At 66.3% G+C, this 54876-nt stretch carries 58 protein-coding genes and 1 pseudogene (2 of these 59 cut by a window edge); 41 read left to right on the top strand and 18 right to left on the bottom strand.

Annotation, left to right across the window (positions count from 1 at the left end; translation table 11 throughout):
* Positions 1-792: the 5' portion of an exodeoxyribonuclease VII large subunit gene (gene xseA, locus KHN96_RS13385; protein ID WP_062737896.1), read on the bottom strand. It extends 609 nt beyond the left edge of the window; the window shows 792 of its 1401 coding nt (coding positions 1-792); its start codon is at positions 790-792; the stop codon falls past the left edge of the window.
* 915 nt (positions 793-1707) lie between these two features.
* On the opposite strand from xseA, the gene KHN96_RS13380 reads away from it, so the two are divergent.
* The 7 genes from KHN96_RS13380 (at position 1708) to KHN96_RS13350 (ending at position 6855) form a co-directional block, all read left to right on the top strand.
* Entirely contained in the window at positions 1708-2328 is a 621-nt protein-coding gene (locus tag KHN96_RS13380; RefSeq protein ID WP_045787567.1) for a MotA/TolQ/ExbB proton channel family protein, read from the top strand.
* 28 nt (positions 2329-2356) lie between these two features.
* Entirely contained in the window at positions 2357-2788 is a 432-nt protein-coding gene (locus KHN96_RS13375) for an ExbD/TolR family protein (protein ID WP_045787568.1), read from the top strand.
* 22 nt (positions 2789-2810) lie between these two features.
* A complete protein-coding gene (gene lpxK, locus KHN96_RS13370) occupies positions 2811-3860 on the top strand; it encodes a tetraacyldisaccharide 4'-kinase (protein ID WP_062737897.1) in 1050 nt (349 codons plus the stop codon).
* 69 nt (positions 3861-3929) lie between these two features.
* The gene (locus KHN96_RS13365) at positions 3930-4118 is read left to right on the top strand and encodes a Trm112 family protein (protein WP_004631803.1); all 189 of its coding nucleotides are present in this window, start codon (positions 3930-3932) and stop codon (positions 4116-4118) included.
* A gap of 16 nt (positions 4119-4134) precedes the next feature.
* On the top strand, positions 4135-4941 hold the full coding sequence (gene kdsB / locus KHN96_RS13360; protein ID WP_062737898.1) for a 3-deoxy-manno-octulosonate cytidylyltransferase: 807 nt from the start codon (positions 4135-4137) through the stop codon (positions 4939-4941).
* 325 nt (positions 4942-5266) lie between these two features.
* The gene (adk, locus tag KHN96_RS13355; RefSeq protein WP_045787571.1) at positions 5267-5935 is read left to right on the top strand and encodes an adenylate kinase; all 669 of its coding nucleotides are present in this window, start codon (positions 5267-5269) and stop codon (positions 5933-5935) included.
* A gap of 161 nt (positions 5936-6096) precedes the next feature.
* Complete coding sequence (locus KHN96_RS13350) at positions 6097-6855, top strand: 3-hydroxyacyl-CoA dehydrogenase (protein ID WP_062737899.1); 759 nt, start codon at positions 6097-6099, stop codon at positions 6853-6855.
* A gap of 14 nt (positions 6856-6869) precedes the next feature.
* Here KHN96_RS13350 and KHN96_RS13345 read toward each other — a convergent pair whose 3' ends face one another.
* Positions 6870-7763 carry a LysR family transcriptional regulator gene (locus tag KHN96_RS13345; RefSeq protein WP_045787573.1) on the bottom strand — a complete coding sequence of 298 codons (894 nt, stop codon included), beginning with the start codon at positions 7761-7763 and terminating at the stop codon, positions 6870-6872.
* Between the two features lie 120 nt (positions 7764-7883).
* On the opposite strand from KHN96_RS13345, the gene KHN96_RS13340 reads away from it, so the two are divergent.
* Positions 7884-8903 (top strand): bile acid:sodium symporter family protein, encoded by a 1020-nt coding sequence (locus tag KHN96_RS13340; protein WP_045787574.1) that lies wholly within the window; start codon positions 7884-7886, stop codon positions 8901-8903.
* 13 nt (positions 8904-8916) lie between these two features.
* Here the strand turns inward: KHN96_RS13340 and KHN96_RS13335 are convergent, their stop codons facing one another.
* Genes KHN96_RS13335 through tsaE form a run of 3 tightly spaced genes read right to left on the bottom strand, consistent with a single transcriptional unit; the run spans position 8917 to position 11558 of the window.
* Positions 8917-9462, bottom strand: a complete 546-nt coding sequence (locus tag KHN96_RS13335) for a GNAT family N-acetyltransferase (RefSeq protein ID WP_062737900.1) — start codon at positions 9460-9462, stop codon at positions 8917-8919.
* Positions 9463-9465: 3 nt separating this feature from the next.
* Positions 9466-10986 (bottom strand): N-acetylmuramoyl-L-alanine amidase, encoded by a 1521-nt coding sequence (locus tag KHN96_RS13330; RefSeq protein WP_062737901.1) that lies wholly within the window; start codon positions 10984-10986, stop codon positions 9466-9468.
* Positions 10980-11558: a tRNA (adenosine(37)-N6)-threonylcarbamoyltransferase complex ATPase subunit type 1 TsaE gene (gene tsaE, locus KHN96_RS13325; protein WP_045787577.1), complete on the bottom strand. Its 579-nt coding sequence runs from the start codon at positions 11556-11558 to the stop codon at positions 10980-10982. Before tsaE ends, KHN96_RS13330 begins: the two co-directional genes overlap by 7 nt.
* A 16-nt stretch (positions 11559-11574) precedes the next feature.
* Here tsaE and queG point away from each other — a divergent pair, with 16 nt between their 5' ends.
* The 7 genes from queG to plsY all read left to right on the top strand — a co-directional run bounded on the left by queG (position 11575) and on the right by plsY (position 17403).
* Positions 11575-12732 (top strand): tRNA epoxyqueuosine(34) reductase QueG, encoded by a 1158-nt coding sequence (gene queG / locus KHN96_RS13320; RefSeq protein ID WP_062737902.1) that lies wholly within the window; start codon positions 11575-11577, stop codon positions 12730-12732.
* Positions 12733-12984: 252 nt separating this feature from the next.
* The gene (locus KHN96_RS13315) at positions 12985-13647 is read left to right on the top strand and encodes a chalcone isomerase family protein (protein ID WP_062737903.1); all 663 of its coding nucleotides are present in this window, start codon (positions 12985-12987) and stop codon (positions 13645-13647) included.
* 105 nt (positions 13648-13752) lie between these two features.
* Positions 13753-14730 (top strand): tripartite tricarboxylate transporter substrate binding protein BugE, encoded by a 978-nt coding sequence (locus KHN96_RS13310; protein WP_045787580.1) that lies wholly within the window; start codon positions 13753-13755, stop codon positions 14728-14730.
* 58 nt (positions 14731-14788) lie between these two features.
* On the top strand, positions 14789-15265 hold the full coding sequence (locus KHN96_RS13305; protein ID WP_045787581.1) for a methylated-DNA--[protein]-cysteine S-methyltransferase: 477 nt from the start codon (positions 14789-14791) through the stop codon (positions 15263-15265).
* A complete protein-coding gene (gene xerD / locus KHN96_RS13300; RefSeq protein WP_045787582.1) occupies positions 15262-16197 on the top strand; it encodes a site-specific tyrosine recombinase XerD in 936 nt (311 codons plus the stop codon). Before KHN96_RS13305 ends, xerD begins: the two co-directional genes overlap by 4 nt.
* A gap of 20 nt (positions 16198-16217) precedes the next feature.
* The gene (ybaK, locus tag KHN96_RS13295) at positions 16218-16709 is read left to right on the top strand and encodes a Cys-tRNA(Pro) deacylase (RefSeq protein ID WP_062737904.1); all 492 of its coding nucleotides are present in this window, start codon (positions 16218-16220) and stop codon (positions 16707-16709) included.
* Between the two features lie 70 nt (positions 16710-16779).
* Positions 16780-17403 (top strand): glycerol-3-phosphate 1-O-acyltransferase PlsY, encoded by a 624-nt coding sequence (gene plsY / locus KHN96_RS13290; RefSeq protein WP_045787584.1) that lies wholly within the window; start codon positions 16780-16782, stop codon positions 17401-17403.
* Positions 17404-17473: 70 nt separating this feature from the next.
* Here plsY and KHN96_RS22810 read toward each other — a convergent pair whose 3' ends face one another.
* On the bottom strand, positions 17474-17728 hold the full coding sequence (locus tag KHN96_RS22810; RefSeq protein ID WP_238587549.1) for a helix-turn-helix domain-containing protein: 255 nt from the start codon (positions 17726-17728) through the stop codon (positions 17474-17476).
* A 337-nt stretch (positions 17729-18065) separates the two neighbouring features.
* On the opposite strand from KHN96_RS22810, the pseudogene KHN96_RS22960 reads away from it, so the two are divergent.
* The 3 genes and pseudogenes from KHN96_RS22960 to KHN96_RS13275 form a co-directional block, all read left to right on the top strand.
* Positions 18066-18290, top strand: a pseudogene (locus KHN96_RS22960) (penicillin acylase family protein); the annotation flags it as partial.
* Between the two features lie 202 nt (positions 18291-18492).
* Complete coding sequence (locus KHN96_RS13280; RefSeq protein WP_062737905.1) at positions 18493-18702, top strand: hypothetical protein; 210 nt, start codon at positions 18493-18495, stop codon at positions 18700-18702.
* Between the two features lie 97 nt (positions 18703-18799).
* A complete protein-coding gene (locus KHN96_RS13275) occupies positions 18800-21643 on the top strand; it encodes a YadA-like family protein (protein ID WP_147282535.1) in 2844 nt (947 codons plus the stop codon).
* A 93-nt stretch (positions 21644-21736) separates the two neighbouring features.
* Here the strand turns inward: KHN96_RS13275 and KHN96_RS13270 are convergent, their stop codons facing one another.
* Positions 21737-22222 carry a YajQ family cyclic di-GMP-binding protein gene (locus KHN96_RS13270; protein ID WP_045202696.1) on the bottom strand — a complete coding sequence of 162 codons (486 nt, stop codon included), beginning with the start codon at positions 22220-22222 and terminating at the stop codon, positions 21737-21739.
* 105 nt (positions 22223-22327) lie between these two features.
* On the opposite strand from KHN96_RS13270, the gene murB reads away from it, so the two are divergent.
* From murB to argG, 3 genes are all read left to right on the top strand, one after another.
* Positions 22328-23356, top strand: coding sequence for a UDP-N-acetylmuramate dehydrogenase (gene murB / locus KHN96_RS13265; RefSeq protein ID WP_062737906.1), 1029 nt, complete (start codon positions 22328-22330; stop codon positions 23354-23356).
* A gap of 148 nt (positions 23357-23504) precedes the next feature.
* Positions 23505-23822: a pyrimidine/purine nucleoside phosphorylase gene (gene ppnP, locus KHN96_RS13260; protein WP_045787587.1), complete on the top strand. Its 318-nt coding sequence runs from the start codon at positions 23505-23507 to the stop codon at positions 23820-23822.
* A gap of 152 nt (positions 23823-23974) precedes the next feature.
* Positions 23975-25312 (top strand): argininosuccinate synthase, encoded by a 1338-nt coding sequence (gene argG, locus KHN96_RS13255; protein ID WP_045787588.1) that lies wholly within the window; start codon positions 23975-23977, stop codon positions 25310-25312.
* An 81-nt stretch (positions 25313-25393) separates the two neighbouring features.
* On the opposite strand, the gene argF is transcribed toward argG, so the two are convergent.
* Positions 25394-26320, bottom strand: coding sequence for an ornithine carbamoyltransferase (gene argF, locus KHN96_RS13250; RefSeq protein ID WP_045787589.1), 927 nt, complete (start codon positions 26318-26320; stop codon positions 25394-25396).
* A gap of 368 nt (positions 26321-26688) precedes the next feature.
* On the opposite strand from argF, the gene KHN96_RS13245 reads away from it, so the two are divergent.
* Positions 26689-27015, top strand: coding sequence for a DUF3579 domain-containing protein (locus KHN96_RS13245; RefSeq protein ID WP_062737907.1), 327 nt, complete (start codon positions 26689-26691; stop codon positions 27013-27015).
* Positions 27016-27158: 143 nt separating this feature from the next.
* Here KHN96_RS13245 and rpsT read toward each other — a convergent pair whose 3' ends face one another.
* The gene (gene rpsT, locus KHN96_RS13240) at positions 27159-27425 is read right to left on the bottom strand and encodes a 30S ribosomal protein S20 (protein ID WP_045787591.1); all 267 of its coding nucleotides are present in this window, start codon (positions 27423-27425) and stop codon (positions 27159-27161) included.
* 288 nt (positions 27426-27713) lie between these two features.
* Between rpsT and murJ the strand changes: the two genes are divergently transcribed.
* Together murJ and KHN96_RS13230 are read left to right on the top strand one after the other, a co-directional pair.
* Positions 27714-29267: a murein biosynthesis integral membrane protein MurJ gene (gene murJ / locus KHN96_RS13235; RefSeq protein ID WP_062737982.1), complete on the top strand. Its 1554-nt coding sequence runs from the start codon at positions 27714-27716 to the stop codon at positions 29265-29267.
* Positions 29267-30112, top strand: coding sequence for a SirB1 family protein (locus KHN96_RS13230; RefSeq protein WP_062737908.1), 846 nt, complete (start codon positions 29267-29269; stop codon positions 30110-30112). The genes murJ and KHN96_RS13230 overlap by 1 nt, the downstream gene beginning before the upstream one ends.
* Positions 30113-30115: 3 nt before the next feature.
* Here KHN96_RS13230 and KHN96_RS13225 read toward each other — a convergent pair whose 3' ends face one another.
* Positions 30116-30760, bottom strand: coding sequence for a VTT domain-containing protein (locus KHN96_RS13225; RefSeq protein ID WP_045787593.1), 645 nt, complete (start codon positions 30758-30760; stop codon positions 30116-30118).
* A 125-nt stretch (positions 30761-30885) separates the two neighbouring features.
* Here KHN96_RS13225 and mutL point away from each other — a divergent pair, with 125 nt between their 5' ends.
* The 7 genes from mutL to ada all read left to right on the top strand — a co-directional run bounded on the left by mutL (position 30886) and on the right by ada (position 37601).
* Positions 30886-32784 carry a DNA mismatch repair endonuclease MutL gene (gene mutL, locus KHN96_RS13220; protein WP_045787594.1) on the top strand — a complete coding sequence of 633 codons (1899 nt, stop codon included), beginning with the start codon at positions 30886-30888 and terminating at the stop codon, positions 32782-32784.
* A 7-nt stretch (positions 32785-32791) separates the two neighbouring features.
* Complete coding sequence (gene miaA / locus KHN96_RS13215; RefSeq protein WP_062737909.1) at positions 32792-33763, top strand: tRNA (adenosine(37)-N6)-dimethylallyltransferase MiaA; 972 nt, start codon at positions 32792-32794, stop codon at positions 33761-33763.
* Positions 33760-34290: a GNAT family N-acetyltransferase gene (locus KHN96_RS13210; RefSeq protein WP_045787596.1), complete on the top strand. Its 531-nt coding sequence runs from the start codon at positions 33760-33762 to the stop codon at positions 34288-34290. Before miaA ends, KHN96_RS13210 begins: the two co-directional genes overlap by 4 nt.
* 78 nt (positions 34291-34368) lie before the next feature.
* Positions 34369-35109: a 2OG-Fe(II) oxygenase gene (locus KHN96_RS13205; RefSeq protein ID WP_062737910.1), complete on the top strand. Its 741-nt coding sequence runs from the start codon at positions 34369-34371 to the stop codon at positions 35107-35109.
* An 11-nt stretch (positions 35110-35120) separates the two neighbouring features.
* Positions 35121-35777 carry a DNA oxidative demethylase AlkB gene (gene alkB / locus KHN96_RS13200; RefSeq protein ID WP_045787934.1) on the top strand — a complete coding sequence of 219 codons (657 nt, stop codon included), beginning with the start codon at positions 35121-35123 and terminating at the stop codon, positions 35775-35777.
* A gap of 1 nt (position 35778) precedes the next feature.
* Positions 35779-36423: a DNA-3-methyladenine glycosylase family protein gene (locus KHN96_RS13195; RefSeq protein ID WP_045787598.1), complete on the top strand. Its 645-nt coding sequence runs from the start codon at positions 35779-35781 to the stop codon at positions 36421-36423.
* A gap of 101 nt (positions 36424-36524) precedes the next feature.
* On the top strand, positions 36525-37601 hold the full coding sequence (gene ada, locus KHN96_RS13190; RefSeq protein ID WP_045787599.1) for a bifunctional DNA-binding transcriptional regulator/O6-methylguanine-DNA methyltransferase Ada: 1077 nt from the start codon (positions 36525-36527) through the stop codon (positions 37599-37601).
* Between the two features lie 82 nt (positions 37602-37683).
* Here the strand turns inward: ada and purM are convergent, their stop codons facing one another.
* Entirely contained in the window at positions 37684-38739 is a 1056-nt protein-coding gene (gene purM, locus KHN96_RS13185) for a phosphoribosylformylglycinamidine cyclo-ligase (protein ID WP_045787600.1), read from the bottom strand.
* A 164-nt stretch (positions 38740-38903) separates the two neighbouring features.
* Here purM and KHN96_RS13180 point away from each other — a divergent pair, with 164 nt between their 5' ends.
* From KHN96_RS13180 to KHN96_RS13140, 9 genes are all read left to right on the top strand, one after another.
* Complete coding sequence (locus KHN96_RS13180) at positions 38904-39974, top strand: AI-2E family transporter (RefSeq protein WP_045787601.1); 1071 nt, start codon at positions 38904-38906, stop codon at positions 39972-39974.
* Positions 39975-40017: 43 nt separating this feature from the next.
* Positions 40018-40719 carry a DnaA regulatory inactivator Hda gene (hda, locus tag KHN96_RS13175; protein ID WP_045787602.1) on the top strand — a complete coding sequence of 234 codons (702 nt, stop codon included), beginning with the start codon at positions 40018-40020 and terminating at the stop codon, positions 40717-40719.
* 71 nt (positions 40720-40790) lie between these two features.
* Positions 40791-41465, top strand: coding sequence for a histidinol-phosphatase (locus tag KHN96_RS13170; protein WP_045787603.1), 675 nt, complete (start codon positions 40791-40793; stop codon positions 41463-41465).
* Between the two features lie 11 nt (positions 41466-41476).
* The gene (gene pcnB / locus KHN96_RS13165) at positions 41477-43030 is read left to right on the top strand and encodes a polynucleotide adenylyltransferase PcnB (RefSeq protein WP_045787604.1); all 1554 of its coding nucleotides are present in this window, start codon (positions 41477-41479) and stop codon (positions 43028-43030) included.
* Positions 43027-43542 (top strand): 2-amino-4-hydroxy-6-hydroxymethyldihydropteridine diphosphokinase, encoded by a 516-nt coding sequence (gene folK / locus KHN96_RS13160; RefSeq protein ID WP_045787605.1) that lies wholly within the window; start codon positions 43027-43029, stop codon positions 43540-43542. Before pcnB ends, folK begins: the two co-directional genes overlap by 4 nt.
* 30 nt (positions 43543-43572) lie before the next feature.
* Complete coding sequence (locus KHN96_RS13155; RefSeq protein WP_045787606.1) at positions 43573-44217, top strand: deoxynucleoside kinase; 645 nt, start codon at positions 43573-43575, stop codon at positions 44215-44217.
* Positions 44218-44277: 60 nt separating this feature from the next.
* Positions 44278-45096, top strand: coding sequence for a 3-methyl-2-oxobutanoate hydroxymethyltransferase (gene panB / locus KHN96_RS13150; RefSeq protein ID WP_062737911.1), 819 nt, complete (start codon positions 44278-44280; stop codon positions 45094-45096).
* Positions 45097-45108: 12 nt separating this feature from the next.
* Entirely contained in the window at positions 45109-45816 is a 708-nt protein-coding gene (locus KHN96_RS13145; protein ID WP_045787608.1) for an ABC transporter permease, read from the top strand.
* Positions 45813-46499, top strand: a complete 687-nt coding sequence (locus KHN96_RS13140; RefSeq protein ID WP_062737912.1) for an ABC transporter ATP-binding protein — start codon at positions 45813-45815, stop codon at positions 46497-46499. Before KHN96_RS13145 ends, KHN96_RS13140 begins: the two co-directional genes overlap by 4 nt.
* Here the strand turns inward: KHN96_RS13140 and KHN96_RS13135 are convergent.
* The 3 genes from KHN96_RS13135 to dnaK form a co-directional block, all read right to left on the bottom strand.
* Entirely contained in the window at positions 46443-48332 is a 1890-nt protein-coding gene (locus KHN96_RS13135; RefSeq protein WP_062737983.1) for a bifunctional chorismate-binding protein/class IV aminotransferase, read from the bottom strand. The two genes, KHN96_RS13140 and KHN96_RS13135, sit on opposite strands and share 57 nt — an antisense overlap.
* A gap of 151 nt (positions 48333-48483) precedes the next feature.
* The gene (gene dnaJ / locus KHN96_RS13130) at positions 48484-49623 is read right to left on the bottom strand and encodes a molecular chaperone DnaJ (protein WP_045787611.1); all 1140 of its coding nucleotides are present in this window, start codon (positions 49621-49623) and stop codon (positions 48484-48486) included.
* A gap of 140 nt (positions 49624-49763) precedes the next feature.
* The gene (dnaK, locus tag KHN96_RS13125; RefSeq protein WP_045787612.1) at positions 49764-51704 is read right to left on the bottom strand and encodes a molecular chaperone DnaK; all 1941 of its coding nucleotides are present in this window, start codon (positions 51702-51704) and stop codon (positions 49764-49766) included.
* Between the two features lie 268 nt (positions 51705-51972).
* On the opposite strand from dnaK, the gene KHN96_RS13120 reads away from it, so the two are divergent.
* On the top strand, positions 51973-53268 hold the full coding sequence (locus KHN96_RS13120; protein ID WP_062737913.1) for a phospholipase A: 1296 nt from the start codon (positions 51973-51975) through the stop codon (positions 53266-53268).
* Positions 53269-53284: 16 nt separating this feature from the next.
* On the opposite strand, the gene rnk is transcribed toward KHN96_RS13120, so the two are convergent.
* From rnk to grpE, 4 genes are all read right to left on the bottom strand, one after another.
* A complete protein-coding gene (gene rnk, locus KHN96_RS13115; RefSeq protein WP_045787614.1) occupies positions 53285-53692 on the bottom strand; it encodes a nucleoside diphosphate kinase regulator in 408 nt (135 codons plus the stop codon).
* A 163-nt stretch (positions 53693-53855) separates the two neighbouring features.
* Entirely contained in the window at positions 53856-54014 is a 159-nt protein-coding gene (locus tag KHN96_RS13110; RefSeq protein ID WP_181817411.1) for a hypothetical protein, read from the bottom strand.
* A 6-nt stretch (positions 54015-54020) separates the two neighbouring features.
* Positions 54021-54446: a thioredoxin family protein gene (locus KHN96_RS13105; RefSeq protein ID WP_062737914.1), complete on the bottom strand. Its 426-nt coding sequence runs from the start codon at positions 54444-54446 to the stop codon at positions 54021-54023.
* Positions 54447-54459: 13 nt separating this feature from the next.
* Positions 54460-54876, bottom strand: the 3' portion of a protein-coding gene (gene grpE / locus KHN96_RS13100; protein WP_062737915.1) for a nucleotide exchange factor GrpE. The gene runs 213 nt beyond the window's last position; 417 of the gene's 630 nt are visible here — the last part of the coding sequence; its start codon lies beyond the right edge, outside the window; the stop codon is at positions 54460-54462.

The following is a 54876-nucleotide window of genomic DNA, read 5'->3' as shown; positions in this document are numbered from 1 at the left end:
CACGATGGTCACGTCGGTCTCGTGCCCGACGCCTGCCACGATCGGGATGGCCGACGCAGCGACGGCGCGCGCGACCGGCTCTTCGTTGAAGGCCCACAGGTCTTCAATGCTGCCGCCGCCCCGGCACAGGATGACGACATCGACCTCCGCCCGGCCATTGACCCGCTCGAGCATCGCGGCGATCCGCTCGGACGCCCCGGCGCCCTGCACCGGCACCGGATACACCACCACCGGCACATGCGGCGCACGTCGGCGCAGCGTGGTCAGCACGTCGCGCAGGGCCGCCGCCTGCAACGACGTCACCACGCCGATCGCCCGCGGATGCCGGGGCAGCGGCCGCTTGCGGCCCGCATCGAACAAGCCTTGCGCCTCCAGCGCGGCCTTCAGCCGCAGAAACGCTTCATAGAGGTTGCCCAGGCCTGCCCGCCGGATGGCCTCGACGCTCAGTTGCAGCTCGCCGCGCGCCTCGTACAGCGTCACCAGCGCCCGCACTTCGACGGCTTCGCCTTCGCGCGGCGTGAAATCGGCGTACTGGTTGCGCCCCTTGAACATCACGCAGCGAATCTGCGCGCCGGCGTCCTTCAGCGAGAAATACCAGTGCCCGCTCGCCGCGCGCGTGAAGTTCGAGATTTCGCCCCGCACCCAGCCCAGCGGGAAATTGCGTTCGAGCAGTCCGGCAATCCGTCGGTTGACGTCGCTGACGGACAGTACCTCCTGGGCACCCCGATTTGGTGCGACCGGTACGGGCGCGGGCGGCGCGGGCGAGGCAGCCGCAGCGGCAGGTGTGTCCATCCAGAACGGTCGGCGTGAAGACGGCGGCGAGGTCATGAGTGGTGGGAACGGCGCAAAACGATGAGGCTTCGGGGCAACTTCTACCTTGAATAGGGGAGACGAGCGGGGCGAAACGGCAGACCTGTCCACAGCATAGCGCCCTTGTCAAGCTTGACAGAGCCCAGGTGACGCCCTCTATGCATTTTTTCGCAAGCCATTGATTCTTATGGAAAAACGGCCTATGTCAAAATTTCAGCAACGCAAGTAATTTCGTTCTGCGTCAAGCATTTAGCGCAGGCGCCCCAAGGATGTTCACAAAGTTATCCACAGCCGCGCTGGAAAACCGTGGTGACGTGCCCGGGCAGTGGATAAATCGGCCTGGGAAATGCGCCCGACACCCTCGCTCCACCCTGCGACACGTCGGCAACACGCCGCTGCCCAAACTTTAAGCAACGCAAAGAACATCCTTTTGAATCAGTTACTTAAGAATCTTGTCCGGGCAATGTCCACAACCGCTCCACAAGACTGTCCCGGTCCGGTGTGGATTATCCCCCCGCGCCCCCTGCTCCGGCCCGCTTTTTTGCTCGAATCCCGGCCGCAAGCCCCTCTGCCCGTTTTTTAAGCAACCAAGAGAACGCCTTTTCCGATCAAGCACTTAGCTTGCTTGTCCGGGCAATGTCCACAAGCCGTCCACAAGACTGTCCCGTCGCGTTGTGGATTGTGCGCACCGCTTTCGCGTGACGGCCGCCTGAACGCGAGGCGCGCGTGTCGCAACGCCGCGCCATCGTGTTGCCGAGGCAGTTGCGACGCGCTAGAGTGCTGCCTGTTTTTGCCGCAACGGGCCGCGTTCGGGGACGCGGACGGCAAGAGCTGCAACCGGGCACATCTCCATCGCCCGGATCCCACTCCTTCCACAACGACAAAACGGGTTGTCCAGTGTTTTCCATCATCCAAGCCGCCGGTTGGCCGATCTGGCCGCTGTTGATCGCCTCGGTGCTCGCGCTCGCGCTCATCATCGAACGGTTCATCGCCCTGCAGCGCAAGAAGATCATTCCGCCCAAGGTGTATGACGAGGCGCTGAGCATCGCGCACCAGCGCAAGGCCACGCCGGAAGTGGTGAACACGCTGGAACAGGGCTCCCCGCTGGGCCGCGTGCTGGCCACCGCGCTGCGCCACGTGGTGCTGCATCCGAACACCACCCGCGACGCCGCCAAGGAAGTGGTGGAAGAAGCCGGCCAGAACGTTGCCCACCGCCTGGAGCGCTATCTGAATGCGCTCGGCACGATCGCGTCGGTGGCGCCGCTGATGGGCCTGTTCGGCACCGTGGTCGGCATGATCGAGATCTTCGGCAGCCAGACCGCCGCCGGCACCAACCCGCAGACGCTCGCGCACGGTATCTCCGTCGCGCTGTACAACACGGCGCTGGGCCTGGTCGTGGCCATCCCGACACTGATCTTCTGGCGCTACTTCCGTGGCGTGGTCGACAACTACGTGGTGGAGCTGGAGCATCTGTCCACCACCTACCTCGACGCGATCCTTCCGCCGCGGCGCGGCTGATCCGGGCAACGCCACACTGGAAACAGCCATGCGCTTCCGCCCGCGCCGCGCCCGCGAAGAGCCGGAGATCAACCTGATCCCGCTGATCGACGTGCTGCTCGTGATCCTCATCTTCCTGATGATCACGACCACGTATTCCCGCTACACCGAACTGAAGGTCAACCTGCCGACCGCCGAGGCCGAGAAGGCCACCGAGCGCCCCGGCCAGATCGTCGTGTCCGTCACCGCGAACGGCATCTACTCCGTCGACAAGCAGGTGCTCGACACGCGCGACGTCACCAGCCTGGCCGATGCGCTGCGCAGCGCCGCGGGCAGCGCCGGCGGCCGCGAGCCCATCGTCATCGTCAACGCCGATGCGCAGGCCGCGCACCAGGCGGTCGTCAATGTCATGGAAGCCGCGCGCGTGGCGGGCCTCTCGCACCTGACGTTTGCCACCCAGACCGGCAAGCCAGGCCGTTAAACAACCTCCCTTCCCGCACTGCATGCCCGTCGCCCAGCACCGCCTCGCCAGCTTCGTCACCCGCCAATGGCAGCAGCGCGGCTGGTTTGCGTGGACGATGTGGCCGCTGTCGTGGCTGTTTGGCGGCGTGAGCGCACTGCGCCGGCTGCTGTATCGCATGGGCTGGCTGCGTTCGGTGCGGCTGCCGATGCCGGTGGTCGTCATCGGCAACGTCACCGTGGGCGGCGCGGGCAAGACGCCCGCCGTGATTGCGCTGGCCTCCGCGCTGGCCGAAGCGGGCCTGCGCCCGGGCATCGTCTCGCGCGGCTACGGCGCGCAGCTCAAGCACCCGCGCCCGGTGCGCGAGCATTCGCGCGCGGAAGACGTGGGCGATGAACCGCTGCTGATCGCGCGCGCCACCGACTTGCCCGTGTGGGTCTTCCCCGACCGCGTGCTGTGCGCGCAGACGCTGCTGGCCTCGCACCCGGGCTGCAACGTGATCGTCTGCGACGACGGCCTGCAGCACTACCGCCTGCGCCGCGACATCGAGATCATCGTGTTCGACTCCCGCATGGGCGGCAACGGCTTCCTGCTGCCGGCCGGCCCGCTGCGCGAACCGATGAGCCGACGCCGCGACGCGACGCTCATCAACGACCCGAACTACCGCACCACACCCGACCGGCCCGGCATCTTCGGCATGCGGCTGGAGCTGCAGGACGCCTACAACCTCGTCGACGCGGCACTGCGCCGCCCGCTCGGTGAGTTTGCCCGCTTCGAAGGAGGGCAGCTGCTGGCCGCCGCCGGCATCGGCAACCCCGAGCGCTTCTTCGCCTCGCTGCGCGCCGCCGGCCTCAAGCCGAGCACCCTGCCGCTGCCCGACCACTACGATTTCGCCGACAACCCGTTCGCCGGCAGCCATGCCGAGGTGATCCTGATCACCGAAAAGGATGCCGTAAAATGCGGCCATCTCGACGACCCGCGCATCTGGGTGGTGCCGACCACGCCGGTGGTCGACCCGGCACTGGTCGAACAGGTCTGCCAGCGCGTACGCGCCCTGGCCGATCGCGCCACCGCCAAAGCCGGCGCACAATAACGCCACCCCATCCGCTGTACCGGCGCGCTCCCCCACCCTGGGGGCAGCCGCCACGGAGCCTCTACCGCCATGGACAATCGCCTGCTGGAAATCCTCGTCTGCCCGTTGTGCAAGGGCACGCTGCAACACGACCGCGCCAACAACGAACTGATCTGCCACGTCGACAAGCTCGCGTATCCGATCCGCGATGGCATCCCGGTCATGCTGGCCGACGAGGCGCGCCAGACCGTCGAAGGCACGCCGGTCGACCCGGCCTGATACGAAGGTTCCGCCCATGTCGCACGCGCCGTTCATCGCTGTCATTCCCGCGCGGCTGGCGTCCACGCGGCTGCCCAACAAACCGCTGGCCGACATCGACGGCAAACCGATGGTCGTGCGCGTGGCCGAACGTGCGCACCAGTCGTCCGCCGCACGCGTGGTGGTAGCGACCGACGCCGTCTCGGTGGCCGACGCCTGCATGCAGCACCACGTCGAAGCGGTGCTCACCCGTGCCGACCACGCCTCGGGCACCGACCGCCTCGCTGAAGTCGCCACCGTGCTCGCGCTGCCCGACGACGCCATCGTCGTCAACGTGCAAGGCGACGAACCGCTGATCGCCCCGACGCTGATCGACAACGTGGCCGCCCACCTGCGCGACCACCCGGACTGCGCCATCGCGACCGCCGCGCACCCGATCCACGACTCCGCCGACGTGTTCAACCCCAACGTCGTCAAGGTCGTGCTTGACGCGGCGGACCGCGCATTGCTGTTCTCGCGTGCGCCGCTGCCCTGGGCGCGCGACACTTGGACGCCCGCCGTGATGGCGCGTTCGGTGGCGGAGCGCCCGCTGCCGTCGATGCCCGTGCTGCGCCACATCGGCATCTACGCGTATCGTGCCGGCTTCCTGCGGCGCTTTCCGCAATTGGCCGCCGCGCCCATCGAGCAGACGGAGCAGCTCGAGCAATTGCGCGCGATGTGGCACGGCGAGCGCATCGCCGTGCTCACCACCGACGACGCTCCGGCGGCCGGCGTCGACACGCCCGACGATCTCGCGCGCGTGCGTGCAGCGTGGAGCGCCCTGTTGTCGCAGGACGGCCCCTGAGCACGCGTCTTGTCGCAAGTTTGCGGCCCCGGGCGCCAAAACCCCGGCGCCGCCATGGCATAATCGCGAGGACGACAAGCCGCATGCGCAGGCCCACGCAAGGCCGCGCGGCGGCAACAGGGAGACAAGTCGAGTCATCGGTGCCGCCGTCCGGCGGATGCCACTACCCCCGTGTCCCGGTAAGGCTGGCGTCAACTTCGCCCGCTAGGCTGCCTGTTTGCGTCGCCAAGGCGTTTTGGGAATCGGCCCGCCGGACCGATCCCCAACGCGCTTCACCGCTGCTCGATAGCGCGACAAGATTCGAAAACTTGAGGAACTCGTCACCATGCGGTTGATTCTGTTGGGCGCGCCCGGCGCCGGCAAAGGTACGCAAGCCAAATTCATCTGCGAGAAATTCGGCATTCCGCAGATCTCCACCGGCGACATGCTGCGCGCCGCCGTCAAGGCCGGCACCCCGCTGGGTATCGAGGCCAAGAAGGTGATGGATGCGGGCGGCCTGGTGTCGGACGACATCATCATCGGCCTGGTGAAAGACCGCCTGCAGCAGCCCGACTGCAAGAACGGCTACCTGTTCGACGGCTTCCCGCGCACCATCCCGCAGGCCGAAGCCATGAAGGAAGCCGGTGTGCCGATCGACTACGTGCTGGAAATCGACGTGCCGTTCGCAGACATCATCGAGCGCATGAGCGGCCGCCGCGTGCACGTGGCCTCGGGCCGCACGTACCACGTCAAGTACAACCCGCCCAAGACCGAAGGGGTGGACGACGAAACCGGCGAGCCGCTGATCCAGCGCGACGACGACAAGGAAGAGACGGTGCGCAAGCGCCTGGACGTGTATGAAAACCAGACGCGTCCGCTGGTGGATTACTACTCGCAGTGGGCTGCAAACGGCAACGGCGCCGCCAAGGTCGCACCGCCGAAGTACCGCAAGATCAGCGGCGTGGGCAGTGTCGACGAGATCACGGCCCGCGTGTTCGGTGCCCTGCGGGACTGAGCAGCACCGGCCATCCGCCAAAAGAGAAAGCAGAAAGCGCCTCGACTATGAGGCGCTTTTTTTTGCCCGATCGCAGGCCGCTTCGCGCTACCATATGGCGCTGTGATTTACGTGAACGTAAACGTCAAGTAACTCACCGACCACAATCAAGGAGACACGACATGGAGATTCGCGACCAGGTATTCATCGTCACCGGGGGCGCGTCGGGGCTGGGTGCCGGCACGGCGCGCGCGCTGGCCGAGTCTGGCGGCAAGGTGGTGATTGCCGACCTGAACGAGGCCGCCGGCAACACCCTGGCGCAGGAAATCGGCGGGCGCTTCGTGCGCTGCGATGTCGCGTCGGAAGCGGATGGCCAGGCCGTGGTGGAGGCCGCCACGTCGCTGGGCACGCTGCGCGGCCTGGTGAACTGCGCGGGCATCGCCACGGCCTCGCGCACAGTGGGCAAGACGGGGCCGCATCCTCTGGACCAGTTCACACGCGTCATCAACATCAACCTGATCGGCACGTTCAACATGATCCGGCTCGCTGCGACGGCCATGGCGGGCAATGCGCCCAACGCCGGCGGCGAGCGCGGCGTGATCATCAACACGGCCTCGGTGGCGGCGTTCGATGGACAGATCGGGCAGGCGGCCTATGCGGCGTCCAAGGGCGGCGTGGTGGCGATGACGCTCGCGATTGCGCGCGACCTGTCGCGTGACGGCATCCGCGTGATGACGATTGCGCCGGGCATCTTCGAGACGCCGATGCTGCTGGGCATGCCGCAGGACGTGCAGGACGCGCTGGGCAAGATGGTGCCGTTCCCGCCGCGCCTGGGCAAACCCGCCGAATATGCGCAGCTTGCCCGCGCGATCATCGAGAACCCGATGCTCAACGGCGAGACCATCCGCCTGGATGGCGCCATCCGCATGCAGCCGAAGTAAGCGCCGCGCGGCGATCAGGCGGTCGGCAGCGCCATGCGGCGGATCATCTGCCACGCTGCCTCGGCCGCCGGCGAGAGCGACCGGTCCTGCCGCCGCGCCAGCACAATGGCGCGCGTTTCCTTGGGCGTGAGCGGCACCGCCACCAGCGCCGACGACGACGGCAGCGGCAACGACAGTGACGGCACCACGCCCGCGCCGATGCCCGCTTCCACCATGCCGAACACCGCACTGCTGTGGCCCATCTCCTGCGCCACGTCAGGCTGCACGCCGTGGCGCAGGAAGATGCGATCGATCAGCGGGCGGCTGCCCGACGCGTGGTCGAGCAGCACGACGGCGGTGCGGTGCAGGTCCTTCCAGCGCACGCTGCTGCGCTCGGCAAACGGGTGATCCTTGCGGCAGACGAGGCAGAACGGGTCGGTGAGCAGCGGCTCGGTCCACAGGCCCTCGGTATCGAGCGGCTCCACCACCACGCCAAAGTCCGCGCCGCCGGTGCGGATCAACTGCAACGTGTCGACCTGCACGGAGTCCCGCACGATCATGCGGATGTCGGGGTAGCGGGCCGCGCACTCGGCCACGTACACGGGCATCAGCCGCGTCGACACCGTCGGGCTCGATGCCACGACCACGCGACCACGCCGTTGCTCACTGACCTGGCGCGCCTGATGCAGCGTGTCGTCCAGATCGGCGATGAGGCGGTCAAGCGCCGTCGCCAGCGAACGCCCGACCTCGGTCAGCACCACTTCACGCGTGGTGCGGTCGAGCAGCTTCAGGCCCAACTCCCCTTCCAGCTCCGAGATCGACCGGCTCACCGCGGGCTGCGTCAGGCCGATCGTGTCGCCCGCGCGACTGAAGCTGTGCGCACGCGCCACGGCCAGGAACACGCGCAACTGGCGCAGGGTCACATTCATGCTGGCCCCGTATGAATTGATTCGATCAATGCATTTGTATTCTAGATAGGCCTGTAGTGCAATAACGGTTTCCCTGCAACTTCCCCGGGGCGCCATCACGTCATGGTATGGCGCACGCACATGAAGATTCCGCTGTTATCTCGCATCGACGGGTTCATCCAGGCCATGCTCGTCATGGTGCTGCTGGCGCTGTTCTTCCCCGCGTTGGGCGCCAGCGATGGCCCGCTGCACCTCGACGTCGTCACCATCGTCGGCGTGTCGCTGGTGTTCTTTCTGCACGGCGCGGCGCTCTCGCGCGAGAAGATCATCGAAGGCGCGCGCAACTGGCGCCTGCATCTGTTCGTGCAGACCTGCACGTTCATCCTGTTCCCGCTGATCGGCGCGGTCATCCTGTTCGCGTGCAAGCCGTTCATTCCGGCCGAGCTGCTGCTGGGTGTGTTCTACCTGTGCGCGCTGCCGTCCACGGTGTCGTCGTCCGTGGCGATGACGGCGATGGCCAAGGGGAACGTGCCAGCCGCGATCTTCAACGCGACCATCTCGGGCCTGATCGGCATGATCGCCACGCCGCTGCTGATGAGCTTCGTCATCCACGCGTCGGGCGCCGAACTGTCGGTGGGCAAGGCGCTGCTGGGCGTGGCCGAGCAACTGCTGCTGCCATTCGTGCTCGGACAGCTGCTGCGCCCCGTGATCGGCGGGCTGATCACGAAGTACAAGGCGATCATCAACAAGGTCGACCGCGTGGTGATCCTGCTGATCGTGTTCAACTCGTTTGCCGATTCGACGCACGCGGGCGTGTGGTCGAAGTACCCGTGGGAGACCATCGTGGCCGTGGCCATCATGAGTGGCGCACTGCTGTTCGTGGTGCTGGCGGCGACGACATGGCTGTCGCGGCGTGCCGGTTTCGGGCTCGCTGACGAGATCACCGCCGTGTTCTGCGGCTCCAAGAAAAGCCTGGCCAACGGCATCCCGATGGCGAAAATCCTGTTTGCGGGCAATGCCGCGCTCGGGCTCATCGTGTTGCCGACCATGATCTACCACCAGTTGCAGCTGATCGTGTGCTCCGCGCTGGCGCGCAGGTATGCCGACCGCGTCGCGCACGCCGAAGCCCAGGCGAGCGCCCCGGCCAGCCGGCCGGCCTGACGATCCTTTCCGCTCAGGCCAACGCCGTCAGACCGGCGAGCTGCGATTCCGGCCAGTGGTAGGTGCGCACCCAGGCGTGGCCGCCGTCAGCGGTCTCCAGCCGATCGCGGCTGACCGGCACACCACCCAGGGTTTCGTAGAAGCCGATGGCCGCGGTGTTGGCCTCGTACACCAGCAGATGAAGTTGGCTCACGCACTGGGCCATCGCCCAACGCGCCGCCTCGCCCATCAGGCGCTTGCCGACGCCGTGGCCGCGTGAGGCCGGCAGCAGGTGCAGGTTGTCGACAAGCACACCCCACGGCGTGCCGTCTTCGCGCAGTGCGCACAGAAAGCCGATGACCTGGCCGTCCAGCTCGGCGCACCACACGCGCTGTCCGGCCGTGGGTGCGGCCATGCGCTCGCGCCATTTCGCCTGTATGTCGGTCGCTGCGCGGCCATCGAGATACGCGTCGGACAGAATGCCCAGACCGCGATACGCGCTTTGCCAGCTGCGTGTATGGATGTCGGCGATGATGTCGGCGTCAGCCATAACACCCTCGCGCAGCACGACCGTCGTCATGCGTCAGACACCGGGGTTGCGCGACAGCGGCGGGTTCTTCGCAAAGTACGAGCGAATGCCGCGCAGGATCGCTTCGGCCAGCTGGTTCTGGTGGTTCGGATCGTTGAGCTTGGCCTCTTCCTCGGGGTTCGAGATGAAGGCCGTCTCCACCAGGATCGACGGAATGTCGGGCGCCTTGAGCACCGCAAACCCGGCCTGCTCGACCTGCCCCTTGTGCAGCCGGTTGATACCGCCGATCTGCTGCAGCACCGCGCGGCCGACCTTCATGCTGTCGGCGATCTGCGCGGTGGTCGACAGGTCCAGCAGCACGCGCGTGACTTGCGCGTCTTTCGAGCCGAGGTTGGCACCGCCGATCATGTCGGCCGCGTTCTCCTTGTTGGCGAGCCACTTTGCCTGCGCGCTCGACGCCCCGCGATCGGACAGCACGAACACCGACGCCCCACGCGCTTCCGGTGACAGGAACGCGTCGGCGTGAATCGAGACGAACAGGTCGGCCTGCACGCGGCGGGCCTTCTGCACGCGCACGCCCAGCGGCACGAAATAGTCGGAATCGCGCGTCATCATGGCGCGCATGTTGGGCTGCGCGTCGATCTTGGCCTTGAGCAGCCGGGCTATCGACAGCACCACGTCTTTCTCGTGCGTGCCGGCGCCGCCGGTGGCGCCGGGGTCTTCACCGCCGTGGCCGGGGTCGATGGCCACGGTCAGCAGCCGGCGCATGCGCGGCCCGTTCGATGGGCTGTGCGATACCGGCGGCTCGGGCACGACGTCCAGCGGCGGCGTATTCGGCGCATTGGCAAGCGTCGATGGCGGATTCGCCGACGCGGCAGGCGGCGTCTTGCGCGGCGGCGTGCGGTTGGCCAGCGCCGGGCGGGAGTCTTCGAGCGGCGGCTTGGTCGGGCCACTGCTGCTGTCGCGGCGAGCCAGCGCGGCGATCGGATCGTCGTCGTCCGACGGTTCGGGCATTGGGCTGCCGCCCGATGCGGCAAAGCGCTCCTGCTTGGCTTCGGTGGCCTGCACCAGCTGCATCAGCGGGTCGGGCGGATTGGTCGGATACAGATCGAAGACGAGCCGGTTGCGGTATCCGGCAATCGGCAGCAGCGTGAAGACCTGCGGGTTGACGCTTTCCTTCAGGTCAAACACGAGGCGCACTACGCTCGGGCGGTTCTGGCCCACCCGCACCTGGCGGATATATGGATCGTTCGGCGTGATCTTCGCCACCAGTTCTCGCAGCGTCGGGCTCAGATCGAGCCCGTCGATGTCCACCATCAGCCGGTCCGGATCCTTGATGAGCTGGTGCGTGGCCTTGAGCGCGACGTCAGACTCGATGGTCACGCGCGTGTAGTCTTCGGCCGGCCACACGCGCACTGCGACGATGTTCGCGCCGCGCGCGATCTGCGTGCCGGCCAGGCTCAGGATGATGGTGCCGGCGCCGGCCTTGGCCATGCGCGCGAGCCATTGGCGGCGGGCCTGGCTGGGCAGGTGGGGATCATCCGGTTGATCGGTCGGCAGATGCTTGATCAGCATGGAAGCAACATGGAAAGCGACTGGAGGAGTTGAAGACCGGTCTGCGTGCGCGCGGTGAGGCGCGCCAGACGCGGTGCATGCTCAACGCCGTCGTCATAGGTTTCGTGCACAACATCGACCGACAACATGACATGCAGGTCCGGTGTGCCGAGCAGCGCCTGCGCCTTCTCCGGCCACTCGACCAGGCACAGCGCGGGTTCGGCAAAGCAATCGCGAAAGCCTGCGTCGGTCCATTCTTCCGGATCGGCAAAGCGGTACAGGTCGAAGTGATAGACCTTCTGCGTGCCGGAGGTTCCGGCCACCTCGTACGGCTCGACCAGCGTATAGGTGGGGCTGCGCACGCGCCCGGTATGCCCGAGGCCGCGCAGGATGGCGCGCGACAGCGTGGTCTTGCCCGCTCCCAGATCGCCCGAGAGCTGCACCTGCACGGGCCGGGGGCCCAGCGCCAGCACGGCCTGCGCGAGCGCCGCGCCAAACGCCGAGGTGGCCGCCTCGTCAGCGAGCGAAAGCGCCCGCTCGGCAGGCAGGGCGGTCGATCCGGAGGGCGAGTCGGCGGGAAGCTCGGTGGGCATTGCGTACAATTTAGGCATGTCCGCCACCCCCACGTCTTCACTCCAAACCAACCTGGATGCGCGCCTGCCGGCCAACGAAGCCGACATGCACGCGCTGGTGGCGCAGATCCGTTCCTGGGGCGCCGAACTCGGTTTCGATGCGATCCGCATTGCGAGCATCGACCTGTCGCACGCTGAAGAAGGGCTCCAGACGTGGCTTGCGCAGGGGTTTCACGGTGACATGGATTATATGGCGAACCATGGCATGCTCCGCGCACGCCCCGCCGAACTTGTTGCCGGAACGGTACGTGCCATCGTCGCGCGGATGCCGTATCTGCCACATCCGACGCGCGAGCGCACGCCGGCCGAGGACTGGCGCACCATCGAATGGGACCGCCTGCGCCGCCCGCAGGACGCCACCATTTCGCTGTACGCACGCGGCCGCGACTATCACAAGGTCTTGCGCCAGCGTCTGCAAAGGCTTGCGGAAAAGATCGCCGCCGCCGTCGGGCCGTACGGCTTTCGCGTGTTCACCGATTCGGCACCGGTGCTGGAGGTGGCGCTTGCCAGCAACGGCGGCCTGGGCTGGCGCGGCAAACATACGCTGCTGCTCGACCGCGATGCGGGCTCGATGTTCTTCCTCGGCGAGATCCTGATCGACCTGCCGCTGCCCGAAGACCCGCCCGTGGAGCCGCACTGCGGCAACTGCACGCGCTGCATCGACGTGTGTCCCACGCAGGCAATTGTCGCGCCGTACGTGGTGGACGCGCGCCGCTGCATCTCGTACCTGACGATCGAGCACAAGGGCAGCATTCCCGTCGAGCTGCGTGCGGCGATGGGCAACCACGTCTATGGCTGCGACGACTGCCAGCTCATCTGCCCATGGAACAAGTTTGCCGTGCCGGCCAATGTGCCCGATTTTGACGTGCGCAACGGCCTGGACGCCGCCACGCTGGCCGGGCTGTTCGCCTGGACGGAAGCGGAGTTCAACCAGCGGCTGGAAGGCAGTCCGATCCGCCGCATCGGGCACGAGCGCTGGCTGCGCAATATCGCCGTGGCGATCGGCAATGCGTTGCGCGAGCGGCTGTCCGACGACACGCGCGCGCAGCTCTCCGCTGCCCTGCATGCACGCGCCGACGACCCATCGGCACTGGTGCGCGAACACGTCGCCTGGGCGCTCGCGCAGACGACGTGAGCCCTCGCTCGGCTGGCAAGATCGGCCACTTCAGGCCCGCATGTCCTTAATCGATTTGCAAATGGCGCGTTTTAAAAACGTCAGAAACACGCTGCGCCGTGCATATACCAGGCAAGGAATGTCGCCATAACACGGCAGCCAGCCGGGCCTTATACCGCCTCGCAGCAAACGCTTGCGCATCAGGGCAGATACCGATTGTTTGGAAATAAAACGTCGGGAAAATGACGGCTCAATCCCAGGCCGCCCATTCCGATGTTCTCCGCTCCTGTCGACCTCCGTCGCGCACTGCGCATGACCGTGCGTGTCCGCTCGTCCGTCCGCCTGCATGTCGTGCGACGTGCGTGGCGCAACGGCGTGTCGGCGGTCGTGCTCTGCGTCGCGGGTGCCGTGCCGGCATGGGCTACCGTGAACGTGGAAGGCGTGCCGTTCGACGAGGCCGCGCGCGTGGCGGGGCGCGAACTGCTGCTCAACGGCACGGGCCTGCGCTCGGTGTTCGTGATCAAGGGCTACGTGGCCGGGCTGTACCTGCCCGAGCGCGCGAAGAACGCCGCGGTGATCCTCGGCATGAAAGGGCCGAAGCGGCTGCAGATTCACCCGCTGCGCGATGTGGGCGCCGAGACGTTCATCCGCGCGCTGAACGACGGCATCCACCGCAACCAGACCGAGATCCAGATGCAGCGGCTGGCCGATCGCCTGACCCAGCTCGAAGACACCATGCGCCAGATCGGCGCCACCAAGCGCGGCGACACCATCAACTTTGACTACATGCCCGACGCCGGCACCACCATCACGGTCAACGGCGTGGCCCGCAGCAGGCCGATCCCGGGCGAAGACCTGTACCAGGCCGTGCTGCGCATCTTCATCGGCGACAACCCCGTCGACCGCGACCTGAAAAACGGGCTGCTCGGCAGCTGACGATCGGCTTTCCGGGCGCCCCGCACTGTCACCCGATTCTTGGTTGCCGTTGTGTTATTCAGCAGTTTCCAAAGAACAGCACAGAAAACCACAAGGAGGATGACGATGATGAAGGGACGCCTGACTGCCGGTCTGATCGCCGCCGTTGGAACGCTGCTGTGCGGTCCGACGATGGCCGACAACTATCCGGCCAAGCCGCTGAAGCTGATCATTCCGTTCCCGCCCGGCGGCACGACCGACATCGTGGGGCGCGGCGTAGCCGACCAGCTCGCCAAGGTGCTCGGCCAGCCGGTGGTGGTCGAGAACAAGGGCGGCGGCGGCGGTTCGATCGGCGCCGACGCCATTGCCAAATCGGCGCCCGACGGCTACACCATCGGCATCGCCACCGTCTCGACGCATGCCGTGAACCCGGCATGCAACCCGAAGCTCTCGTACGACCCGCTCAAGGATTTCAAGCCGATCACGAACCTGGCGACCGTCGCCAACGTGATTGCCGTCAACCCGACGTTTCCGGCCAAGAACTACAAGGAGTTCGTGGCCGTGCTCACCGCCAACCCGGGCAAGTATTCGTTCGCGACATCGGGCACCTGCGGCATCGGCCACATGCTCGGTGAAGAATTCAAGGTGCTGACCAAGACACAGATGGTGCACGTGCCGTATCGCGGCGCCGGTCCGGCACTGAACGATGTGCTGGCCAACCAGGTGCCGATCATGGTCGACAACCTGCCCTCGTCGATGCAGTTCATCAAGGGCGGCAAGCTGCGCCCGATCGTGGTGGCGTGGAACAAGCGCATCGAGAGCCTGCCCGATGTGCCCACCTTTGCCGAAGTCGGCCTGAAGGATGCGAACGACCCGGCGTGGTACGGCCTCGTCGCGCCGGCCGGCACGCCGGACGACATCATCCGCAAGCTCAACGAGGCATCGGTCAAGGCGCTGAAGGATCCGGGCCTGGTCGACCGCTTCCGCGGCGCCGGGGCGGAGCCCGTCGGCAACAGCCCGCAGCAATATTCGGCCGAGATCAAGCGCGAGTTCGACAAGATGCGTGCGCTGGTCAAGCAGCAGAACATCAAGCTGGACCAGTAATCCGGCCGCGGGGCCTGTGCTAGATTCGCAGGATCGTTGTCTTGCACCGGCCCCCGTCATGCCCTCCCCCTTCGATGCCGTTCTCGCCGCGCCCTTCGGCAAGCTGGGCGTGCGCGTGGCCGGCGGCGCGTTGCGTGAACTCGTCTACCTGCCGGAGCGCACGCCGACCCTCGATTCCGGCGACGCGCTGATCCGCAAGCTGGCGCGCCAGCTCGACGCGTATTACGGCGACCCCGGCGCCACGTTCGACATCCCGCTTGTGCCCGCCGGCACCGGCTTCCAGCACCGCGTCTGGAACGCCATCCGCGCCATCCCGTGCGGCAGCGTCATCACCTACGGGACCATCGCCCGGCAGATCGGCAGCGTGCCGCGTGCAGTGGGCCAGGCGTGCGGCGACAACGGGTTCCCGATCGTCATCCCGTGCCACCGCGTGGTCAGCGCGTCGGGCATCGGCGGCTTCTCGCACCACACGGATGGCTACCTGCTCGACATCAAGCACTGGCTGCTGCGCCACGAAGGCGTGATGCTGATATGAGAAACGCTGCATTGAAGGACGCCGGCGCCCCGGCGTTACCCCCGCAAAGCGCCGATGCCATCCAGCGTTTCTGCGATGCGCTCTGGCTCGAAGACGGCCTCGCCCGCAACACGCTCGATGCATACCGGCGCGACCTGACGCTGTACGCGCAGTGGCTCGCCGAGCGCAGCAAATCCATCGCCGAGACCGAAGACGGTGACCTGGCCGACTACTTTGCCGCACGCCATGCCGAGAGCCGCGCATCGTCCGCCAACCGGCGCCGCACGGTGTTCAAGCGTTTCTTTCAATGGGCGTTGCGCGAGCATGTGGTGAGCACCGATCCGTCGCGCTTGCTGCCCACCGCCAAGCAGCCGCCGCGCTTCCCGAAGACGCTGTCCGAAGCTCAGGTCGAGGCCCTCATCAACGCGCCGGATGTCGATACGCCGCTCGGCCTGCGCGACCGCGCGATGATCGAACTGATGTATGCCAGCGGGCTGCGCGTGTCGGAAATCGTCGCGCTGAAAACGGTGGAAGTCGGCCTGAATGAAGGCGTGGTGCGCGTGGTTGGCGGCAAGGGGGGCAAGGACCGCCTCGTACCGTTCGGCGCGGAAGCGGGCGACTGGCTGCGGCGTTATCTGCGCGATGGCCGCACGGCGCTGCTCGGCGAGCGCACCGCTGACGCGCTGTTCGTCACCGCGCGCGGCGAAGGCATGACGCGCCAGGCGTTCTGGTATCTCATCAAGCGCTATGCGCTGCTGGCCGACATTCACGCGCCGCTGTCGCCGCACACATTGCGGCACGCGTTTGCCACGCACCTGCTCAATCACGGCGCAGACTTGCGCGTGGTGCAGATGCTGCTAGGCCACGCAGACATTTCCACCACGCAGATCTACACCCACGTCGCGCGGGAGCGTCTGCGCACACTGCATGCGCAGCACCATCCGCGCGGATAGCGATCGTTCCCCTGCCCCGTATGAGCAAGTCCAAGCACGTCTCCGAGACCCCGGCCACCCAGTTCCTCAAGGCACATGGCGTCGTTTTCACCGAACACACCTACGACTATGTCGACAAGGGCGGCACGACCGAGTCTTCGCGCCAGCTTGGCGTCGATGAACATCACGTCGTCAAGACGCTGGTGATGGAAGACGAGCACGCCAAGCCGCTGATCGTGCTGATGCACGGGGATTGCTCGGTCTCCACCAAGAACCTCGCGCGCCAGACCGGGCGCAAGAACGTACAGCCCTGCAAGCCCGAGGTGGCACAGCGGCACAGCGGTTACCTGGTGGGCGGCACGTCGCCGTTTGGCGTGCGCAAGGCGATGCCGGTGTATGTGGAGGCGAGCGTGCTGGAGCTGGAGCGCATCTACATCAACGGCGGCAGGCGCGGCTTTCTTGTCAGCATCGCGCCCAGCGTGCTGACCACCGTGCTGAATGCGCAGCCCGTCAACTGTGCAAACCCCGATTGAAACGAACGCGGCGGCTGGGGCACCCTACGCGGCGCGCTACAATCCCGCAGCCTGATTTCACCGATTTCCTATGTCCCCAGTCGTCGCAACCGTCATTTTTGCCGTGGCCGCCTACCTGATCGGCTCGATCTCGTTTGCCGTGGTGGTGAGCCGCGCGATGGGTCTGGCAGACCCGCGCACCTACGGCTCGGGCAACCCCGGCGCCACCAACGTGCTGCGCTCGGGCAACAAGAAGGCGGCCATCCTCACGCTGCTCGGCGATGCGGCCAAGGGCTGGCTGGCGGTGTGGCTGGCGCAATGGCTGGCCGCGCGCTTTGGCGTGGACGAAACCGGCATCGCCCTGGTGGTGATCGCCGTGTTCCTGGGTCACCTGTTTCCGGTGTTCCACCGCTTTGAGGGCGGCAAGGGCGTGGCTACGGCGGCAGGCATTCTGCTCGCGCTGAACGTGTGGCTCGGGCTGGCCACACTGGCCACGTGGCTCATCATCGCCGTGTTCTTCCGTTATTCATCGTTGGCGGCGCTGGTGTCAGCGGTGTTCGCGCCGTTCTTCTACGTGCTGATGAACGGCTTCGACTGGATTGCCGGGGCGGTCGCGTTGATGGCGGTACTGCTCATCGCGCGCCACCGCGCCAATATCGCCAAGCTGCTCGCCGGCAAGGAAAGCCGCATCGGCGAGAAGAAAAAAGCGGCCTAATTCCGCAGCTCGGCGCGCACCGAATGCGCGCGCCGATGTTCTCCGGGCGGCCGCCCCGTGTGCCGCCGGATCAATCGCCGAAAGGCAGACATGTCCTGATAGCCGCACTGCTGGCAATCGCCGTCAGGCTCAGCGTGCTGACTTCGAGCAGGTGACACGCGCGCGCCACGCGCAACCGGTGCAGCAATTGCAGCGGCGACGTCCCCACTGTTTTCGCGAAATGCCGCAGCAGCGTCCGCTCGCTGGTTGAGGCCGCGGCCGCAAATTTTTCCAGATCAAACGGTTCGCGCAGATGCTGCTGCAGGTATCGCCGCGCCCGCAGCACGACGCTGTCGCGGATGGCCGGTTTGCTGCGCAGCCAGATGCCGATGGCCTCGCCGCACGAGGGTGATCGAGTACCGCATTGCCCACGGTGCGGGCAAGCCGCGCATCCGCCAATCGCGCGACCAACCGGTGCGCGAGCGCCACGCCATGCTCCATCGCCCGTGCGGTGATGACGTTGCCACTGGTGACAATCGCCTGTGCGGGCACCACCTTCAGGCTGGGGACATTGCCCTGCACCCACCCGGCAATCAGCCACATGACGGTCAGGCGCTGGCCGGGCGGCAGCACGTCGGCCAACATCGCCACCCCCGTGAAGGGCGATGCCACGCGGCGGCCTGCCGAAGGGCTTGCAGGTGTATTTCGGCACGAGCTACATCCAGCCGGTTACGTTCGACGATCAGGGCCGGTGGCGGATGCGCTTCTTACCTACGGTGAATCGACCGCCCCGCCTCGCCGCATGCGTTCGACCCGATGCGCGGCTTTCGGCCAAGCGCTGAGACCGGCTGCCGTTCTCGGAAGCCGCCATCGCCGCCGATCCGGCACTGAAGGTGACCAAGCTCGCAGTAGTGCAGCGCCTGCGTCGCGGCCGTGCGATGCAGCGGCGCGTCCCTTTGCCGCGCATCCGGACGATTCCGCCTGCTTAAGCCACTCTTGCCAGAAGGGACCGTGCATTTCCCGTATCACCCGAGCTGGCCCGCGTTCGTCGCGGGCCGTTTCTTTTGGTGCATTCGGCGCACAACAACCTATCGAGACAGACACCCAGCCATGGCCACTCGCATTGTCATGCCAGGCAAGGTCAACCCGATGATCCCGGAAGTGGTCAACGAGATCGCCTATAAGGTGATCAGCAACGACGTCACCATCACCTTTGCCGCGAGGCCGGGCAGCGCCAGCTCAGTGCGGTCACACCTTCGCGCCCAACTGGCGGCCTTCGACACCCCACGAACCGCCTGCCCCGGGTCGAACGCCTGTTGAAAAGATGCGCAGCTTGCAGCTTGCGCTGGGCAGCGATCTGATGCCCGCATCGCTGGAGGGCTATGCCTTGCTCTAGGTCTCGGGCCAGGGTGAAGCGTTGGATTCGGCACGCAAAGCGTTGTCGGCACGCCTTACCGGCCGCGCGGCCAAGAAGCGGAATAACGCTGTACGGCGCTTGCAAGACCCCCGCCCGGTGCGGGGGTTTAGTGTTTTTGACGCCGCGCAATTGGCGCTACGGTGCGGTTTTCGGGTTTGTGGACGCATTTCCTTTAAGACTTTTCTTATTCAGGAAACACCCCTCCATCCTTATGCTGAATCCGTCACCAATGATCAATTCACGGGAAGGACGAGGATCATGAACAAGACCTATCGCACTGTTTTCAACACCGCCACCGGAACGTATGTCGCCGCTTCGGAACTGGCCCGTGGCCGCAAGAAGGGCGAGACCGCCCTGGCGCTGGTGGCTGCCGCCATGCTGTCGATCTCGGGCACTGCGTTAGCGGCTGACGCCGATGACGAAGACGAGACCGACGAGGACAAGCCGGTGGTGAGCACCTTAGCGCCGCGTTCGATTGGTACGAACAGCATGATTGGAATCAGGGTCGCAAACGAATGGGGGGCCGCAGCAGGAACCTCGGATGTCGCTATTGGCGAAGCATCGAAGACGACGGATTATTCGGCCGGGCAGGTTGCAGGTGCCATCGCTATTGGACGCGACACCAGTGCCACGGATCGTCCTACGGGAACTACGAGCGGATTGGTAGGAATTCCGGGCCTGGCCAACACCTCGATCGCTATGGGGCGAAGGTCTGCGGCCGACTATGGAAGCGTGGCGCTGGGGCCCGATGCTCAAGCAAACAACGCGGCTTCCGTTGCCCTGGGCAACGGCTCCGTTACGGATCGCGACCTGTCGGTCTCTGTTGGTAATGCCGGCCTCGGCATGACGCGCCAGATCACCAATGTGGCCGCCGGCACGAAAGACAATGACGCCGTCAACTTCGGCCAAATGAATGCGGCGCTGGCAACCAAGGTAGACAACACGCTCGTCAAGATCGGCGGTGCCGCCGCGGCAACGGTCAGCGGCCGCTCAACGAACATTGCCATTGGCGCCGGTTCTGAATCGACGGGCGCCGCGGGCAACAGCGGCACAGTCGCCATTGGCGAATTGGCCAAAGCCAACGGCGATGCAAGCTCCATTGCCATCGGCGCAGCCACCGTAGCGTCCGGGCAGAGCGCCGTTGCCATGGGACTTCGTTCCGAGGCGACCAACTCAAACTCGCTGGCGCTCGGGTACCAGGCATCGGCTACGGCCAATAGCGCCGTCGCCCTGGGTGCAGATTCGGTGGCGGATGTGGCCAACACCGTGTCGGTGGGTAACGCCACCACCAAGCGCAAGATCGTCAACATGGCTGCCGGCACGGTCTCGTCCACCAGCAAGGATGCCATCAACGGCGGCCAGCTGTATGGCGTGGCCGACAGCGTGGCTTCGGCCATGGGCGGCGGTGCGAGCGTCAATGCGGACGGTTCGATCGAGGCTCCGAGCTTCACCGTGGGTGATGGCAAGGGCGGCACGACCACGGTCAACAACGTAGGCGCTGTGGTGACGAACCTGAATGGCCGTGTGACGAGCAATGAAACCAGCATCACCGATCTGCAGAAGGCCGTGGGCTCGGGCACGGTGGGCCTGGTGCAGCAAGCCGCTGGGGGCGGCAAGCTGACGGTCGGTAAGGACGCCGATGGCACGGAGGTGGATTTCACCGGCAAGGGCGGCGCCGGCCGCAAGCTCACGGGCCTGGCCAACGGCACCGTGGCGCCGGGCAGCAAGGACGCAGTGACGGGCGATCAGCTGAACACAACCAACAGCAACGTGAGTGCCCTGAGCACGCGCGTGACGGCCAGCGAGACGAACATCACCGATCTGCAAACGAAGATCGGCTCGGGCTCGATCGGCCTGGTGCAGCAGGATGCGACCACCCACGCCATCAACGTGGCGGCTGCCGCGGGTGGTACGTCGGTGAACTTTGCCGGCACGGATGGCGTGCGCGTGCTCAGCGGCGTGGGCGCTGGCGTGGCCAACACCGATGCGGTGAGCGTCGGACAGTTGAAGTCAGTGATCGGCTACAACATGGTTGACCCGCTCGACCCGCTGATGGCGACGCGCTATGACAGCGCGGACATGAAGTCCGTTACGTTTGGCGGCGACCCGCTGTTCGGTACGGTGCTGCACAACGTGGGCATGGGCGCCATTACGCCAGACAGCAAGGACGCCGTGAACGGCAGCCAGTTGTTCGCCACCAACGAGAAGATCGCTGCGTTGGATGGCCGCGTGTCGGGTCTGGAGTCCGTCGTGGGTTCGGGCAGCGGCACGGGTGGTGGCTCGGATGCGCAGGGCACGGGCGGCCCCGGTTCGACCGTCGTTGGTGCGGGCTCCGTGGCCTCGGGCGACAACAGCACGGCTGTCGGCGCGGGTGCCATCGCAACGGGTAAGAACAGCACGGCAATGGGTCAGGGGTCCACGGCAACGGGCAACAACTCGGTGGCCATCGGTGCCGGTTCGATGGCCACGCGTGACAACGAGGTGTCGTTCGGCTCGGCAGGCAATGAGCGCGTTCTCGGCAACGTAGCCGAAGGCGTGCGCGATACCGATGCCGTGAACAAGGGTCAGATGGATCGTGCGATTGGCGGCGTGCAAAACCAGATTGCCGACGTGTCGCGCACGGCCTACGCCGGTATCGCTGCTGCCACCGCGCTGTCGATGATTCCAGGCGTGGACCCGGGCAAGACCCTGTCGCTGGGCATCGGCACGGCCAACTACCAAGGCTACCAGGCCGTGGCGCTGGGCGGCGAGGCGCGCATCAACGCCAACATCAAGGTGAAGGCTGGCGTGGGCATGTCCAGCGCCGCCACTACCGTGGGCGCGGGTGCGTCGTACCAGTGGTAAGCCGCCCCTAGCCTCCACGCAGTCCAAAGCAAAACGCCCCGTATGGCATGTGCGGGGCGTTTTTGCTTGGTTTGGTTGAAGTCGGCGAGCCGGTCAGTCGCGGAAGTTGTTGAAATCCAGCGGGGTGTCGCTCACTTCCTTGCGCAGCATGGCGATCACGCTTTGCAGGTCGTCTCGCTTGGCGCCGGTCACGCGCACCGCGTCGCCCTGGATGCTCGCCTGCACCTTGATCTTGCTGTCCTTGATCGTCTTGACGATCTTCTTGGCCAAGTCGCCCGAGACGCCCTTCTTGATCTTGACGACCTGCTTCATCTTGTCGCCGCCGATCTTTTGCTTGTCCTGGTAGTCCAGGAAGCGCACGTCGACGTTGCGCTTGGCAAGCTTGTTCATCAGCACGTCGTTGACCTGACCGATCTTGAAATCGTCGTCGGCAAACAGCGTGAGTTCCTGCTCCTTGTGCTCGACGCGGGAGTCGGAGCCCTTGAAGTCGAATCGCGTCGAAATTTCTTTGTTGGCCTGTTCCACGGCGTTCTTCACTTCCACCATGTTGGCTTCGCATACCACGTCAAACGACGGCATCGTGTTCTCCTTGCAGACTTGAATCGGGTTGCTGCGGCGCCTGTGTGCGGGGGCCGCGTGCGCCATGGCTTCTATAATCTCGGCTTTCCCAGCAGATTTGGCGCCATGGCGTTGCTCGACACGCATTATCCCCTAGGCCAGCACAACACGTTCCGTTTCGAGGCCACTGCGCGCTATGCCGCCCACGTTCGCACGCCGGACGACATTCCCGCCGCGCTGGCCGACCCGCGCGTGCAGGGCTTGCCGGTGCTGGTGCTGGGCGGTGGCAGCAATGTCGTGCTCACACGCGATTTCGAAGGCCTGGTGCTGCTGATGGAGATTCCGGGCATCGCGACCGGCCGAAGCATGGTCGATGGCCGCGCAGTCCACACCGTCACCGCAGGCGCCGGCGAATCGTGGCATGGCCTGGTCGCCCACACGGTGGCGCATGGCTTGCCTGGGCTGGAAAACCTCGCGCTGATTCCCGGCACGGTGGGCGCCGCGCCCATCCAGAACATTGGCGCATACGGTGTCGAGATCAAGGACCGGTTCCATTCCCTGCGCGCCTACGACCGCCACGCCGGCGAATTCGTCACCCTCACCGCCACCGATTGCGCCTTCGGCTATCGCGACAGTCTGTTCAAGCGTGCCGGCGCCGATCGCTACGTCATCACCGAGGTCACCTTCGCCCTGCCGGTCGATTGGCAGCCCGACACGCATTACGCCGAACTCGCGCGCGAGCTGTCCGCGCAAAACATCGCCAGCCCCACGGCGCAGGACATCTTCGATGCGGTGGTCGCCATCCGCCGCCGGAAGCTGCCCGACCCGGCCGAGATCGGCAACGCCGGCAGCTTCTTCAAGAACCCCATCGTCGATGCCGCCACGCGCGATGCCCTCGCCGAGCGTTTCCCGAATCTGGTCGGATATGTGCAGCCCGACGGCACGTACAAGCTCGCCGCCGGCTGGTTGATCGATCAGTGCGGCTTCAAGGGCCGGCAGAGCGGCGCGGTGGGTGTATACGAAAAACAGGCGCTGGTGCTGGTGCACCGAGGCGGCGGCAGCGCGGTCCAGCTGATGACGCTGGCGCGCGAGATCCAGGACGCGGTTCATGCGCGCTTTGGCGTGCGCATCGAACCTGAACCCGTCGTGGTGTAAACAGGCGACCGGATGGACGCGCTGGGCATCTTGCGCCACATGCCCCGTGCCTGGATTCGGGCAGCCTCCGCCTGACGTACCCGCGGTCGATCCAATGGCCTAAAATGGCTGGTTTGACCCCACGACCTCCCTTTTCGCGTTCCATTTCATGACCACCGAAACCTTTGACGGCGTCCGCCTGACCACCAAGGCCAATGTGTACTTTGACGGAAAGTGCGTCAGCCACAGCTTTACCCTGCCCGACGGCACCAGGAAGTCCGTGGGCGTGGTGCTGCCGGCCACGCTGACCTTCAGCACGGCCGCCGCCGAGATCATGGAATGCGTGGGCGGTTCGTGCGAATACAAGCTCGACGGCACCGATGAATGGAAGACGTCCGGCGCAGGCGAAAGCTTCCAGGTTCCGGCCAACTCGAAGTTCGACATTCGAGTGACCGAGGCCTACCACTACATCTGCCACTACGCCTGAAACCGGCTCGCGATCCTACTGCGCACTCCGATCTTGGCCCTGCGATGCTCGCTGTACCCGTGTACGGCTGCGCTTCTCGAACCAACCTCGAAGCGCTCGCTACGGATCGTGAGCCGGTTTGAATCCTGAACGGCTATTTGAAGAGAAAGATTATGGAAACCATCCTGCAACACGTTCCCGTCGGCCAGAAGGTCGGCATTGCCTTCTCGGGCGGTCTCGATACCAGCGCAGCGCTGCGCTGGATGAAGAACAAGGGCGCGCTGCCCTATGCCTACACCGCCAATCTCGGCCAGCCCGACGAGGAAGACTACGATGCCATCCCGCGCAAGGCGATGGAGTACGGTGCAGAGAAGGCCCGCCTGATCGACTGCCGCCCGCAACTGGCCAATGAAGGGATTGCCGCTATCCAGTCCGGCGCGTTCCACATCAGCACTGGCGGCATCACGTACTTCAACACCACGCCGCTGGGCCGCGCCGTGACCGGCACCATGCTCGTCGCGGCCATGAAGGAAGACGACGTCAACATCTGGGGCGACGGCTCGACCTTCAAGGGCAACGACATCGAGCGCTTCTACCGCTACGGCCTGCTGACGAACCCGGCGCTGAAGATCTACAAGCCGTGGCTAGACCAGGCCTTCATCGACGAGTTGGGCGGCCGCGCCGAAATGTCGGCCTTCATGACGAAGGAAGGTTTCGGCTACAAGATGAGCGCCGAAAAGGCCTACTCGACGGACAGCAACATGCTGGGCGCCACGCACGAGGCCAAGGATCTGGAGCACCTGAACAGCGGCATCCGCATCGTCAACCCGATCATGGGCGTGGCGTTCTGGAAGCCGGAAGTCGAGGTCAAGGCCGAAGAAGTGTCGGTCACGTTCGACGAAGGCCGTCCGGTCGCCGTCAACGGCCGCGAGATTGCCGACCCGGTGGAGATGTTCCTCGAGCTGAACCGCATCGGCGGCCGTCACGGCCTGGGCATGAGCGACCAGATCGAGAACCGCATCATCGAAGCCAAGAGCCGCGGCATCTACGAAGCCCCGGGCATGGCGCTGCTGCACATCGCCTACGAGCGCCTGGTGACCGGCATCCACAACGAAGACACCATCGAGCAGTACCGCATCAACGGCCTGCGCCTGGGCCGTCTGCTGTACCAGGGCCGCTGGTTCGACCCGCAAGCGATCATGCTGCGCGAAACCGCCCAGCGCTGGGTGGCCCGCGCCGTGACCGGCACCGTCACGCTGGAACTGCGTCGCGGCAACGACTACTCGATCCTGAACACCGAGTCGCCCAACCTGACCTACGCGCCGGAGCGTCTGTCGATGGAGAAGGTGGAAGACGCGCCGTTCAGCCCGGCTGACCGTATCGGCCAGCTGACCATGCGCAACCTCGACCTGATGGACACGCGCGACAAGCTGGCCATCTACGCGAAGGCCGGCCTGCTGTCGCTCGGCACCAGCAACGCACTGCCGCAGCTTGGCGGCGACAAGAAGTAACCGACCGTCGCCTCAAAGCAAAAGGCCGCTCCGAAGTGCATCGGAGCGGCCTTTTTTCATGGCCTCGGCTGCAGGCAGCTTTCAGTACCGGCCGCAGAGCAGGTATTCCATCAGCGCCTTCTGCACGTGCAGACGGTTTTCCGCCTCGTCCCACACGACGCTCTGCTTGCCGTCGATGACCGCCGCTTCGACTTCCTCGCCGCGGTGCGCAGGCAGGCAGTGCATGAACAGCGCATCCGGCTGCGCACGCTGCATCATCGCCTCGGTCACCATCCAGTCGCCAAAGGCCTTCTTGCGCGCTTCGTTCTCGGCTTCGTAGCCCATGCTGGTCCACACGTCGGTGGTCACGAGATGGGCGCCCTCGCAGGCCTCGAGCGGGTTTTCGAACACATGCACGAACGGCAGGCTGGAATCCGCCACCATGGCCGGGTCAAGCTGATAGCCCTTCGGCGCGGAAAAGTGGAACCGGAAGCCGAGGATCTCAGCCGCCTGGATCCACGTGTACGCCATGTTGTTGGCATCACCCACCCAGGTGACCGTCTTGCCCTTGATGGGGCCGCGGTGCTCGATGAAGGTGAAGATGTCGGCCAGCACCTGGCACGGGTGGTATTCGTTGGTCAGCCCGTTGATGACCGGCACGCGCGAATGCGCGGCAAAGCGTTCGATGATCTCCTGCCCGAAGGTGCGGATCATGATGATGTCGGTCATGCGCGAGATGACCTGCGCCGCGTCTTCGATCGGCTCGCCGCGCCCCAGTTGAGAGTCGCGCGTGTTGAGGAAGACCGCGTGGCCGCCGAGCTGGTGAATGCCCGCTTCGAACGACAGGCGCGTACGCGTGGAATTCTTCTCGAAGATCATGGCCAGCGTGCGGTCGTGCAGCGGGTGCCACGTCTCGTAGTTCTTGAACTTGGCCTTGAGGATCGCGGAACGGTCCAGCAGGTACTCGTACTCTTCCAGCGAAAAGTCCTTGAACTGCAGGTAGTGCTTGATCGAGCTTGGTGGGTTCATAAAACAACGAAGGCGGCCCGCAGATGGCGCACCGGAAACCTTCCTGGCACACCGCCCTAGCCGCCTTGTCTTGGTGAAGATTCGGTCCATCATACGGGATCACTGCCCGTTTGGCGAGCTTCATGCCGGACAGCCGCGCGCCTCGCGCGTGCGCCGGTGAAAGGCCGATGAAAGTCTTATATAAGATATAATACTGGCTACCCCGGAAGTCCTGCTCCGCTGCAATCCCGCGCAATAGAACGGGCCTGCATGTTCATCAAGCGGCAACCGGGCAAGCGCATCATCCGCACCACAAGTGCACCCGTTCGAACGTTGCGGCACACGCGCGGTCGAAGTCGTTTGCAAATCTCCACAGCCCCACGCAGTCCATGGCAGCCAACCCCCGCCAATTCTTCATCCAGGGCGTCACCCGTGACGGAAAGACCTTCCGCCCGAGCGACTGGGCCGACCGGCTGTGCGGTGTGATGGCGCAGTTTCGCCCCCCCGGCGATACCGGAGACCCACGCTTTACCTATTCCCCTTACGTGCGCCCCGTCATGTCCGGAGGCGTCAAGAGCGTCTTCGTCGACGAGCGGCTGCGCGAGATTGAACCCAAAGCGCTGGATTTCGTGCTGAACTTCGCGCACGACAACAATCTCCAGCTCGTGGAAGCCTGCATCCTGCCCGACGCAGGGGCCCCTGCCCCGAAAGGCTAGCGCGCAGGGCCTGGGGCCCGCGCTTCCAGCGCCGAAGAACACCGGCGCACAAAAGCAAAAAGCCTGTCCTCGGACAGGCTTTTTTATCGTCGGTGCGTGACGTCGACCGCCACGCCGTGCCGGCAGAGCCGGCACCACCGAAATCAGGCAGCCATTGCCTTGATGGCAGCGGACAGACGCGACTTCGCGCGTGCAGCCTTGTTCTTGTGGACGATCTTCTTGTCGGCGATGCTGTCGATGGTGCTTTGCGCCGTCTTGAATGCAGCGGCTGCCGCAGCCTTATCGCCACCGGCGATGGCCTTGCGAACGCCCTTGATCGCGGTGCGCAGACGCGAACGCAGAGCCGAGTTGTGGGCGTTCAGAACGACGGCCTGGCGTGCGCGCTTGCGTGCTTGTGCGGTGTTTGCCATGGAAAATTTCCTGAAGAAAACTGTTGCAAGCGCCCCGGGAGACACGGAAGGCCGAAGCGCGCGAATGCGTGAGAAACGGCAATTATACGCAGATTCCTCAGGCGGATGCAAACCGTGTTGCGAAATCGCCCCGACACGACTGCTCCGCGACGCTTGCTTCACTTTTAGGCATGTGGCGGGGCCATCCCTATAATACGGCCGCAATGCGCAGCGCCCGCCGCGAACCGTGGCACCCGCATGCAGTCAGACCGCCATCGTGATCGCCCTGCGCCCAACCACGCATTCATCTTGAATCTGCTCAAAACCCTCGCCACGATCAGCGGCCTGACGATGCTCTCGCGCATCACGGGGCTCATCCGCGAAACGCTGATCGCCCGCGCCTTCGGCGCCTCGGTCTACACCGACGCTTTCAACGTGGCCTTCCGCATCCCGAACCTGCTGCGCCGGCTCTCGGCCGAGGGGGCGTTCTCGCAGGCGTTCGTGCCGATCCTGGGCGAGTTCAAGAACCGCCAGGGCGAAGCCGAGACCCGCGCACTGGTCGATTCCGTCGCTACGGTGATGACGTGGTTCCTGGTGATCGTCTCGGCGCTGGGTGTGATCGGCGCGCCCTTGATCGTCACGGCCGTGGCGACCGGCTTCAAGGAGCACGAGAGCCAGGCGTACATCTCCGCCGTCTTCATGACGCGGGTGATGTTCCCGTACATTGGGCTGGTGTCGCTGGTGGCCCTGGCCTCAGGCATCCTGAATACGTGGCGGCAGTTTGCGGTGCCTGCGTTCACGCCGGTGCTGCTCAATCTATCGTTCATCGTGGCGGCGGTGTTCGTCGCGCCGCATCTCGAGACGCCCATCTACGCGCAGGCCTACGCGGTGATGGTGGGCGGCATCCTGCAACTGGCCATCCAGGTTCCGTCGCTGCGCAAGGTCGGGATGCTGCCGCGCGTGTCGTTCAACGTGCGTGCGGCGTGGCACCACCCGGGCGTGCGGCGCGTGCTCAAGCAGATGCTGCCGGCCACGCTGTCGGTATCGGTGGCACAGATCAGCCTGATCATCAATACGAACATTGCGTCGCGCCTGCCGACCGGCAGCGTGTCGTGGCTGAATTATGCGGACCGCTTGATGGAATTCCCGACCGCGCTGCTGGGCGTGGCGCTCGGGACGATCCTGCTGCCGAGCCTCTCGAAGGCCAGCGCGGACGACAACCGTGAGGAATACTCGTCGCTGCTCGACTGGGGCCTGCGCCTGACGGTGCTGCTGGCGGTGCCGTCGGCCGTAGGGCTGTTCGTTTTCGGTGCGCCGCTCACGGCCACGCTGTTCCACTACGGCAAGTTCACGGGCATCGACGTCGAGATGACACGCCAGGCGCTGGTGTCGTACGGCGTGGGGCTGATCGGGCTGATCGTCATCAAGATCCTGGCGCCGGGCTTTTATGCGCGGCAGGACATCCGCACGCCGGTGAAGATCGCGCTGGTGGTGCTGGCAGCCACGCAGCTCTCCAACTACTTCTTCGTGCCGGTGTTCGGGCACGCGGGACTGGCGCTGTCGATCAGCTTTGGCGCGACCATCAATGCGGCGCTGCTGTTCTTCGGATTGCGCCGCCGCGGCTATTACCACCCGCTGCCGGGCTGGAGGCTGTTTCTCGCACAGGTGACGTCGGCCGTGCTGCTGCTCTGGGCGCTGCTGCTGTGGCTCGCGCACAATTTCGACTGGGTGGCGCTCGGTGCCAAGCCCCTGGTGCGCATTGCGCTGTTGAGCGCTTGCCTGGTCCTGTGCGCGGCGGTGTATTTCGGTACACTGTGGCTGACCGGGTTGAAGTTCTCCACGTTCCGCAAAAAGGCCATCTGATGACCACGAAAGTCCTCGATTATTTTTCGGCCCTGGTCGCGGACGACGACAGCATCCCCCTCACCGAAACGGCGCTGTCCATCGCACAGGACGCGTATCCCGACCTGGACCTGCAGGCCGAGCTCGCCGCCATCGACGTGCTCGTCGCGCGCATCAAGAACCGCATCGCCGACGGCACGCCGGCCATCCAGCGCCTGCGCCTGCTCAATCAGTTCTTCTATCGCGAGCTGGGCTTCGGGCCCAATGCAAACGATTACTACGACCCCGAGAACTCGTATCTGAACGCGGTGCTGCAAACCCGGCGCGGCATTCCGATCTCGCTGGCGGTGCTGCTGATGGAGATCGGCCAGCAGATCGGGCTGCCGCTCAAGGGGGTGTCGTTCCCGAACCACTTCCTGGTGCGCATGAGCATTCCGGCCGGTGAAGTCGTGATCGATCCGCTCACTGGGCAGACGCTGTCGAAGGAAGAGCTGCAGGACATGCTCGACCCGTACCTGGAAAAGGAAGGCATCGAAGACCCGAACACGGTGCCGCTCGGGGTATTCCTGCAGGTGGCGACGCACCGCGAGATCATCGCGCGCATGCTGCGCAACCTGAAGGCGATCTACCTGCAGGAGTCGCGCTGGCAGCGACTGCTGGCGGTGCAGCAACGGCTGGTGATCCTGCTGCCGGATTCCATTGAGGAAGTGCGTGACCGGGGGCTCGCCTACGCCAACTTGGAATGCTTCCGGCCGGCCTTGGCCGACCTGGAAGCCTATGTCGATGCGCGGCCCGATGCGGCCGACGCCGCCAAGCTCCAGGAGCGCATGCCGACGCTGCGCGCCATGAGCAAGAACCTGAACTGACGCTCACTTCGGCGCCGCGGCACGGCGGCGCTTGAGGAGCTTCCACACCCCGCCCAGCGCCAGCGGCACGATCGCCGCGCCCAGGCCGATCAGCACGATCGTGTTCAGGTGATCGCGGATCACCGGAACGTTGCCGAACGCTTCGCCCGACAGCACCAGGATCGCCACCCACAGCACGGCGCCGATCATGTTGAAGAGCTGGAACTTCGCAAACGTCATCTTCGACACGCCGGCGACGAACGGAGCAAACGTCCGCACCACCGGGATGAAGCGCGCCATCACGAGCGTCTTGCCGCCGTGGCGCTCGTAGAAACCGTGCGTCTTCATCAGCGCCTGGTGATCGAGAAAGCGGATGTGACCGTCGAACACCTTGGGGCCGATCCAGGAGCCGATGAAATAGTTGACGGTATTGCCTGTCGTGGCGGCAATCACGAGGAGCACGATGAGCAGCCACGCGTCCATCTGGCCGGTCGCGCACATGGCGCCGGCAATGAAGAGCAGCGTGTCGCCTGGCAGGAAGGGCAACACCACCAGGCCGGTTTCGGCAAACACAATGGCGAACAGCAGCACGTAGACCCACGCGCCATATTGCTGAATCAGCAGGCCCAGCGATTTGTCGACATGCAGCACGATGTCGACCAGTTGCATCACGATATCCAAACCATCCCCCTAAGCGAGCGGGAAATGATACCGGATGTGACTTCGATTTCCCCTTATCCCTGGCAGGGCTTGCGGCGCTGCGACGGACAGGGCGTGACATTTATAATGCCGCGATGAATTCCGCCGCCACGTCCCGCCGCCCCATCCGCCCGCTCCCCGACCAGCTGATCAGCCAGATCGCGGCCGGCGAGGTGGTCGAGCGGCCCGCGTCCGTGGTCAAGGAGCTGCTGGAAAACGCGCTTGATGCGGGCGCCACGCAGCTGCAGATCAAGCTCGAAGAAGGCGGCGTGCGGCGCATTGCCATTACCGACAACGGCGGCGGCATTCCGGCCGATGAACTGCCCGTTGCGCTGATGCGGCATGCGACCAGCAAGATCGGCTCGCTGGAAGAGCTGGAATCGGTGGCGACGCTAGGCTTTCGCGGCGAGGCGCTGGCCTCAATTGCCTCGGTGGCTGAGCTGACGCTCACCTCGCGCACCGCCAACGACGCGCACGCGACGCAGATCATCGCCCAGACCGGACGCGTGCAGCCGGCTTCGGGCGGCGTCGGCACGACGGTCGACGTGCAGCATCTGTACTTCAATACGCCGGCGCGCCGCAAATTCCTCAAGACCGAACAAACCGAGCTGGGCCACTGCCTGGAGGTGATCCGCCGCACCGCGCTGGCGCGGCCCGACGTGGCGATCTCCGTGCATCACAACGGCAAGCCGCTGGAACACTGGAACGCCACGCAAGCCGATGTCCGCACGGCGGCCGTGCTCGGCACCGAATTCGCGCGCGCGCGACTGCCGTTCGAAGAGCAGGCGGGCGAACTCCGCATCTTCGGTTTTGCCGGCCTGCCCACGGCCTCGCGCGGCCGCGCAGACCACCAGTTCTTCTACGTCAACGGCCGCTTCGTGCGAGACCGCCTGCTCACGCACGCCGTGCGCAGCGCCTACGAAGACGTGTTGCACGGCGACCGCTTTCCCGCCTACGTGCTGTGCCTCGAACTGCCGCCCGAGGCTGTGGACGTGAACGTGCATCCCTCGAAGATCGAGGTGCGCTTCCGCGACAGCCGCGCGGTGCACCAGTTCGTCTACCACGCCGTGCAGCGCGCGCTGGCGCGCCACGCGGGCGAGCAAGGCGACAGCCTGCGCACCGATATCGGCGATGCGGCGCAAGTGCCGGCCGTGCCCTCGCCGGCGGACAACACCACGCGGTGGATCAACCAGATGGCGGCGCGGCAGACGTCGCTCGGCATTGCGCAGCCGCGCGCGGAATACCTGTCGATGATGCGCGGTGACAGCACGCCGATGCCCGCGTCGCGTCCCGCATGGATGGCCGACGTGCCGAGCGCCGCCACGCTGTTCGACGGCGGCACCGCGACTGCCGACACGGCCACCGCCGTGGCAGAGCCCGCCGCTGCAGCGCAGGCCGACGAAGACGACGACCACCCGCTCGGCTTCGCCATCGCCCAGTTGCACGGCATCTACGTGCTGGCGCAGAACGCGCGCGGCATGGTGCTGGTCGACATGCACGCGGCGCACGAGCGCATCCTGTACGAGCAGCTGAAGACGGCGCTGGAAGCCAAGCGCGTCGAGGTGCAGCCGCTGCTGATCCCGGTTACGTTTGCCGCGAGCGCGGTGGAGATCGGCACCGCAGAGGAATACCGCGACACGCTCGCGCTGCTCGGTTTCGACATCTCTGCCGTCTCGCCGACGACGCTCGCCGTGCGCTCGGTGCCGACGCTGCTGCAAAAGGCCGATGCACAGGCCCTCGCCCGCGACGTGCTGCGCGACCTCCACGCCTACGGCGGCTCGCGCGTGCTGGCCGAACGCCAGAACGAGCTGCTCGCCACGCTGGCGTGCCACTCCGCCGTGCGCGCCAACCGCCGCCTGAACCTCGACGAGATGAACGCGCTGCTGCGCCAGATGGAAGCCACCGAGCGCGCCGACCAGTGCAACCACGGCCGGCCGACCTGGATCCAGCTCACCGTGGCTGACCTCGACCGCCTGTTCCTGCGCGGCCAGTAAGCTCGCGATGACCGCCTCATCTGCAACCGCGCCACGCGCCGTCTGCCTGCTGGGCCCGACGGCGTCGGGCAAGACCGCCGCCGCGCTGAAGCTGGCCGAACGCTGGCCGGTCGAGATCATCAGCATGGATTCGGCGCTGGTGTATCGCGGCATGGACATCGGCACCGCCAAGCCCAGCGCCGAAGAACAGGCCGTCGCGCCACATCACCTGATCGACATCATCGATCCGCGCGATGCCTATTCGGCCGCGCAGTTTGCCAACGATGCGAACGTCCTGATCGACGCCATCCGCGCGCGCGGCCGGCTGCCGCTGATCGTTGGCGGCACGATGCTGTACTACAAGGCGCTCACGCAGGGCCTCTCGGATTTGCCCGGCGCCGATCCGGCGATCCGCGCGGAGATCGACGCCGAAGCCGCACGCCAAGGCTGGCCGGCATTGCATGCCAAGCTGGCGTTGGTCGACCCGATCACCGCCGCGCGGCTGCACGCGACCGACGCGCAGCGCATCCAGCGCGCGCTTGAGCTGTACCGGCTGACCGGCCGACCGATGTCTGCGTTGCTCGCGCGTGAAGTGGGCGCGAACGCATTCCGGCAGCACGATGCCGTGGCGCCGTACCTGACGATTGCGCTGGAGCCGTCAGACCGCCTCGTGCTGCATGCGCGCATCGCGCAACGCTTCGACGCGATGCTGGCGGCCGGTCTGCTCGACGAGGTCGAGGCTCTGCGCAAACGCGGCGACCTGTCGCCCGCACTGCCGTCCATCCGCTGCGTGGGTTATCGCCAGGCATGGGCGTATCTCGACGGCGAGATCGACATGACCGGCCTGCGCGAACAGGGCATTGCCGCCACGCGCCAGCTCTGCAAGCGCCAGATCACGTGGCTGCGCAGCACACCGGAGCGGCACGTGGTGGATTGCCTTGCCCCCGATTACGTCGACCAGGTCGCGCGCCTGGTCCAAACCTCACTGGAATCGCAATGACGACCACTGACACCGCCACCACGTTCACGCTGCGCCCCGCCACACCGGAGGACTGCGCCGCGCTCGTCCGCCTGATCTCTGCGCTGGCCGAGTACGAGAAGCTCACGCACCTCGTGCAGACCACGCCCGAGGCGCTGGCCACGATGCTCTTCGGGCCGCGCCCGTACTGTGAGGCGGTGTTGGCGGAAGTCGACGGCCGCGCCGTGGGCTTTGCGCTGTTCTTCCACAACTTCTCGACGTTCCTGTGCAAGCCGGGGCTGTATCTGGAGGACCTGTTCGTCGAGCCGGAATATCGCGGCCTGGGCATCGGCAAGGCGCTGCTGATCCACCTCGCCCGCCTGGCGCAGGAACGCGATTGCGGCCGCTTCGAGTGGAGCGTGCTCGACTGGAATGCCCCGTCCATCGCCTTCTACGAAGCCATGGGCGCCGACGTGCTGCCCGAGTGGCGCATCTGCCGCACCACGGGCGATGCCCTGACGAAGCTGGCAGCCATTCCCATGCCGCCGGCGCTGGCTGCGGCGCGCTGAATTTGACCGCAAGCTCCGGAGTGCGGCGCATTCCGACAAGCGTACGCTTGGCATATCGGATTCGCAGACAGAACGGATATGCCGCCTTCCACCGCCAACGCGCAGACCGGCGCGGAGCACCATCCCAACCTCGCACGCATCGACTGGCACGCCGTTGAAGACGCCCTCAACGACGTCGGCAGCGCCGTGCTGCCAGCGCTGCTCACGCACGGCGCCTGCGACGCGCTGGCCGCGCTGTACCCGCAAGAGCGCCTGTACCGCTCGCGCGTGGTGATGGAGCGCCACGGCTTCGGGCGAGGCGAATACCAGTATTTCGCCTATCCGCTGCCGGACCTGATTGCGGACTTGCGCACCGGCCTGTATCCGCCGCTGGCCACCATCGCCAACCGCTGGAACGCGGCCATGGGCATCGACGTGCGCTATCCACCCAGGCACGCCGATTTCCTGCGCCGCTGCCACGAAGCCGGCCAGCTGCGCCCCACGCCGCTGATCCTGCAATACGGCCCCGGCGACTACAACTGCCTGCACCAGGATCTCTACGGTGAGCACGTCTTCCCATTGCAGGTGGCCATCCTGCTGTCCGAGCCGGGCGTCGATTTCACCGGCGGCGAATTCGTCATGACGGAGCAGCGTCCGCGCATGCAGTCGCGGCCCGAGGTGGTGCCGCTGCACAGGGGCGACGCGGTGGTCTTTGCCGTGCACCACCGGCCCGTGCAGGGAACGCGCGGCACCTATCGCGTCAACATGCGCCACGGGGTGAGCCGCCTGCGTTCGGGCCGGCGGCATACTGTGGGCATCATCTTCCACGACGCAACGTGATGGACCCCGCCATGGTCACGGGCGACCTCTTTGCCGATCACGCACCCGCAGACGATGCACGCATCGCGCTCGGCGAGGCGGCGTTCGTGCTGCGCGGCTTCGCGCTGGCCGACGCTGCCGCGCTGCTGGCCGCCGTCGACGCCATTGCGCAGCGGGCGCCGTTTCGCCATATGGTCACGCCGGGCGGCTTCGAGATGTCGGTCGCACTCACCAACTGCGGCACGCTGGGCTGGACGTCGGACCGGCGCGGGTATCGCTACGCCACGCAGGATCCTCTGACCGGCGAGCCATGGCCACCGCTGCCCGACGTCTTCCTGCGGCTTGCCGGCCATGCGGCAGCCGAAGCGGGCTTCCCCGATTTCATACCGGACGCCTGCCTCATCAACCGCTATGTGCCGGGCGCACGCCTGTCGCTGCATCAGGACAAGGACGAACACGACTACGCCGCGCCCATCGTGTCGGTGTCGCTCGGCATGCCAGCCGTGTTCCTGTTTGGCGGGCTCAGGCGTGCAGACAAAACCCAGCGCATTCCGCTGTTCCACGGCGACGTGGCCGTCTGGGGCGGACCAGACCGCCTGCGGTATCACGGCATCGCGCCACTGAAGGAACATCCGCACGCGGTGCTGGGCAGCCAGCGCATCAACCTGACCTTCCGCAAAGCGGGCTGACATGACGCGCATCGCAAACGACCTCTCGGAAGCTGCGTATCGGCGGGCCGCCGAATTCCTGTCCTCGCTCGACGACGACTGGGCGCGCCACATTGCCGCCATCGGGCCATGCCGGCACGCGGCCAAACCCGCTCGCGAGCCGTACGAGGCACTGGTGCGCGCCATCGCCTACCAGCAATTGCACGCCAAGGCGGGCGACGCCATCCTCGGGCGCTTCCTCGCGCTGTACCCGGGCGCGGCCTTCCCGGCGCCGGAACGGGTGCTCGCCACCGACGAAGCCGCCCTGCGCGGCTGCGGTTTTTCGGCGACCAAGCTGGCGACCCTCCGCGGCATCGCGCAAGCGGCGCTGGATGGCATCGTTCCGACGCGCGCGCAGGCGCTTGCCATGGACGACGAAGCGCTGATCGAACGGCTCGTCACGCTGCGCGGCGTGGGCCGCTGGACGGTCGAAATGCTGCTGATCTACACCCTGGAGCGCTCCGACATCCTGCCCGCCGACGATTTTGGCGTGCGCGACGGCTACCGGCGCCTGAAGCGGCTCGATGCCACGCCCACGCGCGGGCAGATGACCGAAATCGGCCATGCGTGGAGCCCATATCGCACCGTCGCCACCTGGTACTTATGGCGCGTGCCGGCCGCGGCCTAGGGTGACCCACGCATCGCTCCGAATTTGACCGCAAGACCCGGAGTGCCCGGCCCGCCGCCCGTACCTACAGTACAGTCATCACAGTCCTACCGGATGACGCCATGCCAATCACCGTCCAAGCCAGACCGGCCACCTCTGTCGAGCACGACCCGCGCTGGGCGCGCGTGCTCGCGCGCGATCCTTCCGCCGACGGGCAATTCGTCTATGCCGTGAAGACCACCGGCGTGTACTGCCAGCCGAGCAGCCCGTCGCGCCTGCCGCGGCCCGAGAACGTCGAGTTCTTCGACACGCCCGCCGAAGCGGAGGCCGCCGGATACCGCCCAAGCCGTCGCGCCGGTCCCGACCAGACCACGGTACGCGCCCAGCAGGCCGCGCTGGTCGCCCGTGCATGCCGCCGCATGGAAGCCGCCGACACACCGCCGACGCTCGACATGCTGGCCGAAGAGGCTGACCTGAGCCCGTATCACTTCCACCGCCTGTTCAAAAGCGTGACGGGCCTGACACCCAAGGCGTACGCCGACGCGCATCGCGCCCGGAAGCTGCGTGCGCAACTGGAGCGCGGCAGCACCGTCACCGAGGCCATCTACGATGCGGGCTTCAACGCCAGCAGCCGTTTCTACGAGGCGTCGGACAGCGTGCTCGGCATGACGCCCAGCCGCTATCGCGCCGGCGGCGCGCAGACCACGATCCGCTTTGCCGTGGGCGAATGCTCGCTCGGCTCGATCCTGGTGGCGCAGAGCGACCGCGGCATCTGCGCGATCCTGATGGGCGACGACCCGGACGCCCTCGTACGGGACTTGCAGGACACGTTCCCCAGGGCCGAACTCATCGGCGGAGACGCGGGCTTCGAAGACCTCGTCGCGAGGGTCGTGGGACTGATCGAAGTGCCATCCATCGGGTTGGACCTGCCGCTGGACGTGCGCGGCACCGCCTTCCAGCAGCGCGTGTGGCAAGCGCTGCGCGAAGTGCCGCCCGGCAGCACCACCAGCTACACCGAGATCGCCGCGCGCATCGGCGCCCCCAAGGCGGTGCGGGCGGTGGCGCAGGCCTGCGCAGCCAACCACATCGCCGTGGCCATTCCGTGCCACCGCGTCATCCGCCGCGATGGCAATGCGTCGGGCTACCGCTGGGGCGTGGAACGCAAGCTGGCGCTGCTGGAGCGCGAGGCGCAGTCGTAAAGCTCAAGGCCCCCGAGGCCGGCGACACGCATAAAAAAACCGCCGAACACGTCGGCGGCTTTTGTGGAGGGCGGGCGGTGCGTCAGACCACGATCGTCTGTGCTTCGCCGGCCTGGCGCGCGCGGATTTCGCCGATCCGGTAGACCGTCTCACCGGCGTCCTTCAGGTGCGCAATGGCCGCCAGCGCATCCGCGGCCGACACGATCACCACCATGCCGATGCCGCAATTGAAGACGCGGTGCATTTCGTCGTCGGCCACATTGCCGGCCTTCTGCAGCCACTGGAACAGCGGCGGCAGCGTCCAGGCGTCGCGGTGCAGCACGGCGGTCGTGTTTTCCGGCAGCACGCGCGGCACGTTTTCGGTCAGGCCGCCACCTGTGATGTGGGCCATGCCCTTGACCGGCAGCTTCTCGATCAGCGACAGCAGCGGCTTCACGTAGATGCGCGTGGGCGCCATGATGGCGTCCTGCAGGCGCTGGCCGTGGAAATCGGCGTTCAGGTCCGGGCGCGCCACCTCGATGATCTTGCGCACCAGCGAGTAGCCGTTCGAATGCGCACCCGACGAGGCGAGACCCAGCACCACGTCGCCCTCGGCAATGGTGGTGCCGTCGATGATCTTGCGCTTTTCGACCGCGCCGACGGCAAAGCCGGCCAGGTCGTATTCGCCGTCCGGGTACATGCTCGGCATTTCAGCCGTTTCGCCGCCGATCAGGGCGCAGCCGGCCAGTTCGCAGCCCTGGGCAATGCCCTTGACCACGGTGGCGGCGGTGTCGACGTCGAGCTTGCCGCAGGCGAAGTAGTCGAGGAAGAACAGCGGCTCGGCGCCCTGCACGAGGATGTCGTTCACGCTCATGGCGACCAGATCCTGGCCGACGGTGTCGTGGCGGTTCAGTGCAAAGGCGAGCTTGAGCTTGGTGCCCACGCCGTCGGTCCCCGACACCAGCACCGGCTCCTGGTACTTCTTGGACAGCTCGAACAGCGCGCCGAAGCCGCCGATGCCGCCCAGCACGCCTTCGCGCATGGTGCGCTTGGCAAACGGCTTGATGCGGTCGACCAGGGCGTCACCCGCCTCGATGTCGACGCCCGCGTCGCGGTAAGACAGGCCGGTCGATGCGGATGGGGTTTCGGAAGCGCTCATACAGTCGTCTGAATTGAAAAAACCGGGAAAGAAAGCGAGACGGCGGCGGGAAGTCACAAAAATCGGACCCGCCGGTCCAGTAAAATCGCGATTTTACCGGATGCGGGCACCCCGATGGCCGCTTTTCCGACTCCCTGACCCGCCTTCGGAACCGTCGCCCGCTCATGAACGCCCCCGTGCTGTCGCAGGAAACCAAGCGCACGCTCGCCTGGATCGCCGTGGCGATCGTCTTCCTGGCCCTGCTCAAGCTGCTGGCGCCCACGCTCACGCCGTTCGTGTTCGCCTTCATCCTGTCGTACATCCTGCACCCGGGCGTCGAATGGCTGCAGCGCCATCGCGTGCCGCGCGTGCTCGGCGTGTTCCTGATGATCCTCGTGCTGGCCGTGGTCGGCGTGGCGCTGATGCTGCTGATCCTGGCCGTGCTGCAGCGGGAGGTTCCGGCCATCCGCGAGCAATTGCCCGGCATGCTGGCCAGGCTCAACGCGGCGCTGTCACCGCGCCTGGCGGAGATGGGCCTGCATGTGAGCTTTGATTTTCCGGGCCTGCGCAAGCTGCTGACCGAGCAGCTCGCCGCCAGCCCCGACGATGTCATGGCCCGGGCGCTGAACTACCTGCGCGTGTCGGGCTCAGCGGCGATCCAGCTGCTTGGCATCGCCTTTCTGGTACCGATCGTGATGTTCTACCTGCTGATGGACTGGAACATGCTCATGCGGCGCATCGAAACCGCGGTGCCGCGGCGGTGGCTGCCAAAAACGCGCGAGTTGGCCGCGGAAACGGACGGGCTGCTGTCGCAATACCTGCGCGGGCAGATCATCGTGATGCTGGTGCTGGCGGTGTATTACTCCGCCGGTCTCGCGCTGGCCGGCTTTGACGTGGCGCTGCCGGTCGGCATCTTTACGGGGCTGGCGGTGTTCATTCCGTACATCGGCTTCGGCGTGGGGCTGTCGCTGGCCATCCTGGCGGCGTTGCTGCAGTTCGGCAACCTGTACGGCCTGCTGGCGGTGGCCGTGGTGTACGGCATCGGCCAGTTCCTCGAAAGCTTCTACCTGACGCCCCGCCTCGTGGGGGAGCGCATTGGCCTGCACCCGCTGGCGGTCATCCTGGCCTTGCTGGCTTTTGGCCAATTGTTCGGATTTTTCGGTATCCTCCTCGCCCTGCCGATCAGCGCGGTGCTGCTGGTCGGTTTGCGGCAGATCCGGCAGCTGTATCTCGACAGCCGGCTCTATCAGGACTGAACGCGCGCGCAACCGAGAACCACGGCGACCCTCCCGACGTTTCATGGCCACACCTGAACAGCTCCCGCTCGAACTCGGTGCGACACCCGCCCCGACCTTCGACAACTTCGTCGCCACCGGCAACGAAGAGGCGGTGCTGCGCCTGCGCGCGCTGATCCCGCAGGTGGTGGACGGCACGGCCACCGACCGGCTGGTCTACCTGTGGGGCGAACCGGGCAGCGGCCGCAGCCACCTGCTGCACGCCGTGTGCGCGCAGGCCGAGGCCGGCGGCTTCGAGATCCGCACCCTGGAGCCGGACGCCCCGGCCGAAGCGTTCGAATTCGACCCCGCGATCACGCTCTGGACCATCGACGACGCCGAACGCCTCGACGAATGGGCGCAGATCGCCGTCTTCAACCTCGTCAACGAAGTGCGCGCGCATCCGCATGCGGCGCTGCTCATCGCCGGGGCGGCCGCGCCGATGTCGATGCCGCTGCGTGAAGACCTGCGCACCCGGCTCGGCTGGGGACTCGTCTATTGGCTGCGCCCGCTGTCCGACGCCGACAAGATCGAAGCCCTGCGCCAGGCCGCCCGCGAACGCGGCATGCAGCTCTCGGCCGACGTGCCGCAGTGGCTCGTCACGCACTCCTACCGCGACATGCCGAGCCTGATGGCGCTGCTCGACGCGCTGGACACCTATTCGCTCGCACGCAAGCGCGCAGTCACCCTGCCGCTCGTGCGGGAGATGCTCGCGCTGATGAAGTGAGAAGTGGGCGCAGGCCGCCGCCCAGGGGCGACTGCGATTGGATGCCACACCTTCGGGTAAAATCGCGCCCCATGAATCTGGCCCTCTTTGACCTCGATCACACCCTGATCCCCACCGACAGCGACCACGAGTGGGGGCGTTTCCTCATCCGCCGCGGCGTGGTGGATGAAGCCGAATACCAGCGCAAGAACGATCAGTTCTATGCCGACTACAAGGCCGGCACGCTGGATATCCACGCTTTCCTGCGCTTTGCCCTGGCGCCGCTGGCCGCGCATCCGCGGGACACGCTGGCCGAATGGCACGCCGAATTCATGCGCGAGGTCATCGTTCCGAAGATCACGCCGCAGGCCCAGGCGCTCGTCTACAAGCATCTCGAAGCCGGCGATCTGTGCTGCGTGGTCACCGCCACCAACAGCTTCGTCACGCGGCCGATCGCCAAGGCCTTCGGCATCGAGCACCTGATCGCCACCGAGCCGGCCACCGCCGACGGCACGCCCGACGGCCCCTTCACCGGCGATGTGTCCGGCACGCCGAGCTTCCGTGAAGGCAAGGTCGCCCGCGTGCACGAATGGCTCGCCAACATGGGCCGCGGCTGGAGCGACTTCGAGCGCAGCACCTTCTACAGCGACTCGGCCAACGACGTGCCGCTGCTCGAAGAGGTGACCGACCCCGTCGCCACCAACCCGGACGACACGCTGCGCCACCTCGCAGCCGCGCGCAACTGGCGCATCATGGATCTCTTCTGAGCAGGCGCGGCGTGATCAAGAAACTCATCAATCGTCTGCTCGGCAAGACCGCCGCAGAACCCGCCCCGGCGGCCGATCCCGGCATCCCGGCTGGCAGAAAGACCCGCACGCCCAAGACGCCCAAGACGCGCAGCAAGGCCGCCGGCGGCGTGCCGCGCCAGGCGCGCGTGTGGAGCGTCGAAGAGCACGGCATCGACCCGAAGCTGCTCTCGCGCAACGCCGTCAAGGTCACGTCCACGCTGCAGGAAGCCGGCTACGCCGCCTTCATCGTCGGCGGCGCGGTGCGCGATCTGCTGCTCGGCATCAAGCCGAAGGACTTTGACGTTGCCACCAACGCCACGCCGGAGCAGGTGCAGGCGCTGTTCCGCCGCTCGCGCATCATCGGCCGGCGCTTCCAGATCGTGCACGTGACGTTCTACGGCGGACGCGACCAGGAAATCATCGAGGTGTCGACGTTCCGTGCACTCGTCGACGCGGTCGACGCGGAGCAGGTGCCCGCCGGCAAGCGCGTCAAGCGCACCGAGCTCGACCACCACACGCATGCCGTCGACGCCAGCGGCCGCGTGCTGCGCGACAACGTCTGGGGCACCCAGGCCGAAGACGCCACGCGCCGCGACTTCACCGTCAACGCGATGTACTACGACCCGTCCAACGAGACGGTGCACGACTACCACCACGGCATGGAAGACATGCGCGCCCGCACGCTGCGCATGATCGGCGACCCGCACACGCGCTACCGCGAAGACCCGGTGCGCATGCTGCGCGTGGTGCGCTTTGCGGCCAAGACGGGCTTCGACATCGACCCCGCCACGCGCGCGCCGATCGCGGAGCTCGGCCCGCTGATCCACAACGTGCCGGCCGCCCGCCTGTTCGACGAGATGCTGAAGCTGCTGATGTCCGGTCACGCGTGGGCATCGCTGCAGGAGCTGCGCAAGGCCGGTCTGCACCGCGGCCTGCTGCCGCTGCTGGATGTCGCGCTCGAGCAGCCGATGGGCCAGCGCTTCGTGCAGCTGGCGCTCGACAACACGGACGACCGCGTCAAGGCCGGCAAGCCGGTCTCGCCGGGCTTCCTGTTCGCCTCGCTGCTGTGGCACCACGTGGTGGAGCACTGGAACCGCCGCCGCGCGGCCGGCGAGCCGCTCATCCCCGCGCTGCACACCGCCATGGACGAAGTGCTTGACCGCCAGACCGAGCAGCTCGCCATCCAGCGCCGCTTCACCGCCGACATGAAGGAAATCTGGAGCATGCAGCCGCGCTTCGAGAAACGCTCGGGCCGCATGCCGTATCGCCTGCTGGAATCGCCGCGCTTTCGCGCCGGGTACGACTTCCTCGTCCTGCGCTGCGCCTCGGGCGAATTGCCGCAGGAACTGGCCGACTGGTGGACCGCCTTCCAGAGCGGTGACGGCGAAACCCGCGAAGCGCTCATGGCGCAAGCCAAGCAGGCGCCGAGCACCGCCGCAAGCACCAGCACGGCGGGTTCCGGCAAGCGCCGTCGCCGCCGGCGTGGTCCGGCGAAATCGGATACAGTCGTTGACGTCAATCCGGGAAGTTCGGAGGAAACGTGAAGACAGTGGCGTACATCGGCATCGGCGCCAACCTGGGCGACGCACGCCAGGCAGTGAAAGACGCCGTGGTCTGCCTCGCGCAGCAGGTCGGCATCACCGTGACCGGCAAATCGAGCTTGTATCGCAGCGCGCCGGTCGAATCCAGCGGCGACGACTACATCAACGCCGTCGTGCGCATCGAGACGCCTTTCACGGCAGACCAGTTGCTGCGCATCTGTCACCACATCGAAGACCAGTTCGGCCGCGAACGCCCGTTCCGCAACGCGCCGCGCACGCTGGACCTGGACCTGCTGCTCTACGGCGACCACGTCCTCACGTCGCCCGAGCTGACCGTGCCCCACCCGCGCGTCGGCCAGCGCGCCTTCACGCTGCTGCCGCTGCATGAGCTGGCGCCGGACCTCGTGATTCCGGGCATCGGCGCGGTGGCGGACCTGCTGCCCGGCGTGGCCGACCAGCGCATCGAAAAAACCACGATGTGCCAATGCATGCGCGCCAAGCAGCCCGCTGCCTGATCACTCGCATCACGCCTCACACACCTGCCGATGGCCCTGGATCACCTGCGTCGCATCGTTGTTGAAGGGCCCATCGGCGTCGGCAAGACGGCGCTGGCCCAGCGCCTGGCCGATCACCTGCGCGCAAGCACATCGTTCGAGACGCCGAACGAGAACCCCTTCCTGCCCCGCTTCTACGAAGACCCGGCCCGCTATGCGTTGCCGGTGCAGCTGCGCTTCCTGCTGCAGCGTGCCGAGCGGCTCAAGGCCTGGCACAAGGCGACGCTTGCCGGCGAGCGCATCGTCGGCGACAGCTTTCTGCCGCGCGACCGCCTCTTCGCCCAGCTCACGCTGCCCGCCGATGAACTCGCGCTGTACGACGCGATGGCCAATGCACTGGCGCTGCCGCAGCAGCGCATCGACCTCGTCATCTGCCTGCAGACGCGCGCCGAAGATCTGCTGCCGCGCATCGCCAAGCGCGCCGTTCCTTACGAAACGGGTATCGATGCCGAGTACCTGCAGCGCATCTGCGCCGCATACGGCGAGCTGTTTCTGTATTACGATGCCGCACCGACGCTGATCGTCGACATCGCCGCCTTCGACCCCGCGGGCAACGACGACGATTTCCGCACCTTGCTCGCCCGCATCGACGCGATGCGCGGACCCAAGGAATTCATCAAGCTGGCAACGCGCTAGTCAGTCGACGCACCGCATGGTCTGCGTGGGCGCTCGCGATGCCCCAACGAGTCTCAGTCCATGAGCTACCTCCAGGAATCGAACCGCAAGGCCGTCACGGTGACGTCGCTGCAGGCCATGCGCGCCGCCGGCGAGCGCATCGCCATGCTCACCGCCTACGACGCCAGCTTCGCCGCCCTGATGGACCGCAACGGCGTCGACGTGCTGCTCGTCGGCGATTCCCTTGGCAATGTCGTGCAGGGCCAGAAGACCACCCTGCCCGTCACGCTGGAACACATCGCGTATCACACCGAATGCGTTGCACGCGGGACAACCAAGGCGCTGCTCGTGTCCGATCTGCCGTTCGGCACGTACGGCACACCGGAGCAGGCCTTCCACAGCGCCGTGCGCCTGATGCAGGCGGGCGCGCAGATGGTCAAGCTGGAGGGCGGCGTGTGGCTGGCGCCGACCATCAAGTTCCTCGTCGAGCGCAGCATTCCGGTGTGTGCGCATATCGGCCTCACGCCGCAATCGGTGCACGCGTTCGGGGGCTTCAAGGTGCAGGGCCGTGGCGATGAAGCGGCCGCGCAGCTGAAGGCCGACGCGCTGGCCGTGCAGGAGGCGGGCGCGCAGCTCGTCGTGATGGAAGCCATTCCGGCCGCGCTGGCCGGCGAGGTCACGCGCCTGCTGGCCATTCCGACCATCGGAATCGGTGCCGGGCTCGAATGCTCCGGGCAGGTGCTCGTCATGCATGACATGCTGGGCGTGTTTCCCGGTCACCGGCCCAGGTTCGTGCGCAACTTCATGGACGGGCAGACGACCATCGACGGCGCAGTCGCGGCGTATGTGGCGGCCGTCAAGGACAGCACGTTCCCCGGACCCGAACATACGTTCGCCTGAGCGCCCTTGCGCATGGAAATCTGGTCGGCCACCGCTGACGCCTTTGTCTTGCTCGCCAACGGCGATGCGGCATTGTGGCTGATCGTATGGACGTCATTGAAGGTCGCGCTCGCGGGGCTGCTGCTGGCTGCGCCGGCGGGCCTGCTCATGGCCTACGCCATCGCCATGCACCGCTTTGTCGGGCGCCGCGCGCTGGTGGTGCTGGCGCAGGCGTCGCTGTCGTTTCCGACCGTGCTGATCGGGCTGCTGCTGTATCTGCTGCTCTCGCGGCAAGGGCCTCTGGGGGGCTTTGGGCTGCTGTTCACGCAGGGCGGGATGATTCTCGGGCAGGCCGTGCTGGGCTTGCCCGTCATCGTCGCGTTTGCCCTGACCACGTTCGAACGCGCCGACCCCCGCCTGGCAGAAACGGCGCGCGTGCTCGGCGCCGGCCGTGCGCGGCTGCTGCTGACGGTCTTTCGCGAGCTGCGATTCGGCCTGATGGCGGCGGTGGTGGCGGGCTTTGGCCGCGTCATCGCTGAAGTCGGCTCGGCACTGATGGTGGGCGGCAATATCGAGGGCGTCACGCGCACCATGACCACGGCGATTGCGCTGGAGACCAGCAAAGGCGAATTCGCCCAGGGCATTGCACTGGGCATCGTGCTCATCGCGCTGGCATTGCTCGTCAACCTCGTGCTGGCATGGCTGCAAGGGGCCGGCAGCTATCGCGGGGGCGCGGCATGAACCGGACGATGGTGTTTGAAGAGCTGCGCTGCCGGCATGGCGCACGCGTGCTGTTCGAGATTCCGCGGCTGGCGTTGTCGGCCGGGCATGCGATCGTCATTACCGGTGCCAACGGCGTCGGCAAGACCACGCTGCTGCGCATGCTGGCCGGGCTCATTCCCGCCCCCGGCGCGACCGTCGATCTCGGCAGCGGTCCGCAGCGGCTGTCGCCGTATCCGGCGGCATTGCGCGCGCGGCTGACTTACGTGCACCAGCATCCGTATCTGTTCCGCACATCGGTGCGGGCCAATCTCGCGTATGGGTTGACCACGGGCCCGCACCGCGTGGCGCGCACGGAACTCGCCGCACGCGTGGACGAGGCCATCGAGTGGGCTGGGCTCCAGCACGTGGTGGACGTGCCCCCCGAGCGCCTGTCCGGCGGGGAGACGCAGCGGCTCGCGCTCGCCCGCGCCCGCGCGCTGCACACCGATGTGCTGCTGCTCGATGAGCCGACCTCGAACCTCGATGGCGCTGCGCGCGAGCAGGTCATCGCCCTGGTCGAAGAACTGGCCGCCGAGGGCCGCACGCTGCTGATGGTCTGCCACGACCGCGAGCTCATCAACCTGCCCGGCGTCGCGCGCTGGAAGCTAGAGCACGTCGACGGCCACGGGCGGCTCGAAATGCGCGGGCATCACGCCGCGTAGGGCATTGCAGACGGCGACGGCTTCGGCGCGGGCCACGTCGGCGCGCGTGAGCAGGCGTTCGCGCAGCGGCCCGTCGAGCCACGGCGTTGCGTCTTCGAGCAACACGGCGCGCATCACGCCCGGCAGGACACCCGCGGACAGTGGCGGCGTCCACCACGCGCCGTCGAGCTTCACCAGCACCGTGGAACGCCCGCCTTCGGCCAGCGTGCCGTCCGCGTTGAAGAACACGGCGTCGAATGCCCCCTCGCGCTCGGCGGCCTGCCAGGCGGCATCGTAGCCGGCGCGCAGCGTGGTCTTGTGCCCGGGCAGGCCGTGCGTGGCTTCGCGCGTTTGCGCGGCGACGACCAGGCGCACCGGCGCATCCCACGTGGCATGCAGCGGCGGCAGAGGCGCAGCCGATACGCCCGCAACTCCATCCGGCCCCAGCGACAGGCGCATGCGATACGCGCCCTCGCCTTCCAGCGCTGCACACGCGCGCACCACCTCATCGGCCACCGCCGTCCGGACGAACGGAAAGCCGAAGGCGGCGGCAGACCGCTCAAGCCGGTCCAGGTGCCGAGCCAGCAGCGGCACGCCATCGCGGGTGGCACGCATGGTCTCGAACAGCGCGAGCCCCACGTCCAGCGCCGTCACGAAGCGCGCTTTCCATTGGCATTCCGTGTACTCGTCGTCGGCCACGCTGTCGTGCACGATGCCCGAGCCGATGCCCAACTCGCCCATGCGCAAGCCGTCGGCGCCAGGGGCACTGAGAACCAGCGTGCGGATCGCCACGGAAAAGCACGCGTCGCCCATCGCCTGATCGTTGGCAGGCGCATCGATCCAGCCGATGGCACCGGTGTACAGACCACGCGGGTCCGGCTCCAGCGCGTCGATGATCTCCATCGTTCGCCGCTTGGGCGCGCCGGTGATGGAGCCGCACGGAAACAGCGCGCGCAGGCAATCGGCCAGGCCCGTGGCCGGCGGAATCTCTGCTTCCACAGTCGACGTCATCTGCAGCACGCTGCCGAAAGGCGTCACTTCGAACAGTGCCGGCACGCGCACCGAACCCGGACGTGCGAGCCGGCCGAGGTCGTTGCGCAGCAGGTCGACGATCATGAGGTTCTCGGCGCGGTTCTTTTCATCGGCGGCCAGCGCGATGGCGCGGGCTTCGTCGACCTCCACGTCGCCAGAGGCCGGCGCAGTGCCCTTCATCGGCCGTGCCAGGAGCTTGCCGGCGTGGTGCGAAAAGAACAGCTCCGGCGAGCACGACAGGATCGCACCGCCCTCCGGCAGTCCGATGAACGCGCCGTATGGCACCGGCTGGCGCGCCCGCAGACGGCGGTACAGCGCGGCCGGCGCGCCGAACGCCGTCATGCGCAGGCGATAGGTGTAGTTGACTTCGTAGGTGTCGCCCGCCGCGATCCAGTCGTGGATGCGTGCAATGGCGCGCGCATAGGCAGCATGGTCGACGCTCGGCGTGCAGCCAGACACGCCCGCGCTGCCGGCCGCTTCAGGCCACGCGTCGAAGAGCGTGTCGACCTCCGGCGGCGACAGCACCTGCAGCGAGCGAAACAGCAGCACACGCAGGCGGCCGTCGTGGCCGGGCAATGCAGAAGAGGTCTTCGTGGAGGCCGGCACACCGACAAGCGGCCCGCCGAATTCGTACGGCGCGACGATCAGCGCGTGCAGGCCGTCCCGCCACGCTGCGCGAAGATCCTCGTCCAGGCCATCAAGCACACCTGCCGGGCGGAAGAACTCGCCGGCATATCCGGTGTACCAGCGCGACCACGGTGCCTCGCCCGACGTGGCATCGTCCAGCAGCGCAAACGGCGCGCCGGTCTCCGGCAACTGCATGGCGATGTCCTCGGTTGAGAAGGTGGTGTTCAAGAAGCGGCGAAACGCATAGCGAGCGGCGCCCGATTAGTGCCGGGAGCGCAGCCGTACGTGTGTACGGCCCGCCTCACGGTGCCAGGATCTGGCCGCGCCGTCGCTTTGTGTGCGTTTCTTACGAGGAGAAGAAGTTCTTCACCTTGTCCATCCACGACTGCTCCTGCGGGCTGTGCCGCGAGCCGCCTTCGTGCACGGACTTGTCGAACTGGCGCAGCAGGTCTTTCTGGTGCTCCGTCAGCTTGACCGGCGTCTCGATGTTGATATGCACATAGAGATCACCGGCGTAGCCCGAACGCACGCCCTTGATGCCCTTGCCGCGCAGGCGGAACGTCTTGCCGGCCTGCGTGCCCTCCGGCACCGTGAACGATGCACGGCCGCCCAACGTCGGCACTTCGATGTCACCACCGATGGCCGCCGTCGCAAACGAGATCGGCATCTGGCAGTGCAGGTCGTCGCCGTCGCGCTCGAACACCGGGTGCGGCTTGATGTGGATTTCCACATAGAGGTCGCCGGGCGGGCCGCCATTGATGCCCGGCTCGCCGTTGCCCGACGAGCGGATGCGCATGCCTTCGTCGATACCGGCCGGAATCTTCACTTCCAGCGTCTTTTGCGTCTTCAGCTTGCCCTGGCCGTGGCACTTGCTGCACGGCTTCGGGATGTACTTGCCGCTGCCGTGACACTTCGGGCAGGTCTGCTGCATCGTGAAGAAGCCCTGCGACACACGCACCTGGCCGACGCCATGGCAGGTCGGGCAGGTCTCCACGCTCGAGCCGGGCTCGGCGCCGTTGCCGTGGCAGTGGTCGCACTCGTCCCAATGCGGCACGCGGATCTGCGTGTCATAGCCGTGCGCGGCCTGCTCGAGCGTGATCTCCATGCTGTAGCGCAGATCGGCACCGCGGTACATCTGCGGGCCGCCGCCGCGCCGGCCGCCCTGGGCCTGACCGAAGATGTCGCCAAAGATATCGCCGAAGGCCTCGGCAAAGCCGCCGAAGCCCTGCGCGCCTGCGCCGAAGCCGCCGGCCATGTTCGGGTCGACGCCCGCGTGGCCATACTGGTCGTAAGCGGCCTTCTTTTCGGGGTCGGAGAGCATCTCGTAGGCCTCTTTGGCCTCCTTGAACTTCTCTTCCGCTTCCTTGCTGTCCGGATTGCGGTCCGGGTGGTACTTCATCGCGAGCTTGCGATAAGCCTTCTTGATTTCGTCGTCGCTCGCGTTCTTGCCCACCCCGAGCACTTCGTAGTAATCACGTTTTGCCATGGTGGCTTAAAAAAATCGCCTGATTGCTGCTTGATCGAATAGCAAAAAAGCCGAGCGTGGCCCCAGGTGCGTCCCGCACAACCCGATGGCCACTGCCCGGCGTACCCTCACGTCCGCCAGGCGGACGATTCGGTTCACTGTTACTTCTTGTCGTTCACTTCCTTGAACTCGGCGTCGACGACGTTATCGTCGTGCGGCGCGCCTTGCGCCTGCTGGGCGCCGGCCGCCTGCTGCGCACCGCCGGCTTCGCCCTTGGCCTGCATGTCGGCGTAGACCTTCTCACCGAGCTTTTGCGACGCGGTCGCCAGCGCTTCGACCTTGGCATCGATCGCGGCCTTGTCGTTGCCCTTGACGGCTTCTTCAAGTTCCTTGATCGCGGCTTCGATCTTGTCTTTCTCGCCAGCTTCCAGCTTGTCGCCGTACTCGCCCAGCGCCTTGCGGGTCGAATGCACCAGCGCTTCACCCTGGTTGCGCGAGTCGACCAGTTCGCGCGCCTTCTTGTCTTCTTCGGCGTTGGCTTCGGCGTCCTTCACCATGCGCTGGATCTCTTCTTCCGACAGACCCGAGTTCGCCTTGATGGTGATCTTGTTTTCCTTGCCGGTCGCCTTGTCCTTGGCCGACACGTGCAGGATGCCGTTGGCGTCGATATCGAACGTCACCTCGATCTGCGGCGTGCCGCGCGGTGCCGGCGGGATGCCTTCGAGGTTGAACTCGCCCAGCAGCTTGTTGCCGGACGCCATCTCGCGCTCGCCCTGGTAGACCTTGATCGTGACGGCCGGCTGGTTGTCGTCGGCGGTCGAGAAGGTCTGCGAGAACTTCGTCGGGATGGTCGTGTTCTTGCCGATCATCTTGGTCATCACGCCACCCAGCGTTTCGATGCCCAGCGACAGCGGCGTCACGTCCAGCAGCAGCACGTCCTTGCGGTCGCCGCCCAGCACCTGGCCCTGGATGGCCGCGCCCACGGCAACCGCTTCATCCGGGTTCACGTCCTTGCGCGGGTCCTTGCCGAAGAACTCCTTGACCTTCTCCTGCACCTTCGGCATGCGCGTCATGCCGCCGACCAGGATCACGTCGTGGATGTCCGACACCTTCACGCCGGCATCCTTGATGGCGGTACGGCACGGCTCGATGGTGCGGGCGATCAGGTCTTCGACCAGCGCTTCGAGCTTGGCGCGCGTGATCTTCAGGTTCAAGTGCTTCGGACCGGAGGCATCGGCCGTGATGTACGGCAGGTTGATCTCGGTCTGCTGCGAGCTCGACAGCTCGATCTTGGCCTTTTCGGCAGCTTCCTTCAGGCGCTGCAGCGCGAGCACGTCCTTCGACAGGTCGACGCCCTGCTCCTTCTTGAACTCGCCGATGATGTAATCGATGATGCGCTGGTCGAAGTCTTCACCGCCCAGGAACGTATCGCCGTTGGTCGACAGCACTTCGAACTGCTTCTCCCCGTCCACGTCGGCAATCTCGATGATCGAGATGTCGAACGTACCGCCGCCGAGGTCATACACGGCGATCTTGCGGTCGCCCTTCTCGTTCTTGTCCAGGCCGAATGCCAGCGCAGCCGCGGTCGGCTCGTTGATGATGCGCTTGACGTCCAGGCCAGCGATGCGGCCGGCGTCCTTGGTCGCCTGGCGCTGCGAATCGTTGAAGTACGCCGGCACCGTGATCACGGCTTCGGTCACTTCCTCGCCCAGGTAGTCCTCGGCGGTCTTCTTCATCTTGCGCAGCACTTCGGCCGAGATTTGCGGCGGAGCCAGCTTCTGGCCGCGCACTTCCACCCAGGCGTCGCCGTTGTCGGCCTTGGTGATGGCGTACGGCATGAGCCCGATGTCTTTCTGGACTTCCTTCTCTTCGAACTTGCGGCCGATCAGGCGCTTGACGGCGTACAGGGTGTTCTTCGGGTTGGTGACGGCCTGGCGCTTGGCCGGAGCGCCGACCAGAATCTCGCCGTCTTCCATGTACGCGATGATCGACGGGGTAGTGCGTGCGCCTTCCGCGTTCTCGATCACCTTGGGCGTGTTGCCCTCCATGATGGCCACGCAGCTGTTGGTGGTACCCAGGTCGATACCGATGATTTTGCCCATGTTGTTACTCCTCGAATCTGGTGTCAGGACTGCACTGAATACAAACTTGGGTCGGATGTGGGAGTGCCGCCCGGCTTTTCAAGGCCGATTTTTGAAAAGTTGAGCATTCTGGCCGGTTTTTTTCGAGAAAGCACCCGAAAACGTGCGCTGCCTGGCAAAAACGCGCGTTTGGACCCTCCGCAGCGCCAGCGCCGGCGCGCCGGGCGGGGATGGTACCCTTGCGCCCATTGCCATCCGCCATCGGAATCCTCCGCTGGCCCCCGCGCCCATGCCTGTGCCCCGCTTTCGATCGTTCCTTGGCGCCAGTCTGCTCGCCGCATGCGCCGTGCCCCCCGCCAACGCCGCCGTCGCCCTGCTTCAGCCCTCGCGGCGCGTCGATGCCAACCAGCCGTTCACGCTCACGCTCGTCATTTCCGGCGATGCCAGCCAGCGCAGTTATGCCGTTCCAGCCACATTGCGCGTCACCGCTTCGGCGGACCTGCAAGGCCCCGTTGAAGTGACGCTCAACCGGCACAGTGGCGGCGCCGAGACGCTGCACCTGCGGCCGGGCCAGGTCCGCACCGTTGCCTACTCGGGGACGCTGCCGGAGGTGTTGCGCGGCACGGTCCGCCTCGATGCGCCCGACCTCGACGCGGCGCCCGTGCTCGTCACGCTCGTGCGCGGGGCGGACGCACCGCAGATCGCCGCGGAGGGCGCACCGGCGGGTGCTGTCCGCAATGCCGCCGCGGCGGCGACGCGCCCGGGCGGCGCGCTGGGCACCAATCCGAGCGCCCCGGCCACCGATCCGAACGCCACACCGGCCGCTCCGGTGGCAGTGGCCGGCATCGGAGAGACGCCTCGGCCGCAGGAAGAAACGTCACGCCTGACCTTTCACGAGCCGATGTTCGCGGCGGTCGGTGCGCACGAAGGGCTGAACGTCAAATTCCAGCTGAGCTTCAAGTTCCGCCTCCTCGAGCCGGAGAACCCGGCCTCGACGGGGCTGCTCGACAATCTTTACTTCGGCTATACGCAGTTCTCGCTGTGGGACCTCGGCAAGGAGTCGGCCCCGTTCCGCGATACCAACTACCGGCCCAGCCTCTTTTACTACCGGCCGGATACCGGCATTCGCGGCGGCGCCCTCACGCGGCTGTCCTTCGCGGGCGGCATCGAGCACGAATCGAACGGCCGCGACGGCGACGCCTCACGCGCCATCAACACCGTATTCGTGCGTCCGACCTTCCACTTCGGCGACCTGACCGACTACCACTGGAAGTTCGAACCGAAGCTGTATGCGTACCTCACGCGCACCGGCAACACGGACATCGCGCATTACCGCGGTTTTGGCGATTTCCGCGTGTCGTACGGCGCGCCAAACGGCTGGGAACTGGCCGCCACGCTGCGCAAGGGCACGCGCAAGGGCTATGGCAGCGTCGATGCGCAGTTCAGCTACCCGATGAGCCGCATCTTCAGCGGCACGGCCGGCTACCTGTTCATCCAGTACTTCACCGGCTACGGCGAGAGCCTGCTCGATTACAACCACAAGCTCGGATCTCAGCTGCGCATCGGCTACAGCCTCTCGCGCTGACCGCGCGGCAGGCGGCTCACAGCGTGTGCTGACCGCTTGCCTCGGGCTGGAAGACGACCGCCTTGACGGTCAGCGTGCGCTGGGCGCCGTTGGGCGCCGTGTACTTGACCGACTTGCCCGCCCGCGCCCCCAGCAGCGCCGCGCCCATCGGCGAAAGCACCGACAGTTTGGCCGACGCCACGTTCGCCTCTTCCGGGTAGACGAGCGTCCACTCCTGCTCGACGCCGGCGTCATCGACGACGCGCACGGCCGAATTCATCGTCACCACGTCGGCGGGGATCTTGTCGCTCGGCACGACATTGGCGCGGGTGATGAGGTCATCCACCAGATCGGCCAGCGACGAATGGCTGCCGGCGCGTCCGGCGGCCTTTTCGAGGCGGGTAAGGTCGAGTTCGGTCAAGTAGATGGCGGCAGTTCGTGACATGGCGATCTCCTGCGGGTCAAGGGTCAACGTTAGGCAGAGCCGCTGCCGACGGGCTTTCCGGGACCGTGCAGCGGCATAGAGGCCGGCGGGCATCGCGCCCGCCGGCGGGGATTCGATTCAGAACAACGGTGGGGTGGCCCGGCGGCAACGTGCCGCAAGGGCACTATGACGACCGCCGGGCGGCGGCAAGGGCCGCGGTCATCGCCTGGGCGGCGCGCGGCAGGGCGAGCTGCACGCGCTTGGGGCGTGCGGCACGGGAAGACGAAGCAACGAGGAAGGCCGCAGCCATCGGCATAGGCATCGGCGTGATCATGGTCGACACGCTGCCTCAGGCGATCGGCTTGCCTGCCAGCTTGTTGCGCGCATTGGCAACGGCAGCGGCAAACTGCGCGTGGCCGTGCCAGCCGGTCGCCCGGCCAAGCTTCTTGCCACGGTGGAAGAACATGAATACCGGAATGCCATGCAGGCCGAAGCGCTGGCCCAGTTCCGGATGCGCATAGACGTCGGCGTGCAGCCAGCGCAATCCGAGTTCGCGCACGGCTGCAGGCTGGGCGAGCATGGCCTTCTTGGCCATCTCGCAGTTGAAGCAGTCCACGCCCCAGAAGAACACGCACACGAGGTCGTCGCCCGCCGCCGCGATGGCCGCATCGATGGTCTCGCCATTCACTTCGCGCATGCCGAACGCCGCGAACGCGGTCGTATCGACCGGCGTAGCGGCGCGGGTGCCATGCGAAGTGGACGTGTTCTGGATCATGCGGCGCCTGGCCTTACTTGGGCGCAGCCACCGTCACGAGGGCCGGACGCAGCACGCGGTCAGCCAGCGTGTAGCCGCGCTGCAGCACTGTCACGACGGTGTTGGGCTCCTGCTCGGCCGGCACCATCGAGATGGCCTGGTGACGATGCGGGTCGAACTTTTCGCCCACGGGGTTCAGTTCCGTCACGCGCCCTTTCTCGAACGCCGCATAGAGTTGCTTGAGCGTGAGCTCGACGCCTTCCCGCAGCTTGGCCGCGTCGCCCGACGTGTCGGCCAGTGCAGCCTGCAGGCTGTCCATCACAGGCAGCAGGTACTCGGCAAAACCTTCGATGGCGAACTTGTGCGCCTTGGCCACGTCTTCCTGCGCGCGGCGGCGGATGTTCTCGCCCTCCGCGGTGGCGCGAGCCCAGTTTTCGTAGTTCTGGCGCGC

This window comes from Ralstonia mannitolilytica, from assembly GCF_905397375.1.
Classification (GTDB): domain Bacteria; phylum Pseudomonadota; class Gammaproteobacteria; order Burkholderiales; family Burkholderiaceae; genus Ralstonia; species Ralstonia mannitolilytica.
The sequence above is the reverse complement of the archived record's forward strand: the minus strand, read 5'-3'. Positions and strand labels throughout refer to the sequence as shown.

Excerpts from the sequence above, each read along its gene's own strand:
- KHN96_RS13315 (WP_062737903.1), top strand. The coding sequence starts at position 12,985 with ATGTTCTCCGCTCCTGTCGACCTCCGTCGCGCACTGCGCATGACCGTG.
- KHN96_RS13375 (WP_045787568.1), top strand. The coding sequence starts at position 2,357 with ATGCGCTTCCGCCCGCGCCGCGCCCGCGAAGAGCCGGAGATCAACCTG.
- mutL (WP_045787594.1), top strand. The coding sequence starts at position 30,886 with ATGAATTCCGCCGCCACGTCCCGCCGCCCCATCCGCCCGCTCCCCGAC.
- argG (WP_045787588.1), top strand. The coding sequence starts at position 23,975 with ATGGAAACCATCCTGCAACACGTTCCCGTCGGCCAGAAGGTCGGCATT.
- KHN96_RS13340 (WP_045787574.1), top strand. The coding sequence starts at position 7,884 with ATGAAGATTCCGCTGTTATCTCGCATCGACGGGTTCATCCAGGCCATG.
- KHN96_RS13230 (WP_062737908.1), top strand. The coding sequence starts at position 29,267 with ATGACCACGAAAGTCCTCGATTATTTTTCGGCCCTGGTCGCGGACGAC.
- KHN96_RS13365 (WP_004631803.1), top strand. The coding sequence starts at position 3,930 with ATGGACAATCGCCTGCTGGAAATCCTCGTCTGCCCGTTGTGCAAGGGC.
- KHN96_RS13170 (WP_045787603.1), top strand. The coding sequence starts at position 40,791 with ATGAATCTGGCCCTCTTTGACCTCGATCACACCCTGATCCCCACCGAC.
- KHN96_RS13105 (WP_062737914.1), bottom strand. The coding sequence starts at position 54,446 with ATGATCCAGAACACGTCCACTTCGCATGGCACCCGCGCCGCTACGCCG.
- kdsB (WP_062737898.1), top strand. The coding sequence starts at position 4,135 with ATGTCGCACGCGCCGTTCATCGCTGTCATTCCCGCGCGGCTGGCGTCC.
- KHN96_RS13350 (WP_062737899.1), top strand. The coding sequence starts at position 6,097 with ATGGAGATTCGCGACCAGGTATTCATCGTCACCGGGGGCGCGTCGGGG.
- KHN96_RS13245 (WP_062737907.1), top strand. The coding sequence starts at position 26,689 with ATGGCAGCCAACCCCCGCCAATTCTTCATCCAGGGCGTCACCCGTGAC.
- xerD (WP_045787582.1), top strand. The coding sequence starts at position 15,262 with ATGAGAAACGCTGCATTGAAGGACGCCGGCGCCCCGGCGTTACCCCCG.
- miaA (WP_062737909.1), top strand. The coding sequence starts at position 32,792 with ATGACCGCCTCATCTGCAACCGCGCCACGCGCCGTCTGCCTGCTGGGC.
- ppnP (WP_045787587.1), top strand. The coding sequence starts at position 23,505 with ATGACCACCGAAACCTTTGACGGCGTCCGCCTGACCACCAAGGCCAAT.
- rnk (WP_045787614.1), bottom strand. The coding sequence starts at position 53,692 with ATGTCACGAACTGCCGCCATCTACTTGACCGAACTCGACCTTACCCGC.
- KHN96_RS13145 (WP_045787608.1), top strand. The coding sequence starts at position 45,109 with ATGGAAATCTGGTCGGCCACCGCTGACGCCTTTGTCTTGCTCGCCAAC.
- panB (WP_062737911.1), top strand. The coding sequence starts at position 44,278 with ATGAGCTACCTCCAGGAATCGAACCGCAAGGCCGTCACGGTGACGTCG.
- KHN96_RS13205 (WP_062737910.1), top strand. The coding sequence starts at position 34,369 with ATGCCGCCTTCCACCGCCAACGCGCAGACCGGCGCGGAGCACCATCCC.
- argF (WP_045787589.1), bottom strand. The coding sequence starts at position 26,320 with ATGAACCCACCAAGCTCGATCAAGCACTACCTGCAGTTCAAGGACTTT.
- KHN96_RS13180 (WP_045787601.1), top strand. The coding sequence starts at position 38,904 with ATGAACGCCCCCGTGCTGTCGCAGGAAACCAAGCGCACGCTCGCCTGG.
- alkB (WP_045787934.1), top strand. The coding sequence starts at position 35,121 with ATGGTCACGGGCGACCTCTTTGCCGATCACGCACCCGCAGACGATGCA.
- KHN96_RS13135 (WP_062737983.1), bottom strand. The coding sequence starts at position 48,332 with ATGCAGTTGCCGGAGACCGGCGCGCCGTTTGCGCTGCTGGACGATGCC.
- KHN96_RS13305 (WP_045787581.1), top strand. The coding sequence starts at position 14,789 with ATGCCCTCCCCCTTCGATGCCGTTCTCGCCGCGCCCTTCGGCAAGCTG.
- KHN96_RS13120 (WP_062737913.1), top strand. The coding sequence starts at position 51,973 with ATGCCTGTGCCCCGCTTTCGATCGTTCCTTGGCGCCAGTCTGCTCGCC.
- KHN96_RS13195 (WP_045787598.1), top strand. The coding sequence starts at position 35,779 with ATGACGCGCATCGCAAACGACCTCTCGGAAGCTGCGTATCGGCGGGCC.
- lpxK (WP_062737897.1), top strand. The coding sequence starts at position 2,811 with ATGCCCGTCGCCCAGCACCGCCTCGCCAGCTTCGTCACCCGCCAATGG.
- KHN96_RS13155 (WP_045787606.1), top strand. The coding sequence starts at position 43,573 with ATGGCCCTGGATCACCTGCGTCGCATCGTTGTTGAAGGGCCCATCGGC.
- purM (WP_045787600.1), bottom strand. The coding sequence starts at position 38,739 with ATGAGCGCTTCCGAAACCCCATCCGCATCGACCGGCCTGTCTTACCGC.
- tsaE (WP_045787577.1), bottom strand. The coding sequence starts at position 11,558 with ATGCCCACCGAGCTTCCCGCCGACTCGCCCTCCGGATCGACCGCCCTG.
- KHN96_RS13270 (WP_045202696.1), bottom strand. The coding sequence starts at position 22,222 with ATGCCGTCGTTTGACGTGGTATGCGAAGCCAACATGGTGGAAGTGAAG.
- KHN96_RS13310 (WP_045787580.1), top strand. The coding sequence starts at position 13,753 with ATGATGAAGGGACGCCTGACTGCCGGTCTGATCGCCGCCGTTGGAACG.
- KHN96_RS13210 (WP_045787596.1), top strand. The coding sequence starts at position 33,760 with ATGACGACCACTGACACCGCCACCACGTTCACGCTGCGCCCCGCCACA.
- hda (WP_045787602.1), top strand. The coding sequence starts at position 40,018 with ATGGCCACACCTGAACAGCTCCCGCTCGAACTCGGTGCGACACCCGCC.
- dnaJ (WP_045787611.1), bottom strand. The coding sequence starts at position 49,623 with ATGGCAAAACGTGATTACTACGAAGTGCTCGGGGTGGGCAAGAACGCG.
- adk (WP_045787571.1), top strand. The coding sequence starts at position 5,267 with ATGCGGTTGATTCTGTTGGGCGCGCCCGGCGCCGGCAAAGGTACGCAA.
- KHN96_RS13225 (WP_045787593.1), bottom strand. The coding sequence starts at position 30,760 with ATGCAACTGGTCGACATCGTGCTGCATGTCGACAAATCGCTGGGCCTG.
- KHN96_RS13280 (WP_062737905.1), top strand. The coding sequence starts at position 18,493 with ATGGCCACTCGCATTGTCATGCCAGGCAAGGTCAACCCGATGATCCCG.
- plsY (WP_045787584.1), top strand. The coding sequence starts at position 16,780 with ATGTCCCCAGTCGTCGCAACCGTCATTTTTGCCGTGGCCGCCTACCTG.
- murB (WP_062737906.1), top strand. The coding sequence starts at position 22,328 with ATGGCGTTGCTCGACACGCATTATCCCCTAGGCCAGCACAACACGTTC.
- rpsT (WP_045787591.1), bottom strand. The coding sequence starts at position 27,425 with ATGGCAAACACCGCACAAGCACGCAAGCGCGCACGCCAGGCCGTCGTT.
- KHN96_RS13330 (WP_062737901.1), bottom strand. The coding sequence starts at position 10,986 with ATGCTGATCAAGCATCTGCCGACCGATCAACCGGATGATCCCCACCTG.
- KHN96_RS13345 (WP_045787573.1), bottom strand. The coding sequence starts at position 7,763 with ATGAATGTGACCCTGCGCCAGTTGCGCGTGTTCCTGGCCGTGGCGCGT.
- KHN96_RS13335 (WP_062737900.1), bottom strand. The coding sequence starts at position 9,462 with ATGACGACGGTCGTGCTGCGCGAGGGTGTTATGGCTGACGCCGACATC.
- dnaK (WP_045787612.1), bottom strand. The coding sequence starts at position 51,704 with ATGGGCAAAATCATCGGTATCGACCTGGGTACCACCAACAGCTGCGTG.
- KHN96_RS13140 (WP_062737912.1), top strand. The coding sequence starts at position 45,813 with ATGAACCGGACGATGGTGTTTGAAGAGCTGCGCTGCCGGCATGGCGCA.
- ybaK (WP_062737904.1), top strand. The coding sequence starts at position 16,218 with ATGAGCAAGTCCAAGCACGTCTCCGAGACCCCGGCCACCCAGTTCCTC.
- queG (WP_062737902.1), top strand. The coding sequence starts at position 11,575 with ATGTCCGCCACCCCCACGTCTTCACTCCAAACCAACCTGGATGCGCGC.
- ada (WP_045787599.1), top strand. The coding sequence starts at position 36,525 with ATGCCAATCACCGTCCAAGCCAGACCGGCCACCTCTGTCGAGCACGAC.